Source organism: Xanthobacter aminoxidans (assembly GCF_023571765.1).
Classification (GTDB): domain Bacteria; phylum Pseudomonadota; class Alphaproteobacteria; order Rhizobiales; family Xanthobacteraceae; genus Xanthobacter; species Xanthobacter aminoxidans.
Genome location: NZ_JAMJXC010000019.1, coordinates 56181 through 102877, shown reverse-complemented (window position 1 = coordinate 102877; position 46697 = coordinate 56181). Strand labels below are relative to the sequence as shown.

Genomic DNA, 46697 nt, shown 5'->3' with positions numbered 1-46697 from the left:
TCGCGCCGCCAGACTCCGCAAGGATCTTCGTGATCGCTGCCGTCAGCGACGTCTTGCCGTGATCAACGTGACCGATCGTGCCGATGTTGCAGTGCGGCTTCGAGCGGTTGAACTTCTCTTTGGCCATGGGACTCTCCGTTGGGTCTCGCTGGCGGGATCCGAAAGGGTGAGGTGGGGTTCAGGCCTCTACGCTCAAGCGTATTTGGCCTGGACCTCCTGAGCGACGTTCGACGGCACCTGCTCGTAGTGGTCGAACTGCATGGTGAAGGTGGCACGGCCCTGGCTGAAGGAGCGCAGGGTGTTCACGTAACCGAACATGTTGGCCAGCGGCACCATCGCGTTGATGACGTTCGCATTGCCACGCATGTCCTGGCCCTGGATCTGGCCACGACGGGAGTTCAGGTCGCCGATGACCGAGCCGGTGTAGTCTTCCGGGGTCACCACCTCGACCTTCATGATCGGCTCCAGCAGCACCGAGGTGCCCTTCTGCAGGGCCTCACGGAACGCCGCGCGGGACGCGATCTCGAACGCCAGGGCCGACGAGTCCACTTCGTGGAACGCGCCGTCGGTGAGCGTCACCTTGACGTCCACCACCGGGAAGCCCGCCAGCACGCCGGCGCCAAGCACGCTCTCGAGGCCCTTCTGGACGCCCGGGATGTACTCCTTCGGCACCGCGCCACCGACGATGGCACTCTCGAAGGCGAAGCCCTTGCCGGCCTCGTTCGGCTCCACCGTGAACTTCACCCGCGCGAACTGGCCGGTACCACCGGTCTGCTTCTTGTGGGTGTAGTCCACCTCGGTCTTCTTCGTGAGGGTTTCACGATAGGCGACCTGCGGAGCGCCGATGTTGGCGTCCACCTTGTAGGTGCGCTTCAGGATGTCGACCTTGATGTCGAGGTGCAGTTCGCCCATCCCCTTGAGGATGGTCTGGCCGCTCTCGAAGTCGGTCGACACGCGGAAGGACGGATCCTCGGCAGCCAGCTTCGACAGGGCGATGCCCAGCTTCTCCTGGTCGGCCTTGGACTTCGGCTCGATCGCGATCTCGATGACCGGCTCGGGGAATTCCATCTTCTCCAGGATCACGGCCTTGGCCGGATCGCAGAGGGTATCACCCGTGCGCACATCCTTGAGGCCGGCGAGGGCGACGATGTCGCCCGCATAGGCTTCCTTGATGTCTTCCCGGTTGTTGGCGTGCATCAGCAGCATCCGGCCGACGCGCTCACGCTTGTCGCGGGTGGAGTTGAGCAGGCCCATGCCGGTTTCCATCTTGCCGGCGTAGACGCGGCAGAAGGTGATGGTGCCGACGAACGGGTCGTCCATGATCTTGAACGCGAGGACGGAGGTCGGCTCGTCGTCCGAGGGAAGACGCACGGTGTCTTCCTCGGTCTTGAAGTCGATGCCCTTGATCGCGCCGCGATCGATCGGCGACGGCAGATAGTCCACCACCGCGTCGAGCAGAGGCTGCACACCCTTGTTCTTGAAGGCCGAGCCGCAGAACACGGGATTGAACTTGCGGCCGATGACGGCGAGGCGGATCAGGCGCTTGAGGGTCGCCTCGTCCGGCTCGGTGCCGTCGAGATAGGCAGCCATGGCGTCGTCGTCGAGCTCGACGGCGGCTTCCACCAGCTTGTTGCGGTATTCGGCGGCCTTGTCGGCGAGATCCGCGGGGATCTCCTCGTCATGGTACTTCGCGCCGAGGGCTTCATCTTCCCACACGACCGCCTTCATGCGGACGAGGTCGATGATGCCCTTGAAGTTGCTCTCGGAACCGATCGGGAGCTGGCAGCACACCGGGTTGCCGGCGACTCGGTCCACGATCATCTCGACGCAGCGGTAGAAGTCGGCGCCGATCTTGTCCATCTTGTTGACGAACACGACGCGGGGCACGTTGTACTTGTCCGCCTGCCGCCACACGGTCTCGGTCTGCGGCTCGACGCCCTGGTTGCCGTCCAGCACGCACACGGCGCCGTCGAGCACGCGGAGCGAACGCTCCACCTCGATGGTGAAGTCCACGTGCCCGGGGGTGTCGATGATGTTCAGGCGCTTGCCCTGCCAGATAGCGGTCGTCGCGGCAGACGTGATGGTGATGCCGCGTTCCTGCTCCTGGGTCATCCAATCCATGGTGGCAGCGCCATCATGGACTTCACCGATCTTGTGGCTCTTGCCGGTGTAATAGAGGATCCGCTCGGTGGTCGTGGTCTTGCCGGCATCAATGTGGGCCATGATGCCGAAGTTGCGGTAGTCCTCGATCGCGTGAGTACGGGGCATCGCTCAGTCCTCTCCGATCACCAGCGGTAATGCGAGAACGCGCGGTTGGCTTCGGCCATCCGGTGCGTGTCTTCGCGCTTCTTCACGGCGGAGCCGCGATTGTTGGCAGCATCGAGCAGCTCGGCGGAGAGACGCTCCACCATGGTCTTCTCGTTGCGGGCACGGGCCGAGGCGATGAGCCAGCGGATCGCGAGAGTCTGGCGACGCTCGGTGCGCACCTCGACCGGAACCTGGTAGGTCGCGCCACCGACACGGCGGGAGCGAACTTCCACCGCGGGAGCAACGTTCTCGAGCGCCTGGATGAAGACCTCGACCGGATCGTGCTTCGCCTTGGCCTCAACCACATCGAGAGCGCCGTAGACGATGCCTTCGGCGACCGACTTCTTGCCGTCGCGCATGACGGAATTCATGAAGCGCGACAGGGTGGTGGAGCCATACTTGGCGTCCGGGATGACTTCGCGGCGCTCGGCCTTGTGACGACGGGACATCGTTCAGATCCTCACTATCACTTCGGCCGCTTCGCGCCGTACTTCGAACGGCGCTGCTTGCGGTTCTTCACGCCCTGGGTATCCAGCACGCCACGCAGGATGTGGTAGCGCACGCCGGGAAGATCCTTCACGCGGCCGCCACGGATCATCACCACGGAGTGCTCCTGAAGGTTGTGACCTTCACCGGGGATGTAGCCGATCACTTCGTAGCTGTTGGTGAGCCGCACCTTGGCGACCTTACGAAGAGCCGAGTTCGGCTTCTTCGGGGTCGTCGTGTAAACGCGCGTGCAAACACCGCGCTTCTGCGGGCTCGCCTGGAGCGCCGGCGCCTTGTCGCGCGCCTTCTGCGCTTCGCGCGGCTTACGGATCAGCTGGTTGATCGTCGGCATGTACGCCTTCGCCTCGTCCTGATCTGCGGCCTCGGCCGCATTCCTTCATTTCGACGACCCTTTTGAAGGATCGCCACGACTGGCCCCGAAAGGGCCTGAATTCCCTTCGCACCAACGAACACGAAAGGCGCCGTCCACCGCCCAAAAGGGGGCAGACACGCCTTTCTCGCGACAGAGGATCACAACGCGCTATACCGGGGCTTTTTTCCCGGCCGGCGCCGCGATCATGCACCTGAAGTTATCGCAGTGCTGTTCCTGGCAGCGTTTCGGCTTCAAGATTGGCCCTTCAAGCACTTGGAAGCGCTGATTTCGAAGGGAACAATCACTCAGACGCCGACCGCCTGCCGCGAAAGTGGGCTGCTTCTAACCGGAGAGTCGCCGAACGTCAATAAGGAACGCGCCGACTTTCCCGTAATTACGCGGCTTTGAGGCTTACGAAGCCGTGACCGCCGTCATAAATCGCCGCCACCCTGCCGGCAATTCATGTTTTTTTAACAAATGCCCCCGCCCGCGGTGCGGGAGGGGGCGATCTGAAAGGAATCAGGCCAGGAGGGCGGCGACGCCGTCGCGCTCTTCCAGCAGCTCCTTGAGGGTCTTATCGAACTGGGTCTTGGAGAAGTCGTCCATGGGCAGGCCCTGGACCACTTCATACTCGCCCGCGGTGCAGATGGCAGGCATGCCGAAAACGATGCCCTCGGGCACGCCGTAGGAGCCATCGGAGGCCACGCCCATGGACACCCACTTGCCGGCGGTGCCGTGGATCCAGTCGTGCATGTGGTCGATGGCGGCATTCGCCGCGGAGGCCGCGGACGACAGGCCACGGGCCTCGATGATGGCGGCGCCGCGCTTGCCGACGGTCGGCAGCAGGGTCTCGCGATACCAGGTCTCGTCGTTGATGAGCTCCGGCAGCGGCTTGCCCTTCACGGTGGCGAAGCGGTAGTCGGCATACATGGTCGGGGAGTGGTTGCCCCACACCGCCACCTTCTCGATGTCCTTGCTCTCGACACCGGCCTTGGCCGCGAACTGCGACAGCGCGCGGTTGTGGTCGAGGCGGAGCATGGCGGTGATGTTGCGGGCCGGCAGGTCCGGGGCGCTCTTGGCGGTGATGTAGGCGTTGGTGTTGGCCGGGTTGCCGACCACCAGCACCTTCACGTCGCGCTTGGCCACCTCGTTCAGCGCCTTGCCCTGGACCTTGAAGATCTCGGCGTTGGCGGAGAGGAGGTCGGCGCGCTCCATGCCCTTCGAGCGGGGACGGGCGCCCACGAGAATCGCGGCGTCGATGTCCTTGAAGGCGACCTTGGGATCATCGGTGATGACCACGCCCGCGAAATTCGGGAAGGCGCAATCCTCGATCTCCATCACCACGCCCTTCACGGCACCCTGCGCCTGCGGGAGGTCGAGAAGCTGGAGGATGACCGGCTGATCCTTGCCGAATAGGTCGCCGTTGGCGATGCGGAAAAGGAGAGAATAGCAAATCTGACCGGCGGCGCCCGTGACTGCGACGCGAACGGCGGGTTTGGTCATGAGAAGAAGCCCTTTGCCTTGGATGAGCCCCGAAGGCTCGGGCGCGCAATCTATGCTGCGGCGCGGCCGATGGAAAGGCGCTCGCGGGCCTCAGAATCAGCGATGCCGCACGACCTTCGGCTAGGGCGTGCCGCGCCGCGTCAGAGCACCACCACGTGATTGGGCATCTCGTTGCGGTCGTCGGGCTTGCGCGGGAGGGGCCCGGCGAGGAGGTCGCCGGCCTTCTCGACGCCGGCGACCAGCCCTTCGGCGAGGCTCCCCTGCCGGGCGCGGGCGGCCACCGCATCGCAGATGTCGCGCCACGCGGCGGCGCCCAGCGGGCCGTGGGCGGCATCGTCCGCCACCACCTCCACCAGGCGCTCGCGCGCGGCGGCGAAGATGAGGATGCCGGTGCGGCCCTTGGTCTGCGGGATGCCGTAGCTCAGGAAGGTCTCGATGGCCGCGTTGCGGGCCGCCGCCTTGAGCGCGAGGCGGGGCACAGCCTTCTCCGCCATTCCCGGCATGAGCAGTGCGGCGGCGAGAATGACGAACAGCATGGCTTGCAGCGCCAGCGCCGAGAGCGCCGGCATGGGATAGGCGAGAACGATGAGCCACGGCAGCACCAGCGCCGCCAGCGAGGCCCACAGGATGGAGAAGAAGGGATGCTGCACCAGCGGCGCCCGCGTCACCACCACGCGGATCTCGGCGGATGTCTTCCCCTCGGCCAGCGTCACCGCCTCGGCGATGCGCTGGAGCGCGTGCTGCGGCAGGCCGTAGCGGCCCGCATCCTGGGTGGTGGTCGTCGTGGCGGATTGCTGGTTCACGCGAGCCCCTCCCCTGCACTGGCGCGCCCGAAGTTTGCAGGTGCGCGGTAAAATCGCAAGGGCGGGCCTACCAATCCCCAGACGCGCCGCCGCCACCGGAGGAGCCGCCGCCGCCCGACCAGCCCCCGCCGGAGGAACCGCCGGACCAGCCGGAGCCGCTGCCGGTGCCCCATTCCCACGAGATCGGACCGCCGGCCACCGCGCCGCCGCGCCGCCTGCGGGCCGCAGGGCCGCCCGGCCCGCCGCCGCGCATGACGCGCCAGATGATAAATCCCATGAAGATGACCATCACCGCGAAGAAGATGAGGTTGTCCACCTCCTCCTCGGTCCAGTCGGAGGATTCCAGCTGTTTCGCCCGCGCCTTCGCCTCGTCCGGGTCGAGGTTCAGGATCTCGAGGATGGCGTCCGTGCCCTTCACGATGCCCGCCGCCATGTCGCCGGACTTGAAGGCGGGCACGATGGCGTTGCGGATGATGGTGGCCGACACCGCGTCCGTCAGGATGCCTTCGAGGCCGTAGCCCACCTCGATGCGCACCTTGCGCTCCGCGGGGGCGACGAGGAGGAGCACGCCATTGTTCTTCTTCGCCTGCCCGATCTGCCAGGTGCGGAACAGGCGGTTGGCGTAATCCTCGATGGAGGTGCCCTGTAGCGAAGGAACGGTGGCGACGACCAGCTGGTCGGTGGCCTTCGCCTCCTGCGCCGCCAGCTTGGCATCGAGCGCGGCAAGGGTGCCGGGATCGAGCACATGGGCGGCATCCACCACCCGCCCGGTGAGGGGCGGGAAGGTCAGTTCCGCCCATGCGGGGGCGACGCCTACGGGCGCGACGGCGAGGCACAGCGCCAGAAGGCCGGCCAGCGCGAGCGCGAAGCCCGCGGCCGGTCTATGGACCGCAAAGGCGCGCGGCCGGCCCATCTGGTGGCCCATCGCCGTCGCTCCCCGCTCAGTTGAACTTCACCTTCGGTACCTGCATCTGCTGCTCGGAGATGGTGAAGGTCTCCATGGGCTTGTAGGCGCGATAGAGTGTGGCGGCCCACAGGGCGCCCGGGAAGGTCTTCAGCTCGGTGTTATAGACCCGCACCGCCTCGATATAATCGCGCCGCGCCACGGCGATGCGGTTCTCCGTGCCCTCGATCTGCGATTGCAGGGCGAGGAAGTTGGCGTTGGACTTCAGGTCCGGATAGGCCTCCGACACCGCGATCAGCCGCCCCAGCGCGGAGGACAGGCCCGCCTGCGCATCCTGGAACTGCTTGAACTGGGCCGGGTCGGTGACGGTGGAGGCATCGACCTTGATGGAGGTGGCCTTGGCGCGCGCCTCGATCACCGAGGTCAGCACGTCCTTCTCCTGGGCGGCGTAGCCCTTCACGGTCTCGACGAGATTGGGAATGAGGTCGGAGCGGCGCTGGTACTGGTTCAGCACCTCGCTCCACGCCGCCTTGGCGCGCTCCTCCTCGGTGGGAATCACATTGATGCCGCAGCCCGCCAGCGTCAGCGTGGCCAGCATGGCGAAGAGCGGCGCCCGCAGGCGGGCAAATTCACGAAGAACGATGGACATGGTGGCCCCTCCCCTGTCGCCGCATCCCGGCAGCGGCGTGCTTATAACACGGCAAAGGTCGAGAAAGGTTCCGGGACAATCCGGATGCCCTGCTCACGCCTTGCCCAGATACCCCGGCAAATCCTGCGCCTCGTCCAGCAGCGACACCTTCACCGCCAGCTTCTCGGCCAGCGCGATGTCGGTCTCCAGCAGCCGCGTGGTCATGAAGGAGCGGTAGTAATTGCCCCACATGAATTCCTGGAACGGCGTGTCCTCGTTGGCATAGGCCTTCCCGCGCACGCCGCGGGCGAGCGTGCGCCAGGGGTTGTCGGTGAGCTCGCTCACATGGCTCGGGATCTTCAGGCAGGGGCGGCGGTTGCCGTCCACGTCGATGGGCCAGCACAGGCCCTCGGTCTCCATGCGATGCCAGAAGGCCTTGAGGTCGAGGCTGGACCAGTCGGCCCGCGCCTCGCCGAGCAGCACGGTCTCGTCGCCGACGGCGAGGAGCGCCCGGCACAGATGGTGATGATCGATGATGTAGAGCCGGCGCTTCGGCCCCACCACGTAGGGCACCGGCCGGCTCTCCTTCAGCGTCCTCAGCTCGCGACGGGAGAGCTTGCGCATCTGCGTGGCCCGCCGCTCCACCTCCTGCAAGCCCAGCGTCAGCTGGGTGGGGTTGAGCGCCGCGATGTCGATCTCGGTGAGGTCCGCCATTCGATTCCCTGCCCTGCCTGCGCGACGGCTGGAGCAGGCCCGAAAACGAAGGCGGCGGCAACCCGTGCCGGGTGCCGCCGCCAAGCTTCAACGACCGGGGAGCGATCAGCCGGGGGAGATCATCTTCTCCGGCCGCACCACCGCGTCGAATTCCTCATTGGTCACATAGCCGCCGCCCACGGCCTCCTCGCGCAGAGTCGTGCCCTTCTTGTGCGCGGTCTTGGCGATCTTGGCGGCGTTGTCGTAGCCGATCTTCGGGGCGAGCGCGGTGACGAGCATCAGCGAGCGCTCCAGCGCCGCCTTGATGTTGTCCTCGCGGGCCTCGATGCCGACCACGCAATTGTCAGTGAAGCTGATGGCCGCATCGGCCATCAGGCGCACCGACTGGAGGAAGTTGTAGGCCATCACCGGATTGTAGACGTTGAGCTCGAAATGGCCCTGGCTGCCGGCGAAGGTGAGCGCGGCGTTGTTGCCGAAGATCTGCACGCAGACCTGGGTCAGCGCCTCGCACTGGGTGGGATTCACCTTGCCCGGCATGATGGAGGAGCCGGGCTCGTTCTCCGGCAGCGACAGCTCGCCGAGGCCGGAGCGCGGGCCCGAGCCGAGCAGGCGAATGTCGTTGGCGATCTTGAACAGGGAGGCCGCCACCGTGTTGATGGCGCTGTGCGAGAACACCATGGCGTCGTGGGCGGCGAGCGCCTCGAACTTGTTGGGCGCCGAGGTGAAGGGCAGGCCGGTGATGCCGGCGATCTGCGCCGCCACCTTTTCGGCGAAGCCGACCGGGGCGTTGAGGCCGGTGCCCACCGCGGTGCCGCCCTGGGCCAGCTCCATGAGGGCCGGCAGGGTCATCTCGATGCGCTTGATGCCGTTCTCGACCTGCTGGGTGTAGCCGGAGAATTCCTGGCCCAGCGTCAGGGGCGTCGCATCCTGGGTGTGGGTGCGGCCGATCTTGATGATGTCCTTCCACTCGGCCGACTTGGCGGCGAGCGCGCCATGCAGGTGCTTCAGCGCCGGCAGCAGCCGGTGGACGATCTCCTCCGCGCAGGCGATGTGCATGGCGGTGGGGTAGGTGTCGTTGGACGACTGGCTCATATTGACGTGATCGTTGGGATGCACGGGCTTCTTGGAGCCCATCTCCCCGCCGAGCATCTCGATGGCCCGGTTCGAGATCACCTCGTTGGCATTCATGTTGGACTGGGTGCCGGAGCCGGTCTGCCAGACGGCCAGCGGGAAGTGGGCGTCGAGCTTGCCCTCGATCACTTCCTGGGCGGCGGCGACGATGGCGTCGGCGAGCTTGGGATCGAGGCGGCCGAGATCGCGGTTCACTTCCGCCGCGGCGCGCTTGACGATGCCGAGGGCGCGCACCACCGGCAGCGGCTGCTTCTCCCAGCCGATCTTGAAGTTGCCGAGCGAGCGCTGCGCCTGCGCGCCCCAGTAGCGGTCGGATTCAACCTCGATGGGACCGAATGTGTCGGTCTCTGTGCGGGTGGTCATGGCGGGCCTTTCCTTAAGACGCGGGCGCGCGGCTCTTAGCACAGCTCACGCCCGCTGGGGGAGGCGGACCTCCACCCTAAAATAGTTCCAGAGAGGTAGCGGAGGGATGTTACCTCCTTGGAATTTAGCCATATCTTGACCGTGCTCAATGAGGTAAAATTCCTCTGCGGGCTAAGTGGCCTGACGCGTGACGCCGGCCGTACAGAAGATCATCTGCCGTCGGCGCGGAGGAATCCGACGGCAAGGTGAGGCAAGCGTTGGGCGACGTGGTCAATCTTCACCGGGCGCGCAAGGCGCGGGCCCGTCAGGCGGCTGATGCGGCAGCCAGCCAGAATCGGATCCGATTCGGTCGGACCAAGGCTGAGCGTCAGCAACAAGCGGACGAGCACGCGCGGCAAGAGCGCCACCTTGAGGGCCACGCCCTGACCGAGAGGGATGAACATGAAAAGCCCCGTGGTTAAAAGATCCATCGTCATTGCCGGGCACAAGACCAGCGTCAGTCTCGAGGATGCCTTCTGGGAGGCTCTGAAGGAGATTGCGAGCGGCCGCCGGCTTACCCTGTCCGATCTCGTGGCGACCATCGATTCCGGCCGTTCGCAGGGGAATCTCTCCTCCGCCATCCGCCTGTTCGTGCTCGACCATTATCGCGGCGCCGCCACCCAGGCGCGCGCCCAGGCCGCAGGAGAACGTCTCCAGGTCTCCAGCCCTCCCGTTGCGTAAGCGCGAGGTCAACCTTATCTGCGGACTGAGCTGACCGCGCATCGCGTTGAAAGGCGGTGCGCGGTTTCCTATAACCACCTGGCCCGGCGGGGCAGGCCTGACGCGGCGTGCCACGTCCAGGTCCTTCCCGCCGAACGGGTTTGTCCGGCAGATGTGCTCCCCAGCGGAGTCGTTTGCCTCGGGCGACCCGCTGCGGGCGGCGTGCTAGCGTGCGGCCAGTCCGCATCCGCGCCGGTGGCAGGATCAGCGACGCGGGTGCCGGTGGCGGCACCGCCCACGGGAGACGACGGATGTCGTGGAAGAATCAGAGTGGCGGCCCATGGGGTAATGGGCCGCGGGGTCCCTGGGGTTCGGGACCCTCTTCATCGGGACCGACGCCGCCAGACCTTGAAGACCTGATCCGCCGCAGCCAGGACCGCCTGCGCTCCATCATGCCCGGATCCTTCGGGACCAACGGCATCATCCTCGTCATCGCGCTCGTGGTGGCCGGCTGGTTCCTCTCCGGCTTCTATCGCGTGCTCCCCGACGAGCAGGGCGTGGTGCTGCGCTTCGGCAAGTTCGTCGGCATCACCCAGCCGGGCCTCAACTATCACTGGCCCTATCCCGTCGAGACCGTGCTCACCCCCAAGGTGACGTTCGTCAACCGCATCGACATCGGCATGCGGGTGAGCGAAGACCCCCGCCGCAACGGCACCCGGACCACCGACGTGGCCGAGGAAAGCCTGATGCTCACCGGCGACGAGAACATCGTCGACGTGGACTTCTCGGTGTTCTGGGTCATCAACAACGCCGAGGAATACCTGTTCAACGTGCAGAACCCCGAGGGCACCATCAAGGCCGTGGCCGAGAGCGCCATGCGCGAGGTGATCGGCCGCACCAACATCCAGCCCATCCTCACCGGCGCCCGCCAGGGCATCGAGACCGGCGTGCAGGAGCTGATGCAGCAGGTGCTCAACGGCTACAAGGCCGGCGTGCAGGTCACCCAGGTGCAGATGCAGAAGGTCGATCCGCCGAGCCAGGTCATCGACGCCTTCCGCGACGTGCAGGCCGCCCGCGCCGACGCCGAGCGCGCCCAGAACGAAGCGCAGACCTACGCCAACCGCGTGCTGCCCGAGGCCCGCGGCGAGGCCTCCCGCATCGAGAATGCGGCCCAGGCCTATCGCGAGCGGACCGTGGTGGAGGCCCGCGGCCAGGCCGCCCGCTTCCTCAAGGTCTATGACGAGTACCAGAAGGCGAAGGAGGTCACGCGCCAGCGCATGTACCTCGAAACCATGGAGCGTGTGCTCGGCAGCGTGGACAAGGTGCTGGTCGATCCCTCCGCGGCCCGACAGGGCGGCAGCGGCGTCGTGCCCGTCCTGCCCCTGACCGACACGATCCGCCGCGCCCCGGCGCCGGCCACGCAGCCCCAGGGAGCCGCCCGATGAGAAATCCGGTCTTCGGCGGCGTCCTCGCCGTCCTCGGCGTCATCGCCCTCGTCCTCGTCTATTCGTCCGCCTTCATCGTCAGCCAGACCCAGCAGGCGCTGGTGCTGCGCCTCGGCGAGCCGCTGGCGCCCGTGACCTCGCCCGGACTGCACTGGAAGGTGCCGTTCATCGACAGCGTGGTCTATATCGACAACCGCATCCTCGACCTGGAAAACCCCCAGCAGGAAGTGATCGCGGCGGACCAGAAGCGCCTCGTGGTGGACGCCTTCGCGCGCTACCGCATTACCAACCCGCTGCGCTTCTACCAGTCGGTGGGCACGGTGCAGGGCGCCAATTCCCGCCTCTCCACGGTGCTCAACTCGGCGCTGCGCCGGGTGCTCGGCGAGAACACCTTCATCAGCGTGGTGCGCGACCAGCGCGAAGGGCTGATGCGGCAGATCAACGAGCAGGTGAACCGCGAGGCCGCCAACTTCGGCATCACCGTGGTGGATGTCCGCATCCGCCGCGCCGATCTGCCGGAAGCCAACAGCCAGGCGGTGTTCCAGCGCATGCAGACCGAGCGTCAGCGGGAAGCGGCGGAAATCCGCGCCCAGGGCAACGAGGCCGCCCAGCGCCTGCGTGCCCGCGCCGATCGCGAGGTCACCATCGTGGTGGCGGAGGCGACCTCCAAGGGCGAGCAGCTGCGCGGCGAAGGCGACGCGGAGCGCAACCGCATCTTCGCCGATGCCTACCAGCGCGACCCGGACTTCTTCGCCTTCTACCGCTCCATGCAGGCCTATGAGGCGAGCATGAAGTCGTCCGACACCCGCATGCTGCTGGCGCCGGATTCGAACTTCTTCCGCTTCTTCCAGAGCCCCACCGGAGTGTCCGCGGCAGGTGCGCCCGTCGCCCTGCCGGCGGCCGGCAACTGACCGGCCCGGCAGGCGGCATGAAGGACCTTCTGGCCGCCCTCGGCCTCATGCTGGCCATCGAGGGCCTGTGCCTCGCCGCCTTTCCGGGGGCGTGGCGCAAGGCCATGCGGGCGGTCCTCCACGCGCCGGAAACCCCCATGCGCCTCGCCGGCCTCGGCGTCGGCGCGCTGGGGGTACTGGTGGTGTTTCTGGTGCGCAGCTTCTGAAGGCGGGGCTTTCCGGCCCCGTTTTCCAATCCATCCATCCGCGTCATCGCCCGGCTCGTCCGGGCGATCCACTTTCGGGCCGCAGGTGTGCCCGCTTGCCGGGAGCACTCACGCGGCGCGGTGGATCCCCCGAACAAGCCGGGGGATGACGAACGGTGAGGTACGCGGACGCCCGGCAACTGAACGGGAAACGACCAGGGGCGGCATGGCGGCCCCTGTCGCAGGCTGCCGGCGGTGAGATTGCCGCAATCGTCCCTGACTGTGCGCCCTCCCCCGCCGGATCGTGAGCATCGCGGGGCTTGCGCCCGGAGCGCTGGCGTCGCAGCCTCTGGGGATGATCTCGAGGACAGCCATGCCTGCACCGTTCGTGCCTTCCCGTCTCCTCCCCGGCCGGTCCCGGCTGCCCGCGCTGCTGCTGGCGGCGGCGGTCGCCCTTACGGGCATCGGCAGCGCGCCGCTCCATGCAGCGCCCGGCAAGGGGCCGGATACGGTGGCGGACGTGGCCGAGAAGGTGATGGACGCGGTGGTGAACATCTCCACCTCGCAGAACGTCGCCCCCTCCCGCTCGGTGCCCGCCCCGCAACTGCCGCCGGGCTCGCCCTACGAGGATTTCTTCGACGAATTCTTCAAGCGCCGCCCGGAGGATGGCAGCGAGCAGCGCTCGCGCCGCGTCTCCTCGCTGGGCTCCGGCTTCGTCATCGATCCCTCGGGCTTCATCGTCACCAACAACCACGTCATCTCGGATGCCGACGAGATCTTCGCCAATTTCAACGACGGCTCGAAGCTGAAGGCCGAGGTTGTCGGGCGCGACACCAAGACCGACCTCGCCTTGCTCAAGGTGAACCCGCCCAAGCCCCTCGTGGCGGTGAAGTTCGGTGACAGCGAGAAGCTGCGCGTGGGCGACTGGGTGATGGCCATCGGCAACCCGTTCGGCCTTGGCGGCACGCTGACGGTGGGCGTCGTCTCCGCCCGCAACCGCGACATCAATTCCGGCCCCTACGACAATTTCATCCAGACGGATGCGGCCATCAACCGGGGCAATTCCGGCGGCCCGCTGTTCAACATGAATGGCGAGGTGATCGGCATCAACACCGCCATCATCTCCCCCTCGGGCGGCTCCATCGGCATCGGCTTCGCCGTGCCCTCGGCCACCGCCCAGCCGGTGATCGCCCAGATCGAGCAGTTCAAGGAAGTGCGGCGCGGCTGGATCGGCGTGCGCATCCAGCCCGTCACCGAGGACATCGCCGAGAGCCTCGGCCTCGGCAAGCCGCGCGGCGCGCTCATCGGCGTGGTGACGGAGAACAGCCCGGCCGCCCAGGGCGGCATCAAGGCCGGCGACGTGATCGTCAAGTTCAACGGCCGCGACGTCAAGGAAGTGCGCGACCTCACCCGCACGGTGGCCGACACCATGGCCGACAGCGAGGTGGAGGTGGTGGTGATCCGCAAGGGCAAGGAGGAGACCCTGCGCGTCAAGGTCGCCCGCATGCCCGAGGACGACAAGCCGGAGGCCTCGAAGCCCGCCCCCGAGGCGCAGAAGGTGCCGCCCAAGAAGGCGCTCGGCATCGAGCTCTCCGCCATGAGCGACGATCTGCGCAAGCGCTTCAAGATCAAGAGCGAGATTTCCGGCGTCGTCATCACCGACGTGGACCGCTCCTCCCCCGCCTCCGACAAGGGGCTGAAGGCGGGTCAGGTCATCGTGCAGGTGGGCCAGGAAGCGGTGGCGAGCCCCGCCGACGTGGAGAAGCAGATCGACGCCCTGCGCAAGGCCGGCAAGCGCTCCGCCCTGTTCCTCGTCTCCGATGGCGAGGGCAAGCAGGAGTTCGTGACGGTGCCGCTGAACTGAGGGCGGCGCGGTTATCGCGCCCCGGACGCACGCAGCGAAGCGGAATGCGAGCCGGGGCCCAGCGCAAGAGACCGCCGAAGGCGCTTCCTTGCCCCCAGCGATCTTTGGCATTGCCCGCTGCGCGGAAACTCTTGCGCTGGACCCCGGATCGGCGCTCCACCTGCGGTGTCACTGGTCCGGGGAGCGTCATGCCCGGCACAAGCCCGGCCATGACGGCGGTTCTTTAGTCTCGGCGCTCCCTCACGCCACTTCCCCCCGCAGCCGACCCTCCGCCCGCGCCCGGCCCATCAGCGGCAACAAGGCCGCAAGTTCCGGCCCGGTCTCGCGGCCGGTCAGCGCAAGGCGCAGCGGGTGGAAAAGGCCCCGGCCCGAGCGGCCAGTGGCCGCCTTCACCGCCCCGGTCCACGCCTTCCATGTGGTGCCGTCCCACGGCTCGGCCGGCAACAGGCCGGCAGCGGCGGTGAGAAAGGCGCGATCCGCCTCCGCGATGACGCCCGCCTGCGGTGTGGCGACGATCTCCCACCAGCCCCGCGCATCCTCAAACCGGGAGAGGTTCGCGCGCACCGCCAGCCAGAACGCCTCCCCGCCGCCGCCCCCCGCCGCCTGAAGCCGCGCGGCTGCGGCGGCGAAGGGCATGAGGTGCAGGGTGCGGGCGGTCAGCGCGTCGAGATCCGCCGGATCAAAGCGGGCGGGCGCGCGGGAGATGGCGGCAAGGTCCAACATCGCCGCCAGCGCATCGAGGCTGTCCACCGGCTCCACCGCATGAGAGGTGCCCACCAGCACCGAGAGCGCGGCCACCGCCAGCGCCTCCTGCCCCGCCTCGCGCAACGCCCCCAAGGAGAGGTGGCCGAGCCGCTTGGAGAGGCCTTCGCCGGACGGAAGGGTCAGCAGATTGTGGTGGGCGAAGCCGGGCACCGGGCCGCCCAGCGCCTCGAAGATCTCGATCTGCACCGCCGTGTTGGTCACGTGGTCCTCGCCCCGGATCACCTGCGTGACGCCCAGCGCCAGATCGTCCACCACCGAGGGGAGCGTGTAGAGGAAGCTGCCGTCGGCGCGCACCAGAACGGGGTCCGAGAGGGTGCTGGTGTCCACCTGCTGCGGGCCGCGCACGCCGTCGTCCCACGCCACCACGCGATGGTCGAGCCGGAACCGCCAGTGCGGGCGGCGGCCCTCGGCCTCGAGCCGCGCGCGGTCTTCGGGCGAGAGCGCGAGGGCGGCGCGGTCATAGACCGGCGGCAGGCCGCGGGCACGCTGGAGGCCGCGCTTGAGGTCCAGCTCCTCCTCGGTCTCGTAGGCGGGATAGAGCCGGCCCATGGCCTTCAGCCGCTCCGCCGCCGCCGCATAGTCCGCGAGCCGGTCCGACTGGCGCACGGTGACATCCGGCGCAATGCCGAGCCAGGCGAGGTCGGCGGCGATGGCGTCCGCATATTCGGCCCGGGAGCGGGCGGCGTCCGTGTCGTCGAAGCGCAGGATGAAGGTGCCGCCGGCGCGGCGGGCGATCAGCGCATTGAGGAGCGCGGTGCGGGCATTGCCCACATGGATCAGGCCGGTGGGCGACGGGGCGAAGCGCAGCACGGGCGCGGGATTTCGCAGGGGAGCGGACATGAGGAGCCCATAACCCGCCTTGCGGCGCGCGTCGATGGGCGGGGCCCCGAAAGCGAAGAGCCCGGCCTTGCGGCCGGGCTCTCCTGTTCGTTCAGCGCGGTTGCGGGCAGTCCGGGCCCTGGCACCGGTTGCCGCCGCCCCCGCCCTGCTGCGGCTGCGGCCGCTGCTGCGGGGGTTGCGCCTGCTGCTGCGGCGGGCGCTGCTGTTGCTGCTGCTGGATCAGCTGCTGGCGCTGCTGCTGGTACTGCTGACGCTGCTGCTGCATCTCCTGCTGACGCTGCTGATTCATCTGCTGAATCTGCTGCTGCTGTTGCTGACGCTGCTGCTGCATCTGCTGCTGGCGCTGCTGGATCTGCTCCTGCTGGCGCTGCTGCATCTGCTGTTGCTGCTGCTGGCGTTGCTGGATCTGTTCCTGCTGACGCTGTTGCTGCTGCTGGCGCTGCTGAATCTGTTCCTGCTGACGCTGCTGCATCTGCTGCTGACGCTGCTGGATCTGCTCCTGCTGTTGCTGCTTCAACTGCTGTTGCTGCTGCTGGCGCTGCTGGTTCAGTTCCTGCTGTTGCTGGCGCAGCTGCTGCTGGCGCTCGGCCGGCGACGGCTGCCCCGGACGCGCACCCGGCTGGCCGGGCTGGCCGGGCTGCCCCGGCTGCACCTGCCCCGGAGGCACACCGGGCTGGCCCGGACGACCGCCGGGCTGACCGGGCTGGCCGGGCTGCACCTGTCCCGGAGGCACACCGGGCTGACCCGGGCGACCGCCGGGCTGACCAGGCTGGCCGGGCTGGACCTGTCCCGGAGGCACACCGGGCTGCCCCGGAGGCACACCGGGCTGCCCCGGACGACCACCGGGCTGCCCCGGACGACCACCGGGCTGACCGGGCTGGCCGGGCTGCACCTGCCCCGGAGGCACACCGGGCTGACCCGGACGACCGCCGGGCTGGCCGGGCTGGACCTGTCCCGGAGGCACACCGGGCTGACCCGGGCGACCGCCGGGCTGGCCGGGCTGCACCTGTCCCGGACCGCCGGGCTGGCCGGGAGCTCCCGGATTGCCAGGACCGCCCGGACCTCCGGGCTGACCGGCGCCGCCGGGATAGCCGGGACCACCCGGACCACCGGGGCCACCGGGATGACCGGGACCGCCAGGACCGCCAGGCTGACCGGGGCCGCCGGGATAGCCGGGACCACCCGGACCACCGGGGCCACCGGGATGACCGGGACCGCCAGGACCGCCGGGCTGACCGGGGCCGCCGGGATAGCCGGGACCACCCGGACCACCGGGGCCACCGGGATGACCGGGACCGCCAGGACCGCCGGGCTGACCGGGGCCGCCGGGATAGCCGGGACCACCCGGACCACCCGGACCACCCGGATAGCCGGGACCGCCCGGTCCACCGGGATAGCCGGGACGTCCGGGGGGATAGCCGGGGCTGCCGGGGTAGCCGGGCTGGCCCCAATTGGGCGGCGGGCGCGGGGCATCCGGCGGCGGCCTCATGCCGGGAGGCGGCACGTAGCCGGTGCGCCACCAGCCGGGCGGACGCGGGCCGGGAGGCGGCGGGCCCCAGCCGGGACGCGGCCGCGGGTTATAGACCTCCCAGCGGTAGCGATCCGCATACCAGGGCTGGTTCACATAGATGGGCCGGTTGACGTAATAGGTGTTCCAGTACTGCGAGGCGGCGAAGGCCACCACCGGCACGCCGATGGCGGCGACGCCCCAGTCGGGCAGCACGGCGGTGCGGCCCTGCTGCTCGTAGCCGATGTACTCGCTGTACACCCAGCCACGGAAATCCTGCCAGATCACGTCGCACCAGGACTCGTCCTGGAGGCAGCCTTCCACCTCGATGGGCGAGCCATCGGGGATGACGCCGAGGCTGGGGAATTCGGTATCCGGCCCCGTCCGGATGTTGACGTTTGCCGTGGAGAAGGCCGGCGCGGCCTGCGCCGAAACGATCCCCGCCATGGCCAACCCGGCTACCCAGCCGGTCAGCTTCAGCACCCTCATGGACCACTCCCATGCGACTCGCATTGAGCCGATGAGGATACTTTAAACCCGCCCTCATGGCGTTTCGTGTGCGCAGGCAAGGCGTTTCGCAAGCGCAGGCGCGGCCGAATTGCGTCAGGAGATGGTGAACGGGACGATATCGCGCACGTTCTCGTCGATGCGGATGTCGCGGTCGAGGGGCGGAAAGGCCCGGAGATCGCAGTCGCGGCGCGGGCAGATGCGGCAGGAGACGCCGAGCTTCGCCACCGGCGCGGCCTTCAGGTCCAGCCCGTCGGCGTAGACGATATCGTGGGCGAAAGAGACCTCGCAGCCGAGGCCGAAGGCGTAGGCCCGCGCGGGCTGTCCGTGGCGCAGCGCCGGGCTCGACACCGCGCGGGCGAGGCAGATGTAGCGGGCGCCGTCCGGCATCTCGCCCACCTGCACCAAAGTGCGGCCCGCCACCTCGAACGCCTCGTGCACGTTCCACGCCGCGCAAGCCCCGCCATGGCGGGCGAACTGGAAGCGCGTCGCCGAATGCCGCTTGGTGATGTTGCCGGCCCGGTCGACCTTGGCGAAATAGAAGGGCACGCCCTTCGCCCCCGGCCGCTGGAGGGTGGAGAGGCGGTGACACACCTGCTCCAGGCTCGCCCCGGTCTCCAGCGCCATGCGATCGAGATCGTGCCGCAGGCGGCGGGCAAGCTCGAGGAAGCGGCGATAAGGAAGTATCAACGCACCTGCGAAATAGTTCTGCAGCGCCAGCCGGCAGATCTCCCCCGCCGTCTGGCTGCGGAAGGCGCCGGAGGACACCGTGTGCTCCACCAGCGCCCCATGCTCCAGCTGGGCCATGGTGACGGCCATGCGGAAAGCCCGCGTCGCCGCCGGCAGGATGCCGGAGAGCACCAGCCGCCGCGCCCGCGGATCGTAGCGGGAGAGGGGCGCGTCGGGGTCGGCCGGGCCGATCTCCACCTGCACCTGATGGCGGCGGGCGAGATGGGCGGCGATGGCCGCGGCAGGGTCGCCCCCTTCCATGATGCCGAGTGACGTTGCGGCATTTTCTGCCGCGCGATCAAGGCCATCCACGTAATTGTCAATGTAATGGAAGAAGTCGCGGACCTCCTCATAGGGGATCAGCTTGGACTCGTCCGCGCCCGGCGTGACGCCAGCCGTGATCATATCGTCGAGGGACGCCCGCCACTCCGCCGTGCGACGCAGCGCGACATGCATCCGCAGGAAGGCGTGGGCGAAGGCGGGCGAAAGGTTCGCCACCGCCTTCATGTCCTGAAGGCCGAGGTCGAGATCCTTGAACAGGGGGTCAGCCGCCGTCTCGCGCAGGTCGGCGACCAGCCGGTCGAGGTCTTCCGCGCCGAAGGAGGTGATGTCCACCGCGAAGGTGCGCGAGATGGCGATCAGCACCGAGGCGGTGAGCGGGCGCTGGTTGCTCTCGATCTGGTTGATGTAGGAGGGCGAGACGGCGAGGCGCTGGGCCAGCTCGCCCTGCTTCAGCCCCAGCTTCTCGCGCAGCCGGCGCACCGCGTGGCCGGCAAACACCTTCTGGCGCATGTCCCCTCCCGCACCTCTCAGCGGTAGTCGGCCGCGACTGACCTAACGTCCTGTACCGCCAGAGCTTCGAGTTCCGGAATGTGAATGATTTACAATTCGCAATGTCAATTTTTCACATATTCCAATGCATCGCAACTCCTGTTAGCCGAGTTGCGACGCACTTGCGGGAAACGCCTGCGGGCCTTGCGGGAAAGCCGGCGCGAAAGCTCTGGCGAGCGCGCGGGAACCCGCTAATCTCAAATTTACCTCTGGCCTCATTGAAAGGCGCTCGGCATGAAGGACATCCTTGAGGAGCTCGAGAGCCGGCGGGGTGTCGCCCGCCTCGGCGGTGGCATCAAGCGCATCGAGGCGCAGCATGCCCGCGGCAAGCTCACCGCCCGCGAGCGCATCAGCCTGCTGCTCGATCGCGGCACGTTCGAGGAATACGACACCTTCGTGCAGCACCGCTGCGTCGACTTCGGCATGGAGGACCAGAAGGTCCCCGGCGACGGCGTCGTCACCGGCTGGGGCACCGTCAACGGCCGCAAGGTCTTCATCTTCGCCAAGGACTTCACGGTGTTCGGCGGCTCCCTCTCCGAGGAGCATGCGCGCAAGATCACCAAGATCCAGGACATGGCGCTGAAGACCCGCGCCCCCATCATCGGCCTGTTCGATGCCGGCGGCGCCCGCATCCAGGAAGGCGTGGCGGCGCTCGGCGGCTACGGCGAGGTCTTCAAGCGCAATGTGATTTCCTCGGGCGTCATCCCGCAGATCTCGCTCATCATGGGCCCCTGCGCCGGCGGCGACGTCTACTCCCCCGCCATGACCGATTTCATCTTCATGGTGCGCGACACCTCCTACATGTTCGTCACGGGCCCCGACGTGGTGAAGACGGTGACCAACGAGACCGTCACCGCCGAGGAGCTGGGCGGCGCCAAGGTGCATACCTCCAAGTCTTCGGTGGCCGACGGCTCGTTCGAGAACGACGTGGAGATGCTGCTGGAGACCCGGCGCCTCATCGACTTCCTGCCCGCCAACAACATCGACGGCGTGCCCGAGTGGCCCTCCTTCGACGATCCGGGCCGCACCGACGCCAGCCTCGACACTCTGGTGCCGGACAATCCGAACAAGCCCTACGACATGAAGGAGCTGATCCTGAAGGTCGTGGACGAGGGCGACTTCTTCGAGATCCAGGCGGCCTACGCCAAGAACATCCTCACCGGCTTCGGCCGCATCGAAGGGCGCACGGTGGGCTTCGTCGCCAACCAGCCCATGGTGCTCGCCGGCGTGCTCGACTCGGACGCCTCCCGCAAGGCGGCCCGCTTCGTGCGCTTCTGCGACGCCTTCGAGATCCCCATCGTCACCTTCGTGGACGTGCCCGGCTTCCTGCCCGGCACCGCGCAGGAGTATGGCGGCCTCATCAAGCACGGCGCCAAGCTGCTGTTCGCCTATTCGCAGGCGACCGTGCCGCTCGTCACCGTCATCACCCGCAAGGCCTTCGGCGGCGCTTATGACGTGATGGCCTCCAAGCATGTGGGCGCCGACGTGAACTATGCCTGGCCCACCGCCCAGATCGCGGTGATGGGCGCCAAGGGCGCGGTGGAGATCATCTTCCGCCAGGACATGGGCGACCCGGAGAAGATCGCCGCGCAGACCAAGAATTACGAAGAGCGCTTCCTCTCGCCCTTCGTCGCCGCCGAGCGGGGCTTCATCGACGAGGTCATCACGCCCCGCTCCACCCGCCGCCGCCTCGCCCGCGCGCTCGCCATGCTCCGCACCAAGAAGCTGGAGCAGCCCCCGCGCAAGCACGACAACATGCCGGTGTGAGGCCGGGATTTCGGTGATCTCCCTCTCCCCTTGCGGGAGAGGGCCGGGGTGAGGGGTATCGCGCCGCTGCGCGAGGCGCCGGGCAGCCCCCTCACCCGCCTCCGCTGCGCTCCGGCACCCTCTCCCGCAAGGGGAGAGGGGAAACCCGGAGAGGACCGCAAAGAATTCAGCGCCGCTGGCGCAAAGGAACGAACGCCATGTTCTCGAAGATCCTGATCGCGAACCGGGGTGAGATCGCCTGCCGCGTCATCAAGACGGCGCGCAAGATGGGCATCAAGACCGTCGCCGTCTATTCCGACGCCGACAAGGACGCCCTCCATGTGGAGATGGCGGACGAGGCGGTGCATATCGGCCCGCCGCAGGCCGCCCAGTCCTATCTCATCGCCGAGAAGATCGTGGAGGCCTGCAAGAAGACCGGGGCCGAGGCGGTGCATCCCGGCTACGGCTTCCTCTCCGAGCGCGCCTCCTTCCCCAAGCTCCTCGCCGAGCACGGCATCGTCTTCATCGGCCCGAACCCCCATGCCATCGAGGCCATGGGCGACAAGATCGAGTCCAAGAAGGCGGCCGCCGCGGCCAGGGTCTCCACCGTGCCCGGCTATCTCGGCGAGATCGCGACTGGCGAGGAAGCGGCCAAGATCGCCGACGAGATCGGCTATCCCGTGATGATCAAGGCCTCCGCCGGCGGCGGCGGCAAGGGCATGCGCATCGCCTATTCCCGCGACGAGGTGCAGGACGGCTTCGACCGCGCCCGCTCGGAGGCGAAATCCTCCTTCGGCGACGACCGCGTGTTCGTGGAGAAGTTCATCGTCGATCCGCGCCACATCGAGATCCAGGTGCTGGGCGACAAGCACGGCAACGTCATCTATCTCGGCGAACGCGAGTGCTCCATCCAGCGCCGCAACCAGAAGGTGGTCGAGGAAGCCCCCTCCCCGCTGCTCGATGAAGCCACCCGCAAGAAGATGGGCGAGCAGGCCGTCGCCCTCGCCAAGGCGGTGGGCTACGACAGCGCCGGCACGGTGGAGTTCGTTGCCGGTCAGGACAAGAGCTTCTTCTTCCTGGAGATGAACACCCGCCTGCAGGTGGAGCACCCGGTCACGGAGCTGATCACCGGCATCGACCTGGTGGAGCAGATGATCCGCGTCGCCGCCGGCGAGCCGCTGACCATCACCCAGGACGACGTGAAGCTCACCGGCTGGGCGGTGGAAAGCCGCATCTATGCGGAAGACCCCTACCGCAACTTCCTGCCCTCCACCGGCCGCCTCGTGCGCTACCGGCCCCCGGCGGAAGGCAAGGATGGCCCCATCACCGTGCGCAACGACACGGGCGTCTATGAGGGCGGGGAAATCTCCATCTTCTACGATCCGATGATCGCGAAGCTCGTCACCCACGCCCCCACCCGCGCCATCGCCATCGAGGCGCAGGCGGACGCGCTGGATGCCTTCGCCATCGACGGCATCGGCCACAACATCCCGTTCCTCTCGGCGCTGATGTCCCATCCGCGCTGGCAGTCGGGCAACCTTTCCACCGGCTTCATCGCCGAGGAATATCCCGAGGGCTTCGTCGCCCGCGCCCCGGAAGGCGAGCTGACGCACACGCTTTCGGCCGTGGCGGCGGTGATCGACCACATCCAGAACACCCGCAAGCGCCAGATCTCCGGCCAGACCTCCGGCGTGACGTGGCGCTTCGCCAAGCGCCGCATCGTCAACCTCTCGGCCGGCGAGGCGACGATCTCCACCCCGTGCGAGGTCGAGGCGGTGGACGGCGGCTTCAAGGTGCAGATCTTCGAGGCGGACGGCACCCCCGGCCACATCCACCTGCTGCGCTCCACCTGGAAGCCCGGCGACGTGGTGTGGACCGGCACCATCGATGCCGATCAGGTGGCGGTGCAGGTGCGCCCCATCCCCAATGGCTACGTGCTCGCCCATCGCGGCATCTCCACCAAGGCGCAGGTCTACACCGAGCTGTCCGCCTCGCTGGCGGCGCTGATGCCGAAGAAGGAGAATGCGGGCGGCGGCAAGGAGCTGCTCTGCCCCATGCCCGGCCTCGTGGTCTCCGTCGCCGTGGTGCCCGGCCAGGAGGTGAAGAACGGCGAGATCCTCGCCATCGTCGAGGCCATGAAGATGGAGAACGTGCTGCGCGCCGAGCGCGACGGGATGATCAAGGCCGTCCACGCCAAGGCGGGCGACAGCCTCGCGGTGGATGCGGTGATCCTGGAATTCGCGTGATGCTTCCGGCAGACCTCTCCCTGCGGGCGTCCAACGGACGCCCGTTCCCCGGCCAAGCGACGGCACAGCCGGAGCGCGGAGCCGGGGTCCAGGAGAGGAGTCTGCGCAGCAGCCCGTTTCCCGCATCGGCGGGAGAAGAGCCGCCTCCGGCGTACCTTTGCGCTGGGCCCCGGCTCTCCTTCCGCTTGCGCTCCAGTCAGCCGGGGCACGAGGGTGGCCTCGCGCCCCGTCATGTGAAAATGTCCGGCACACCCGCCCCCTCCCCGTCCCTCCCGCTTGCGCGGGACCGGGCGCCTGCCGGAGCCTTTTGAATGCGCCTCCTCTCCCACCTCCTCAGCCGCTTCGTGGAAAAAGGCCAGCTCACGGTCATCACGGCCGATGGCAAGCGCCACGTGTTCGGCTCGGGCAAGGACGGCCCGTCCGTCACGGTGCGGATGCACGACAAGAAGCTGGAGCGCGACCTGTTCTTCAATCCGGAGCTGGTGGCGGCGGAGGCCTATATGGACGGCCGCCTCTCCTTCGAGGATGGGGCCGGCGCGTTCGAGCTGCTCAACCTGTTCTCGGTGAACCGCAAGGGCCTCGGCTCCCACCCCGTGCAGCAGGCGCTGCGCAAGGCGTGGCGCTCGGTGCGCCGGTTCCAGCAGGCGAACCCGGTCTCCAAGGCGAAGGAGAACGTCTCCTCCCATTACGACCACCCGGCCGATTTCTACCGGCTGTGGCTGGACGAGACGATGGCGTATTCCTGCGCCTACTTCACCCATCCCGACGAGCCGCTGGCCGATGCCCAGCGCAACAAGTTCCGCCATATCGCGGCCAAGCTGAACATCTCCCCCGGCATGCGGGTGGCGGAGATCGGCTCCGGCTGGGGCGGGCTCGCCATCTACATGGCGAAGGAATGCGGCGCGCAGGTCACCGCCATCAACGTCTCGCCCGAGCAGCTGGCCGAGAGCCGGCGCCTCGCGCAGGCGGCCGGCGTGATCGACCGCATCGACTTCCGCGAGGTGGATTACCGCAACCTCACCGGCAAGTATGACCGCGTGGTCTCCATCGGCATGATGGAGCATGTGGGCGTCGCCCATTTCGACGAATATTTCACCACCATCCGCAACCTGCTGGACGCCGGTGGCTTCGCGCTGATCCACGCCATCGGCCGCATGTCGCCCCCCGGCACGACCGCGCCCTTCATCCGCAAATACATCTTCCCCGGCGGCTATGTGCCGGCGCTGTCCGAGGTGTTCGCCTCCACCGAGCGCACGCATCTTTGGGTGGACGACTGCGAGGTGCTGCGGCTGCACTATTACTGGACCATCCGCGCCTGGCGGAGGAACTTCATGGCCCGCCGCGCGGAAGCCGACGCCATGATGGGCGAGCGCTTCGGCCGCATGTGGGAATTCTACCTCGCCGCCGTGGAGCTGGGCTTTCTGCACGGCTCCAACATGGTGTTCCAGCTCCTCCTCTCCGAGAAGCGCGACGACGTGCCGGTGATCCGCGACTACATCGTGGACGCCGAGCGCGCGCTCGCCGCGCGGGAGCGGCGGTGATGGGGGCGATTGCACTCTCGCGCCCCGGACAAGCGACACCGCAGGTGGAGCGCCGATCCGGGGCCCAGCGCAACAAGCCGCCGCAGGCGCGGCACACTCCAGCGGTGCCGGGCATTGTCCGCTGCGCGGAAGTCTCGCGCTGGATCCCGGCTCTCCTTCCGCTCCGCTTTGCTCCGCTCCAGTCGGCCGGGATGCGACCGACCCCTTCCCTTCCGAGGTCCTGACATGACCGACGCCACCGCCCTCCCCTTCGCAACCGACATCGCCCCCGTCACCCGCGCGGACTGGCTGAAGCTGGTGGAAGGCGTGCTGAAGGGCGCGCCCTACGACAAGCGCCTCGTGACGCGCACCTATGAGGGCCTCGCGCTGGACGCCCTGCCCGAGCGCAAGGCCGATGCGCCCATCGTCGCCGGGCGGCCGGCCGGCGCGCCGTGGGTCATCTCCATGCGGGTGGACCAGACCGACGCGGCCGAGGCCAATGCGCAGGCGCTGGAAGACCTCGATGGCGGCGCCTCGGGCCTGTCCCTCGTTTTCTCCGCGTCCCCCTCCGCCCACGGCTTCGGCCTGCCGGAGGGCACGGACCTCGCCGTCGTGCTGAAGGACGTGCTGCTCGACCTCATCGACGTGCGCATCGAGAGCGGCGCCTTCCAGGGCCGCGAGGATGCGCTCGCCTTCGCCGATCTCGTGGAGGCGCGCGGCTTCAAGCCGGAGGGCGTCTCCGTCTCCTTCGGCCTCGACCCCTTAAGCGATTTCGCCGCCCACGGCACCCTGCCCATGGCGTGGCCGCTGCTGGCCAAGCGCTTCGCTGAGACCTCGGCCATCCTCGGCGCGCGCGGCTTCGCCGGCCCCTTCGCCCGAGCGGACGGCGGCGTCTATCATGCGGCCGGCGCCTCGGATGCGCAGGAGCTGGCGGCGGTGCTGGCCACCATGGTCGCCTACCTCAAGGCCTACGCCGAAGCGGGCATCGCGCTGGAGGAGGCCGCCGGCCGCATCGAGGCCGCCCTCGTCGCGGACGTGAACCAGACGGCCACCATCGCCAAGTTCCGCGCGCTCCGCCTGCTCTGGGCCGCCGTGCTGCGCGAATGCGGCCTGCCGGAGAAGCCGCTGAAGCTGCACGGCACCACCGCATGGCGCTCCCTCACCCGCCGCGATCCTTACGTGAACCTGCTGCGCAACACGGTCGCCGCCTTCGCCGCCGGCGTCGGCGGGGCGGACAGCGTGACGGTGCTGCCCTTCACCCAGGCGCTGGGCCTTCCGGATGCCTTCGCCCGCCGCCTCGCCCGCAACACGCAGGTGATGCTGCTGGAGGAGAGCAACGTCCACCGCGTCGCCGATCCCGCCGCCGGCGCCGGCACCATGGAGGCGCACACGGACGGCCTCGCCGCCAAGGCGTGGGACCTGTTCCGCACCATCGAGAAGCGCGGCGGCATGGCCGACGTGCTGGAGGACCGCTGGTTCAAGGCCGAGATCGCCGAGGTGAAGGCCAAGCGCGACGCCGACGTCGCCACCCGCAAGGCCCCCATCACCGGCACCTCGGAATTCCCCATTCTGGTGCAGGAGGTGCCGGAGGTGCTGGCGCCGCTGCCGCCCGCCACCCCTGTGGCGGACGGCGCGCTTGCCCCCACCCGCATCGCCGAGGCCTTCGAGGCCCTGCGCGACACCGCCGAGGCCGCGCCCAAGGCCCCCGTGGTGTTCCTCGCCGCGCTCGGCCCGGTGGCCGCCTTCACCGCCCGCGCCACCTTCGCCAAGAACTTCTTCGAGGCCGGCGGCATTGCCGCCCCGGTGCCGGACGGCTTCGCCGACCGCGACGCGCTGGTCGCCGCCTTCAAGGCGTCGGGCACGCCCTTTGCCTGTCTCGTCTCCTCCGATGAGGTCTACGGCGCCGAGGGCGTGGCGGCGGCCGAGGCGCTGAAGGCGGCCGGCGCCACCGCCGTCTGGCTCGCCGGCAAGCCCGCAGCCGAGCTTCAGGCGACGCTTGCTCCCGCGGGCGTCACCGACTTCATCTTCGCCGGCTGCGACGCGCTGGAAACGCTGACTCGCGCACAGGTTGCGGCCGGCCTAGAATGACTCCACTGGCATTCATCCCCTCAGGGCAGGGACGCAATGACACTGGCCTTGAATCTCAGGTTCGATCTGGCCCGGCTCACCGATGCGGAGCTGGCGCAAAGGTGCGACGCCATCTGGGCCGATGTGGATCAGATGCAGGACGACCGCGGAACGATCCGCACCTCGCCGCGCTGGCGCGGGCCGGTGCGTCACCCGCGCGCCTATCTGTTCTGGGCCATGGTGCGCGGCAGCAGCGCGGAGGAGCTGGAGATCCTGCTCTCCGCCTTCGCCGCCAACACCTCGCTTGCAGATGTGGTGTCGCGCCTGCCGCGCATCCGGCTGCATCTGGCGCTGTGCGAGATGCAGGACATTCTGGACGAGATGAAATCCCGGACCCGGTCGCCGCTCAGGCCTGCGCCGTCGCGACCCGAGTCCATTTGAGCTAGGATGGATGCCATGAGCCGGATCCCCAATTTCGCCGAGATCGACTGGCGTGCCGCCGCCCCCGCCGTCCCGTCCGCCGCTGCCGAGGCGTGGACGACGCCCGAGGGTATTCCGGTGAAGCCGCTCTACGGCCCGGCGGACATCGAGGGGCTCGGCTACATCGACACCTACCCCGGCATCGCGCCCTTCCTGCGCGGGCCGTATGCGCCCATGTACGCCACCCAGCCCTGGACCATCCGCCAGTATGCGGGCTTCTCCACGGCGGAGGATTCCAACGCCTTCTACCGGCGCAACCTCGCCGCCGGCCAGAAGGGCCTGTCGGTGGCCTTCGACCTCGCCACCCATCGTGGCTATGACTCGGACCACCCCCGCGTCGCCGGCGACGTGGGCATGGCGGGCGTCGCCATCGACTCGATCTACGACATGCGCACCCTGTTCTCCGGCATCCCGCTGGACCAGATGAGCGTGTCCATGACCATGAACGGCGCGGTGCTGCCGATCCTCGCGCTCTATGTGGTGGCGGCGGAAGAACAGGGGGTGGCGGCCTCCAAGCTTTCGGGCACCATCCAGAACGACATTCTCAAAGAATTCATGGTGCGGAACACCTATATCTATCCGCCCGCACCCTCCATGCGCATCATCTCCGACATCTTCGCCTTCACCTCGAAGGAGATGCCGCGCTTCAACTCCATCTCCATTTCCGGCTACCACATGCAGGAAGCCGGCGCGACGCAGGATCTGGAGCTGGCCTACACGCTGGCGGACGGCGTGGAATACGGCCGCGCCGGTGCCGCCGCGGGCCTGCCCATCGACGTGTTCGCGCCGCGCCTCTCCTTCTTCTGGGCCATCGGCATGAACTTCTACATGGAGGTGGCCAAGCTGCGCGCCGCTCGCCTCCTGTGGACGCGGCTGATGACCGACCTCGGGGCCAACAACCCCAAGTCCCTGCCGCTCCGCACCCATTCCCAGACCTCCGGCTGGTCGCTCACCGCGCAGGACGTGTTCAACAATGTGATGCGTACGGCCATCGAGGCCATGGCGGCCACCCAGGGCCAGACCCAGTCGCTGCACACCAATGCGCTCGACGAGGCGCTGGCGCTGCCCACGGACTTCAGCGCCCGCATCGCCCGCAACACCCAGATCCTGCTCCAGCAGGAGAGCGGCACCACCCGGCAGATCGATCTGTGGGGCGGCTCCTATTTCGTGGAGAAGCTCACGGCGGACCTCGCCGCCAAGGCGTGGGCGCACATCCAGGAAGTGGAAGCGCTCGGCGGCATGGCCAAGGCCATCGAGGCCGGCATCCCGAAGCTGCGCATCGAGGAGGCCGCCGCCACCACCCAGGCCCGCATCGACGGCGGGGCGCAGACGGTGGTGGGCGTCAACAAGTTCAAGCCGCTCAAAGACCGCCTCATCGACGTGCTGAAGGTGGAGAACGCCACCGTGCGCGCCGCGCAGATCGACAAGCTCAACCGCCTCAAGGCCGAGCGGAACCCGGCTGAGGTGGCCTCCAAGCTCGAAGCCCTCACCAACGGCGCCGCCGGCAACGGCAATCTCCTCGCGCTGGCGATCGAGGCGGCGCGCGCCAAGGCCACCGTGGGCGAGATTTCCGACGCGTTGGAGAAAGTGTTCGGCCGCCACCGCGCCGAAATCCGCGCCATCTCCGGCGTCTACAAGCGCGAGGCTTCCGCCATGACGGACAAGGTGGGCAAGGTGCAGAAGCTGGTGGAAGCCTTCGAGACTGCCGAAGGCCGCCGCCCGCGCATCCTCGTCGCCAAGGTGGGCCAGGACGGCCACGACCGCGGCCAGAAGGTGATCGCCTCCGCCTTCGCCGACCTCGGCTTCGACGTGGACATCGGCCCCCTCTTCGCCACCCCCGAGGAAGCCGCCCGGCAGGCGGTGGAGAACGACGTGCACGTCGTCGGCATCTCCTCGCTGGCCGCCGGCCACCTCACCCTCGTGCCGGCGCTGAAGGCGGCGCTGGAGGCGGAAGGGCGCGGCGACATCATGGTGGTGGTGGGCGGCGTCGTGCCCCCGCAGGATTATGAGGCGCTGAAGGCCTTCGGCGCCGAAGCCATCTTCCCGCCCGGCACCGTCATCGCCGACGCGGCGAAGGAGCTGCTGCACACGCTCTCCCACCGGCTCGGGCACACTCTCGAAGCGGCGGAGTGAACGAGACTGACGCCATCGCGTCGGGCTCCACCCTCAGGGTGCTGGAGCCCGCGCCCGGCGTGCTCGCCTTCTATGACGGGCGCATCCCCGGCGTGCGGTTGCATGGGTCGCAGGAGAACTGGCTGGATGATGGAGCCTTCGCCCTCGGCATCGCCTCCTATGCGGTGCTCGATAGCGACGACGCCCTCGTCTACGACACCCACATCACCCTCGCCCACGCCCACCTCATCCGCGCGACGCTGGAGGAGCGGGGCGCGCGGCGCATCCGCGTGGTGCTGAGCCACTGGCACGACGACCATGTGGCCGGCAACGAAGTGTTCGCCGATTGCGAGATCATCGCCAATGGCGAGACCGACGCGCTGCTGCGCGCCAACCGCACCCGGCTGGAGGCGGCGGACCCGCCCATCAATCCGCTCATCCTGCCCAACCTTCTGTTCGAGGACCGGCTGTCGCTGATGGTCGGCAGCCTGCCCGTCGAGCTGGTCCATGTGGACATCCACAGCCGCGACGGCACCGTCGCGCTGCTGCCCGGCGGCATCCTCCTCGCCGGCGACACGCTGGAAGACCCCGTCACCTATGTGGACGAGCCCGACCGCCTCGCCGCGCACCTGATTGGCCTTGAGCGCCTCGCGGCGCTGGGCGCCACCCGCATCCTGCCCTGCCACGGCGACCCGGACGTGATCGCCGCCGGCGGCTACGGGCCTGCGCTCATCGACGCGACGCGGCTCTATGTGGAGAAGCTGCTGCGGGTGAAGGCCGAGCCGGCGCTGGCGGGGCTCGACCTGCGCACGTTCGCGGCGGAGGCCTTTGCCACGGGCGCGATCTCATACTTCGAGCCTTATGAGGCGGTGCACCGGCGAAATGTGGAGGCGGTGGCGGCGCTCGGCTAAGCGCCCCCGCTCAATCCACGCCCTTCCCGTTCCAGCGCTTCGTCGTCGGCAAATCGAGGCCGAACAGATCGAGGGCGCGGGCGATGGTCTGGTCCACGATGTCGAGGATGGAGGTCGGCCGGTGGTAGAAGGCCGGCACGGGGGGCATGAGGATGGCGCCGTTGCGGGTGGCCTGCGCCATCAGCTCCACATGGCCGGCGTGGAGCGGGGTTTCCCGCAGCAGCAGCACCACACGGCGCCGCTCCTTCAGGCACACGTCGGCGGCCCGCACCACCAGCTCGTCATTGTAGCAATGGGCGATGCCGCTCAGCGTCTTGATGGAGCAGGGCGCGACCAGCATCCCCTCCGTCACGAAAGAGCCGGAGGAGACAGAGGCCCCGATGTCCTTCGGATTGTGGACGTGGTGGGCGAGGGCCCGCACCGCATCCGGCGTGAAGTCGGTTTCGGCGATGATGGTGCGCGCCCCGGAGGCGGAGAGCACGAGATGGGTCTCGACCCCGCCCCGCTCCCGCAGCAGCTGGAGCGCGCGAATGCCGTAGATGGCGCCCGACGCGCCGGTGATGGCCACCACGAGACGTTTCATGTCATCAATCCGGCAGCGCCAGATCCGACCAGATCGCCTCGGTCAGTTCCGTGAAGGCCGGGTCGCTGCGCATGGCGCGCATGTGCCGGGGCCGGGGCAGGTGGACCTTGTATTCGGCAAGGATGCGGGCCGGGCGCGCGCTGAACACCACCACGCGATCGGCCAGCGCCACCGCCTCCTCGATGTCGTGGGTGACGAAGATGATGGAGCGGCGCTCCGCCTCCCACACCCTCAAGAGTTCGAGGCCCATGGCGATCTTGGTCTGGTAGTCGAGCGCGCCAAAGGGTTCGTCCATCAGCATGAGGGAGGGGCGATAGGCCAGGAGGCGCCCCAGCGACACGCGCTGGCGCATGCCGCCCGAAAGCTGCTTCGGCCACGCATTCTCGAAGCCGTCGAGGCGCAGCAGCTTGATGAGCCTCGCCACCTGCGCCGCCTGCTCGCCGGAGGGCGTGCCGCCCAGCTCGGCGCCGACGCGGATGTTCTCGGCCACCGTCCGCCACGGCAGCAGCGCGTCCTTCTGGAACATGAAGCCCACCTTGGGCGGCGGCGACGTGACCGCCACCCCATCCACCTCGACCCGCCCGCCGGAGGGCTTCAGCAGCCCGCTGATGGCGCGCAGGATGGTGGACTTGCCCGAGCCCGACGGCCCCACCACGGCGACGAATTCACCCTCCGCCACATCCAGCGAGATGCCCGAGACCACCTCCAGCGGCGGCAGGTCCGGCCGGGGGAAGGAGATGGAGAGGTCTTTCAGCGCGGCGCGGGGCCGGGGCGTTTCGGCGGTCAGCGCCATATCGGTCAGCGCCAAGTCATTCAGCGCCATGTGATCATCCTCCGCTCGACGAAGCCGACAAGCTGGTTGGCCAGCATGGCCAGCACCATCAGCACGATGAGGCCGGTGAACACGCCGGTTGTGTCGAGCTGGCCACCCCGGCTTTCCACGTACCAGCCGAGGCCGCGATTGGCGCCGATCAGCTCGCCCACCACCGCGCCGATGAGGGCGAGGCCGATGCCGATGCGGAACGAGGCGAGGATCCACGGCGTCACCGCCGGCAGCAGCACCCGGCGCACCAGATAGAAGCGCCCGGCGCGCATGGAGCGCATGAGGTCCAGATGGTCGGGATCGATGGTGCGGATGCCCTCCATGACGTTCATCAGGAAGATGAACACCACCATGGTGAAGGCCATCATGATCTTGGAAAACAGGCCGATGCCGAACCACAGGATGAAAAGGGGCGCCAGCGCCACGCGCGGCAGGCCGTAGAGCCCCATGATGACCGGATCGAGGGTGCGGGCGACTTCCGGCGCGCGGGCCAGCACGATGCCGAGCGGGATGCCGATCACCGCCGCGAGCACGAGCCCGGCGCCCGCCTCCTGCAGCGTGGTGCTGGTGTGCAGCCACAATTCGCCGTTAAGGGCGAGCTCCCACAGCCGCGCCGCGATCAGGCTCGGCCGGCTGCTCCAGAACGGGTTGAAGAGGGTGTGGGAGGCGAGCTCCCACAGGCCGAGCAGGACGGCGATGAGGCCGATCTGCCGCAGCCCCGTCGCGCCGATCCCGAAGGAGAAGCTCCGCCGTCCCGGCCGGGCGAAGGCCGGCCCGCGCGTGGTGATGCTGTCGCTCATGCGGCGCCTCATTTGGGCAGATAGGAGAGGGCCACGATGTCGGCGTAGGGCATCGGCTTCAGCTTCGGCTCGGCGATCGTCATCATGGCCATGAGAAAGTTGAAGCTCTCCGGCGACATGACGCCGTCCTTGGAGAGATAGCCGGCGGCCAGGTCATCGGCGAGCTGGGCGACCATGGCGTCGTCCTTCATCTCGGGGAACAGGGACTTGATGGCGGGATAGAGCACCGTCTTGTCCTGTTGGATGAGGCGCAGCGCCTTCACCACCGCCCGCGCCACCTTGCGCGCGTCTTCGGGGTGGGCCTTCAGCCAAGTATCGGTGGCGATGAGATCCTGCGCCGGATAGGGCAGCTTGCGGAAATCCTCGATGATCCGGTAGGCGCCCTTCTCGGCCATGACGATCTGGATGTCCGGCGTCGAGAACATGCCGCCGGCGATGGCGCCGGCCTGCAGCGCCGCCTTCTGCGCGCCCGCCCGGCCCACCGAGAGCAGCACGAAGTCCTTGTCCGGGTCGAGGCCCGCCTTGCGGATGGCATAGCGCACCGTGGTGTCGGTGAGGCTGCCGGCCGTGGTGATGCCGATCTTCTCGCCCTTGAGGTCGGCGATGCTCCTGGCGGTGGAATCCGCCTTGCCGATCAGCGCGTAGCTGTGCTGCTCGGCCAGCGCCACCAGCACCTTTCCGCCGAGCCCGCGATCCTGGAGATGGACCGCATGGTCGGCGGCGCAGATGCACAGATCGATGCTGCCGGAGGCGAGGGCCTGCGCCACCGGCCCGCCGCCCTTGAAGTCGAGGCGCTCATATTTGAGGCCCTCTTCGGCGAAGAAGCCCTTCTGGTCCGCCACGAGGACCGGCAGGCCGCCGGCCGAGAGCTGGGCGACGCCGATCTTGAGCAGCGTCTCGGCGGAGGCGGCCATGGACGACAGGCCGGCCAGCGGCAGAAGCGCCGCTGCGAAAAGAAGAGACTGGAACCTGCGACGCATGTGTTCACCCTCTGGAAGAGTGGAAGAATGCTTCACCAACCTCAAACGCTCTCCCCGCTTCTCTTTTCCGGGCGATGTTTTTTCTTCGGGCCGGACGTTCTTCGGACCGGACGTTCTTCGGGCCAGACTTGCCGGAAAGCTGGTCTTTTCCGATTTGAAAACGATGGGCGTGATGTCCCCGCAGCCACCACGCCCATCGTCTCGGCCGCCCGGCTCACGCGCCCGGCGGCTTGGCGGCAAAGCGCGAGCCGCGCAGGCACATGGCGCCCTTCGCGTCCTGCCACAGGCGTTCGGTGGCGTGCAGATGGCCGAGGGCGCGGGCGATGACGGCGAAGTTGTAGTCGCTGAACGCTTCCGCGATATCCGTGTAATAGCGCGGTGCCTCGCCGATCATCTGCGCGATCTTCTCGGCCAGATCGGCGACATCTTCCTCGCCCGCCACCGCACCGGGCTCATCCGCCTTGCCGGACACGTAATCGCCGATCTTGGCCGTATCGGCATAGGCATAGGCGATGCGCTCGTAGCGCTCCTTCGGGATGCCCTCGGAGATGGTGGCATCGATGCCGACCTTGGCGGTGGTGGGCACCACGCCGGGCGGCGTCGGCGGCAGGCTCGGGTCCAGCGGCTTTCCGCGCGCGCCGGTGACGATCATGATGTCCTTGTCACCCTGCACGCGGGTGGCGATGGCCCATTCCACGTCCATGGGATTGAAGACGTCGATGTCGTCGTCCACCACCACCACATGCTTCAGGTCCATCACCGAAAGGGCGGCGAGCAAGGCGTTCTTGCCCTCCCCCGGCTGCTTCTTGATGGAGATGACGGCGTGCCAGAAGGCGCAGCCGCCGAGGGTGACGTTGATGTCCTTCACCTGCACGCCGGCCGTCTTCAGCGCCTGCCGGATGAGGGCGTAGCGGGTGGGCGCGGCGAGCCAGGTGTTCTCCCACGGCATGTGGAGCGCGTAATAGACCGCATCCTTGCGCATGGAGACCGACTTGATGCGCACGATGGGGTTCCAGTGCAGCCCGCCCATGAGCCGGGTGAACTCGCCGAAGCGGCCTTCCGGATAGATCCAGCCATGGGGCAGGATCTCCGCCTCCAGCACGATCTCGGCGTCGGCGATGTAGGGCACGTCGATGGTGCGGCAGGGGGCAAGGTCCACCGGGCCGCCGCGCAGGCCACCGGAAATGGCCATCTCGTCCACGCCGAGGGGCGCGCGGAAGCCCGAGCCCATGATCTCGTAGGGGTGGGTGCCGATGGAGATGGAGATGGGGCACGGCCGGCCCGCCTCATACGCCCGCTGCGCGAACAGGCGCATGTTGTTGGGCGTGACGATGTCGATGCCGGTGAGGTTCTTTTCCTTGACGATGAAGCGATAGATGCCCGCGTTGAGCCCGAATTCCGGATCACGCGCAATCACCACGCCAGCGGTGATCATCGGGCCGCCGTCATAGATGGAGCTCATGGGGATGGGCAGCTTGTAGAGATCGACCGCATCGCCCTCCATCACCACTTCCTGCGTGGGCGAGGTGTTGACGATGTTGGGGTTCACCGGCCGGTCGATGGCCGCCCTCAGCTTCATCTCGATTTCGGGATAGGCGGTGCAGCCGAGCGACATGATCGCCCGCTTCTGCGAGCGGATGATGCCGGAGACGACGGGCACGTCGTAGCCGATGACGTTATGGAAGAACAACGCCTTGTCGGACTGGTCCACGAGCGTCGCGATGTGGCGGATGTCGATCGGCTGATGCAAGTCGATCAATTCGCCCTGATCGCGAAGCCGGCCCAGGAACTCGCGAAACGTCTCGGTATCGTGCCTCATCTGTCACGCTCCACGTGCGCCACGTGCCGTGGCCACGCCACTGAACAGGCACGGCATGACGCCGCGCCCCTCCCGATTTGATGGACTTTTTCACGCCGCCGTCGCAAACATCGGCCACACGCCCGCCGGACGCCGCGACAGAAATGCCAAGCTTATTTGCAGTTGTTCAGGGCACTCGCAGCCAATTCGAGCTGCTGAACTCTAACCATACGGCAGTTATCGCATCACTCATGATACGGAACCCCTCGGAAACGCCGCCCATGGCGAGCCGTTCACCTTCCGATGCCGAATGGGCTCGAGAGGTGCTGTGCTCTACACCATCAACACACTGTCACGTTGGGGCGGACACGCCGGAGCCCAGCGACCACGGAAGACATAATACATAGCTTGGTATGTAAGTCTACAGAATGGTCATGCGCCAATTTTAGGCAGAGCCCTAGTCGCGCTGCTGGATATCGGCCTCCAGCCGCTCCGTGAGATCGATCAGCATGTCCCGCAGAGCCTTCTGCGCCGCCGGATCGAGCCCTTCCAGCGCCACGCTGTTGACTTCGGCGGCGTTGCGGACGGCATCGCGGGCGAGCAGCACGCCCGCCTCGGTGAGATGGATGGTGGCGAGCCGGCCATCCTCGGCACTCTGGCGGCGGGTGATGAGGCCGTCGCGCTCCATGCGCTTCAGGGTGTTGGCCATGGTGGCCTGCTCGATGCGCACCACCTCGCACAAATCGCGCTGGCTCATGCCGTCCTGGGCGAGCAGTTCCACGGCGATGGGATACTGGCCGGGGAGGATTCCATCCGGCCCGTTGCGGACCTTCAGGGACTGGGCAAGCAGCCGCGCCAGCAGGCTGATGAGATAGCCGAGCGTCATCCGGTGCAGCGGGGCGACCTCGAAGCTCTCCGGCGCCGCCATCTCCTGCGCCTGATGCTTGCCCTTGGCCGCCATCACCACCCCTCCGCTCGCCTGCAGACCCGCCCGGGCGGGCGTCGAACGCCGCGCACCATCTTCCGCAACCCTCCGGGCCGCGAACCCCTTTCGGTTTTAGAGGGAGAGACGCCAAGTTTCCAAGGCCCCACGCTCACGCCCCCTCCGGAGCCAACCGCCGGGGCCGGGACTGGCCCTTTCTTGGGCAGCGCCCTGTGAGCCTCCCACCAAAACCGCCCGCTTTTGCGACAGATGCGCACTATTACATTGATTTACATCGATAAATTTTTTCATAGCGTGCTATCTATTTAGCCTTCTCCCCAGTCCGGTCGTTCTGTAGGCTTCTCACCAGTCAGCCGAGAGGTGATGAGCGTGACCGAGGAGCGCGACAGCGACCGGGGATCGGATGCGGGGCATGTCCTCGAAATTCCGAGCGCGACCCTGAAGGGCCGGCAGGCCTACGACCTGCTCCGGCGCGAGATCGTCTCCTGCCGCATCCTGCCGGGCACCCGCTTCACCGAGGCGGAGCTGATGGAGCGGCTGGAAATCGGCAAGGCCAGCTGCCGCATCGCCCTCCAGCGGCTCATCCAGGATGGCTTCGTCGCCTCCATGCCGCGCCACGGCTATCGCGTCACGCCCATCACCGTGAAGGATGTGGAAGAGGTCTTCGCGCTCCGGCTGGTGCTGGAACCGCTGGCCGCGCGCGGCGCCGCCGGGCGGGTCAACCGGGCCCATCTGGAGCGGCTCGAAGAGGCCTGCCGGGTAAAGCTGACGACCGATGTGGGCAACCAGATCGACTTCTTTCTCGAAGCCAACCGCAGCTTCCACATGGCCATCGCCGAGGCCGCCGGCAACCAGCGCCTGTGCCGCTCGCTCTCCGGCCTCCTCGACGAGATGACCCGCCTCGTGGCGCTCGGCTTCGGCGTGCAGGGCGTGCGCCCCAACATCGCCAACGATCACGTCCTGCTCATCGAATATCTCTCCGCTGGCGATGCGGCGGCCGCCGCCGAGGTGGCGCGGCGCCATGTGGAGACGTTCCGCGAGATGACCATGGAAAAGGTCATCGCCTCGCTCAGGGATTCCGCCGCGGTGGTGCCCGTCGCCCCGCTCTCCAGCCTGAGCGGGAGGGAGCGGTGAGCGTCGTCCAGCTGGAAAGCGTCGGCAAGAGCTTCATGCGCCGCGACGGCGAGCAGCTCGAAGTGCTGCGCAACATCGATCTCGACGTGCCGGAGCGCTCCATCGTCGCCCTCGTCGGCGCCTCGGGCTGCGGCAAGAGCACTCTGCTCAACATCGTCGCCGGCCTCATCCCGCCGGATCAGGGCACGGTGTTCCTGAACGGCCAGAAATCCAGCGCCTTCAAGGATTGGCGCACCATGACCTACATGTTCCAGGAGGACCGTCTGTTCCCCTGGCGCACCACGGCCCAGAACGTCGCCCTCGGCCTCGAGGCCGCCGGCATGCCGCGCAAGGAGCGGCGCGATCGGGTCATGCAGGTGCTGGAGCTGGTGGGGCTGGAGAAGTTCGCCGACTCCTTCCCCCACGAGCTGTCCGGCGGCATGCGCTCGCGCGCCGCGCTGGGCCGCAGCCTCGTCACCGAGCCGTCGATCCTGCTCATGGACGAGCCCTTCTCCAAGCTCGATCCCTCCATCCGCACGCAGATGCACGACGAGGTGCTGCGCATCGCCGGCCTGAGGCAGATGTCGGTGCTGTTCGTCACCCACGATGTGGAGGAGGCGGTGGTCCTCGCCAACAAGATCGTGGTGCTGATGCCGCGCCCCGGACGGGTGAAGGAAACCCGCGAGATCGCCCTGCCCTACCCCCGCAATCCGCTCTCGCCCGAGGTCGCCGAAGAGGTGCGCCTGCTGCGCCTCAGCCTGTGAATACGTTCCCTGCCGCGTTCCGCCGCGTCCGTCCTCCTTCGCAGAAGCCGAGCCAGATGAAGCGCTCCCCCCTCCAGATGACCCAGGACCGCCGGCTGCGCCTCATCGGCCTCAGGCTGCTGCTCATCATCATCGTGGTCGGCCTCTGGGGCATCGGCTCGCTGGGCGCGCCCGCCTTCATCCTGCCGAGCCCGCGCCGGGTGTTCGGGGTGTGGACGCAGCTCGTGGTCACGCCCGGCTTCTGGGCGGATTTCGGCATCACCTTCTACCGCATCGCCATGGGGTTCATCTTCGCCACCGTGGTGGGCGTGGTGCTGGGCCTGCTGCTCGGGGCGAGCCGCACGCTGGGCGACTTCTTCCAGCCTTTGCTGGTGGTCATCAACACGGTGTCCTCGTCCATCTGGGCGATTTTCGCGCTCATCTGGTTCGGCCTGTCCAACTGGTCGACCATCTTCGTGGTGTTCATGACCGCGATGCCGCTCATCCTCACCAATGTCTGGCAGGGCACGAGCACGGTGAACCGCGATTTCATCGAGCTGGCGCAGACCTTCCGCATGTCGCGGCTGCAGGTTCTTCTGAAGATCTACCTGCCCACCATCCTGCCCCAGTTCTTCGCCGGCGCGCGCCTCGCCTTCGGCTTCGGAGCCCGCGTCTCCATCGTGGCGGAAGCGCTCGGCGCGTCGAGCGGCATCGGCTACCGGCTGCGGCAGGCGGCAGACCTCGTGCAGACGGACCAGGTGTTCGCCTGGACCCTCACCCTCGTCATCCTGATGATCTTCATCGAGGCGGTCCTGCTGAAGCCCCTCGAAACGCATCTCTTCGCCTGGCGCAAGCCGCGCCCGGCCTGAAACCCATAAAGCCAAAAAACAATACAACCTTCCATTACGGGGATTTCGATATGAAGCGTCTTGCTTTACTGGCCGCCGCAGTCGCAATCGGCCTGTCATCTCTTCCCGCCGAGGCCGCGAAAGTGCGGATCGGATACTGGAGCTCGGGCGTCAGCCTCGGCTTCGGCTCCTTCCTGGAAGCCGGCAAGTTCATGGAAAAGCAGGGGCTCGAAGCCGAGTTCGTGAAGTTTCCGGATGTGAACGCCCCCACCAAGGCCATGGCCGCCGGCGCCATCGACTTCGCCATCGGCGCCAGCGCCGGCAGCGCCTTCTCGGTCGCCGCCGATGGCCTGCCCGTGACCATCGTGCTCGCAACGCAGGTGGCCGATCTCGACTTCGTGGTGATGGCGGATTCCCCCATCACCAAGATGGAGGAGCTGAAGGGCAAGAAGATCGGCATGTCGCCGTCCGGCAGCGCCACGGCGGCCATCAGCGCGGCCATCCTCATCAAGAATTACGGCATGACCGCCTCGGATTTCGAGGCCGTGCCGGGCGCTGATCCGCGCCTCGCCCAGTTCCTGGTGCAGAAGAACATCGACGCCGCGGCGCTGCGCACCGTCACCATCGCCCTCCTGCCCGACGTGAAGCTGCGCAAGCTCGCCTCCTTCCGTGGCGAGTGGGCGAAAGTCACCGGCAAGGAGGCCCCGCCCGTGCTCGGCGTCGGCCTCATGCGCAACGCGTGGATGAAGGAAAATCCCGAGGGCGCCGCCAAGGTCATCGCCGGCATGCGCGGCGCCTACGAGGCCGGCAAGGCCGACAAGGCCGCCGTCGCCAAGGCCCTCATGGCCGCCGGCAACATCCCCGAGGATGACGCCAAGGCCTACGCCGCCCTTTGGGACGGCATCTACACCGTCTCCATGGAACCCGCCGACATCGCGTCGATGAAGGCGGAGTTCGAAGTCTTCAAAAGCGTCGGCGCAGTAAAGGGCGACCTGCCCGACGCGGCTCTGGACCCCGCCCCCTACCAGGCTTCCAAGGCCATCAAGTAGTCGCCCTGGCGCTCAAGCCGCCGAAACGTTCCAAGCAGAGAGAAGTGAAATGACAAAAACCATGAAGGCCCTGCTGCTGAAGCAACATGGCGACGTGAGCGATCTCGTGGTCGTCAACGACTATCCCGTCCCCAGCGCGAAGCCGGGCGAGGTGGTGATCCGGGTCGGTGCGTCGTCCTTCAATTATCACGACGTGTTCACGGTGAAGGGCATGCCCGGCATCAAGGTGCCGCTGCCCGTCATCATCGGCCTCGACATGGCCGGCGAGATCGTGGAGCTGGGCGAGGGCGTCACCGGCTGGTCGGTGGGCGACCGGGTGCTGGTGAACCCGCTCAACCCCAAGGTGGGGCTGATGGGCGAGATGATGGACGGCGGCATGGCGGAATACTGCGCCGTCACCGCCGGCCAGCTCATCAAGATGCCCGACGGCGTGAGCTTCACCGACGCCGCCTCCCTGCCGGTGGCCTACGGCACGGCGCACCGCATGCTCGTCACCCACAACACGGTGAAGGCCGGCGACAAGGTGCTCATCCTCGGCGCCTCGGGCGGCGTGGGCACGGGCTGCGTGATGCTCGCCAAGCAGATGGGCTGCGAGGTGATCGCCTGCGCCGGCTCCGACGACAAGATGGCCCGCCTGAAGGAACTGGGCGCCGATCATGTCGTGAACTACCGCACCACCGACTTCTCCAAGTGGGCGGTCGAGAAGTACGGCAAGCCCCAGCGCCGCACCTATGAGGGCGGCGTGGACGTGGTGGTGAACTTCACCGGCGGCGACACCTGGGTGCCTTCGCTCCGCTGCGTGAAGCGCGGCGGCACCATCCTCGTGTGCGGCGCCACCGCTGGCCACGATCCCAAGGAAGATCTTCGCTACATCTGGAGCTTCGAGCTGAAGGTCATCGGCTCCAACAGCTTCTACCACGAGAACCTCTCCGCCCTCATGGACATGATCCAGAAGGGCGAGCTGAAGCCGGTGGTGGACAAGGTTCTCCCCCTCGAAGAGGCCGCCGAGGGCCTGCGCATGATCCGCGACCGCGAGGTCATGGGCAAGATCGTCGTCACCCCCTGAGAGGCCGCACCATGTCTGACGCTCCCCTGACCAAGGAACAGGTCCAGGCCCTTCTGCTGAAGGGCCCCTTCCACCAGTGGCTCGGCCTCGCCGTCGAGGACGTGGGCGAGGGCACCATCCGCCTGCGCGCCAAGTGGCGCCCGGAATGGGTGGTGAACGCCGACAAGGGCTATGCCCACGGCGGCATCCTCGCCACGCTGGTGGACCTCACCGCCGACTGGGCGCTGGTGTCCAAGACCGGCCGCGGCGTTCCCACCGTGGACCTGCGGGTGGACTACCACCGCGCCGCCATGCAGCACGACCTCATCTGCGTGGGCAAGGTCATCAAGTTCGGCGGCCAGCTCTGCGTCTCCGAGGCGCAGGTTCTGGACGAGGACGGCAAGCTGCTCGCCTCCGGGCGCGGGGTCTACATGATCCCGCCCAAGGCCTGAGGAGGAAACCCGTGGCCGCGCTCGACCATGTGGTGATCAACACCCTCAAGTCCATGGACGCGGCCGCGGACCTCTTTGCGGCGCTGGGCTTCACGCTCACGCCGCGGGGGTACCATTCGCTCGGGTCCATCAACCATCTGATGATGACGCCCGGCGCCTATCTGGAGCTGGTGGGGGTGCCGGACACCGGCCGCCAGCGCCAGGAGGTGCTGGACAGCCCGTTCGGCCTCAACGGCCTCGTGCTGCGCACCTTCGACGCCGACGCCACCCGCGACCGCCTCGCGGCCTCGGGCTTCACCCCGGCGGGGCCGGTGGCCTTCTCGCGGCCGGTGGACTTGGAGGGCGTCGAGCATGACGCCCGCTTCCGCACCGTGCGCCTGCCGCCGGAAACCTTCCCGGCCGGGCGCGTCTATTTCTGCGAGCACCTGACGCCGGAGCTGGTCTGGCGGCCGGAATGGATGACCCATCCCAACGGCTTCCTCGCCATCGACGCCTTCACCATCGCCTCGACCGACCCGGAAGCCGAGGCCCGCCGCCTCGCCACGGCTTTCGACAGCACCGCAACGCCCCACGCCGACGGCTGGCGCGTGCCGCTGGACGATGCCGACGTGCTGGTGGTGCCGGGCGAGACAGCCGCCTTCCGCACCGCGACGCTGCGTTTCGCCAGCCTCGACGACATCGCGGCCCGCGCCGCCGCGCGCGACGATGCCGGCTGGCAGCCCCTTTCCCCCGATGCGGGCCTTCTCAGCCTGCCCGCCTTTGACCTGAACCTGACCTGCAGGAGCAGCCGATGAGCTTGCCCGCGAACCTCGGGGATTTCGTCTGCCGCACCAACGCGCCGGACCATCCCCTGTTCATCGGCCTCGATTTCGACGGCGGCACCACCGTGCTCACCCGCGCCGCCTTCGACGCCCTCGCCGACGCCGTGGCCCGCGGCCTCCTCGCCCATGGCCTCGTGCGCGGCGACCGCATCGCCATCCTCGCCGCCAACCGGCCGGATTATGTGGCGGTGGTGATGGGCGCCATGCGCGCCGGCATCGTGCCCGTGCCGGTGAACTTCAAGTTCCCGGCCGCGACCATCGCCGACGTGATCGCCGATTGCGGCGCCCGCCTCGTGGTCCACGATAGAGAGCGCCGCGCCCTCCTGCCCTCAGAACCGCCCGAGGGCGTCGCCTTCGTGGATTTCGACGGCACCGGGCCGGGCACGCTCGCCGCTTTGCTCGATCCCGGCCCGTTCGAGCCGGTGGTGCCCGCGCCCGACGAGCCGGCGCTCAGCCTCTACACCTCCGGCTCCACCGGACGGCCCAAGGGCGTGCTGCTCTCCCACGCCGCGCACCGGTGGGTGGCGGACACCCGCCGCACCGAGACCGACCTCTCCCGCGAGCGGATGCTGATTGCCGCGCCGCTCTACCACATGAACGCGCTGGCGCTGGCGCTGCTCACCTGCGCCTCCGGCAGCACGGCGGTGCTGCTGCCCCAGTTCCGCGCGGTGCCCTATATCGAGGCCATCGCCAGCCACGGCTGCACCTTCCTCACCGCCGTGCCGCCCATGATCGCCATGATGCTGCGGGAGAAGGCGGCGCTGGCGAAGGCCGACCTCTCCGGCGTGCGCATGCTGCGCATGGGCTCGGCGCCGGTGACGGATTCGCTGGCCCAGCAGATCCGCCAGCTTTTGCCCAACGCCGCCATCATCAACGCCTATGGCACCACCGAGGGCGGCCCCATCGTGTTCTCCGGCCATCCGGACGGGCGGCCCGTGCCCATGGGCTCGGTGGGCTATCCCCATCCTCAGGTCGCCGTGCGCCTCGTGGGACCGGAGGCGCCGGAGAGCGGGGAGCTGGAGATGAAGAGCCCGGCGGTGATGCTCGGCTATCACAACCGCCCGGACGTGCGCTCGCCCCTCACCGCTGACGGCTTCTACCGCACCGGCGACGTGTTCCGGCGCGATGCGGACGGCTTCTATTATTTCCTCGGCCGCACCGACGACATGTTCGTCTGCGGCGGCGAGAACATCTTCCCCGGCGAGGTGGAGGCGGTGCTCGACAAGCACCCGCAGGTGCTTCAATCCTGCGTTGTGCCGGTGCCCGACGACATCAAGGGCGAGAAGCCCGTGGCCTTCGTGGTGCGCCGTGCGGGCGCCGACATCGGCGAGGAGGCCCTGAAGCAGTTCATGCTCGCCAATGCCCCCGCCTACCAGCATCCCCGCCGCATCTGGTTCCTCGACCAGATGCCGCTCGCCACCACCAACAAGATCGACCGCAGCGCGCTGAAGCGGCGCGCGATCGCCGATGTGAGCGCGGCCGAGATGAGCCCCGCAGGGAGCCCGGCATGAACGTCATCGCCCCGCCCCGCGCGGTGCCCGATCAAGCGTGGGTGGCCGAGGCCATCGCGCGCATCGAGGCGGACATCAACCGCTCGGCCGACACCCACCTCATCCGCATCCCGCTGCCGCGCGTGCCCGGCATCACGCTCTATCTCAAGGACGAATCGAGCCACCCCACCGGCAGCCTCAAGCACCGGCTGGCGCGCTCGCTGTTCCTCTATGCCCTGTGCAATGGCTGGATCGGGCCGGACACGACCATCATCGAATCCTCGTCCGGCTCCACCGCCATTTCGGAGGCCTATTTCGCCCGGCTGCTGGGCCTGCGCTTCATCGCGGTGATGCCCCGGCGGACCTCGGCGGAGAAGGTGGCGGCCATCGCCTTCGAGGGCGGCGAGCCCCACCTCATCGACGGCTGGAACACCTCGGAAGAGGCGCGCCGGCTCGCCGAGGAGCTGGACGGCCATTACATGGACCAGTTCACCTTCGCCGAGCGGGCCACCGACTGGCGCGGCAACAACAACATCGCCGAGAGCATCTTCTCGCAGATGGCGTGGGAGCCGTTTCCGATCCCCGACTGGGTGGTGTGCAGCGCCGGCACGGGCGGCACGGCGGCGACCATCGGGCGCTTCATCCGCTATCGCAAGTTCCCCACGCGGCTGTGCGTGGCGGACCCGGAGGCGTCCGTCTTCCACCGCCACTATGCCGACCGCTCGGTGATGCAGGTGGATGCCTGCAAAAGCGTCATCGAGGGCATCGGGCGCACGGTGGTGGAGCCCTCCTTCATCCCCTCGGTGGTGGACCGCATGGCGGTGATTTCCGACGCGGCGAGCATCGCCGCCGCCCGCAGGATCAGCGCCGTGATCGGCCGCGCCTGCGGCGGCTCCACCGGCACCAACATCTCCGCCTGCGTGGACCTCATCGAGGAGATGGCGGCGGAGGGGAAAGGCGGGTCCATCGTGACCCTTCTGTGCGATTCCGGGGCGCGCTACCGTTCCACCCTGTATGACGATGCCTGGCTCGCCGAGCACGGCATCGACCTTAAGCCCCATATCGCGCGGCTCGATGCCGTCTTCGGCCCTGAGCGCTGACGTTTCTCTCCTTGCGGGACTGCACCATGACTGCGTCGTTCGATTGGTCCGCCGGCTATCCCTCGCGGCGCCTGCCCGTGTTCGGCAACAATGTGGTCTCCACCTCCCATCCCCGGGCGGCGCAGGCGGGGCTCTCCATGATCGCGCGCGGCGGCAATGCGGTGGACGCCGCCATCGCCGCCGCCGCCGTCATGGCCATCGTGGAGCCGTGCAGCAATGGCCTCGGCTCGGATGCCTTCTGCATCCTGTGGGACGGCAAGGGCCTGCACGGCCTCAACGCCTCGGGCTTCTCGCCCGCCGCCTGGACGCCCGAATACTTCCGCGCCAAGTACGGCTCCGACGCCAAGACCCTGCCCCAGCGCGGCTGGGACGCGGTGACGGTGCCCGGCGCGGTGGCGAGCTGGGTCGCCCTCTCCGAACGCTTCGGCAAGCTGCCCTTCGCCGACCTGCTGGAGCCGGCCATCGCCATCGCAGAGCGCGGCTTCCTCGTCTCCACCAACGTGCAGCACAAATGGGCCGCCGCCGCGACGCTGCCGCAGCTCACCAGCCAGCCGGGCTTCAAGGAGGTATTCCTGCCCAAGGGGCGGGCGCCCTTCGTCGGCGAGCATGTGACCATGCCGGGCGCCGCCCGCGCGCTGCGGCTGATCGGCGAGACCAAGGGCGAGGCCTTCTATCGCGGCGAGATCGCCGACGCGCTGGAAGCGAACGCCAAGGCCAATGGCGGCGCCCTCACCGCCGCCGACATGGCCGCCTATGCCCCGGACTGGGTGACGCCCGTGGCGCAGGACTATCGCGGCTATACGGTCCACGAGATCCCGCCCAACGGCCAGGGCATCACCGCGCTGATGGCGCTGGGCATCCTCTCCCATTTCGATCTTTCGGGCCTGTCGGCGGACAGCGTGGAGGCCCAGCACCTCCAGATCGAGGCCATCAAGCTCGCCTTCGCCGACGTCTATCGCTACGTGGCCGATCCCCGGGCCATGGAGATCAGCCCGGCGGACATGCTGGACAAGGACTATATCGCCGGCCGCGCCCGCCTCATCGACCCGCGCCGCGCCCAGCGCTTCGCGCCGGGCAATCCGGTGCGCGGCGGCACCATCTACCTCACGGCGGCGGATGCCTCGGGGATGATGGTCAGCTTCATCCAGAGCAATTATCAGGGCTTCGGCTCCGGCGTGGTGCTGCCGGACTGGGGCGTGTCGCTGCAGAACCGTGGCTTCGGCTTCAGCCTCAACCCGGAGCGCGCCAACGTGGTGGCGCCGCGCAAGCGGCCGTTCCAGACCATCATTCCCGGCTTCCTCACCAGGGATGGTCAGCCGGTGATGAGCTTCGGCGTGATGGGCGGCAACATGCAGCCGCAGGGCCATGTGCAGACGCTGGTGCGGATGCTCGACTTCGCCCAGAACCCCCAGGCCGCCTGCGACGCCCCGCGCTGGCGCTTCGACGAGGGCCTGTCCATCAACCTCGAGCCCGGCAACACGCCGGAGCTGCTGGACGGCCTCGCGGCGCTCGGCCACGAGGTGGCCGTGCTC

The 46697-nt window shown here is 68.1% G+C and carries 42 protein-coding genes (1 of these 42 only partly in view); 23 read left to right on the top strand and 19 right to left on the bottom strand.

From position 1 onward, the window contains the following. From EJ105_RS22700 to fumC, 10 genes are all read right to left on the bottom strand, one after another. Positions 1 to 127, bottom strand: a 127-nt coding sequence (locus EJ105_RS22700; RefSeq protein WP_245420775.1) for a GTP-binding protein, incomplete at its 3' end; no start/stop codon positions are given. Between the two features lie 65 nt (positions 128 to 192). After that, the gene (gene fusA / locus EJ105_RS22695) at positions 193 to 2268 is read right to left on the bottom strand and encodes an elongation factor G (protein WP_024278438.1); all 2076 of its coding nucleotides are present in this window, start codon (positions 2266 to 2268) and stop codon (positions 193 to 195) included. A 17-nt stretch (positions 2269 to 2285) separates the two neighbouring features. Then, positions 2286 to 2756, bottom strand: coding sequence for a 30S ribosomal protein S7 (rpsG, locus tag EJ105_RS22690; RefSeq protein WP_024278437.1), 471 nt, complete (start codon positions 2754 to 2756; stop codon positions 2286 to 2288). A 17-nt stretch (positions 2757 to 2773) separates the two neighbouring features. After that, positions 2774 to 3145, bottom strand: coding sequence for a 30S ribosomal protein S12 (rpsL, locus tag EJ105_RS22685; RefSeq protein WP_012113697.1), 372 nt, complete (start codon positions 3143 to 3145; stop codon positions 2774 to 2776). Positions 3146 to 3685: 540 nt separating this feature from the next. After that, positions 3686 to 4669 (bottom strand): malate dehydrogenase, encoded by a 984-nt coding sequence (locus EJ105_RS22680; RefSeq protein WP_024278436.1) that lies wholly within the window; start codon positions 4667 to 4669, stop codon positions 3686 to 3688. 140 nt (positions 4670 to 4809) lie between these two features. Then, positions 4810 to 5472, bottom strand: a complete 663-nt coding sequence (locus EJ105_RS22675; RefSeq protein ID WP_250168117.1) for a TPM domain-containing protein — start codon at positions 5470 to 5472, stop codon at positions 4810 to 4812. Positions 5473 to 5539: 67 nt separating this feature from the next. Beyond that, complete coding sequence (locus EJ105_RS22670) at positions 5540 to 6385, bottom strand: TPM domain-containing protein (protein ID WP_250168122.1); 846 nt, start codon at positions 6383 to 6385, stop codon at positions 5540 to 5542. 28 nt (positions 6386 to 6413) lie between these two features. Further along, positions 6414 to 7025 carry a LemA family protein gene (locus tag EJ105_RS22665; RefSeq protein ID WP_394042686.1) on the bottom strand — a complete coding sequence of 204 codons (612 nt, stop codon included), beginning with the start codon at positions 7023 to 7025 and terminating at the stop codon, positions 6414 to 6416. Positions 7026 to 7118: 93 nt separating this feature from the next. After that, complete coding sequence (locus EJ105_RS22660) at positions 7119 to 7718, bottom strand: ParB-like protein (protein ID WP_250168116.1); 600 nt, start codon at positions 7716 to 7718, stop codon at positions 7119 to 7121. 105 nt (positions 7719 to 7823) lie between these two features. Further along, positions 7824 to 9212, bottom strand: coding sequence for a class II fumarate hydratase (gene fumC, locus EJ105_RS22655; RefSeq protein WP_029558964.1), 1389 nt, complete (start codon positions 9210 to 9212; stop codon positions 7824 to 7826). 245 nt (positions 9213 to 9457) lie between these two features. Here fumC and EJ105_RS22650 point away from each other — a divergent pair, with 245 nt between their 5' ends. The 6 genes from EJ105_RS22650 to EJ105_RS22625 all read left to right on the top strand — a co-directional run bounded on the left by EJ105_RS22650 (position 9458) and on the right by EJ105_RS22625 (position 14316). Further along, positions 9458 to 9673: a DUF4169 family protein gene (locus tag EJ105_RS22650; protein ID WP_309298293.1), complete on the top strand. Its 216-nt coding sequence runs from the start codon at positions 9458 to 9460 to the stop codon at positions 9671 to 9673. Further along, positions 9654 to 9932, top strand: coding sequence for a ribbon-helix-helix domain-containing protein (locus EJ105_RS22645; protein WP_024278429.1), 279 nt, complete (start codon positions 9654 to 9656; stop codon positions 9930 to 9932). Before EJ105_RS22650 ends, EJ105_RS22645 begins: the two co-directional genes overlap by 20 nt. A gap of 290 nt (positions 9933 to 10222) precedes the next feature. After that, positions 10223 to 11356 (top strand): FtsH protease activity modulator HflK, encoded by a 1134-nt coding sequence (gene hflK, locus EJ105_RS22640; RefSeq protein ID WP_029558965.1) that lies wholly within the window; start codon positions 10223 to 10225, stop codon positions 11354 to 11356. Further along, positions 11353 to 12267, top strand: coding sequence for a protease modulator HflC (gene hflC / locus EJ105_RS22635; protein ID WP_029558966.1), 915 nt, complete (start codon positions 11353 to 11355; stop codon positions 12265 to 12267). Before hflK ends, hflC begins: the two co-directional genes overlap by 4 nt. Positions 12268 to 12284: 17 nt before the next feature. After that, positions 12285 to 12473, top strand: coding sequence for a DUF2065 domain-containing protein (locus tag EJ105_RS22630; RefSeq protein ID WP_024278426.1), 189 nt, complete (start codon positions 12285 to 12287; stop codon positions 12471 to 12473). A 352-nt stretch (positions 12474 to 12825) separates the two neighbouring features. Further along, positions 12826 to 14316, top strand: a complete 1491-nt coding sequence (locus tag EJ105_RS22625) for a DegQ family serine endoprotease (RefSeq protein WP_250168115.1) — start codon at positions 12826 to 12828, stop codon at positions 14314 to 14316. A 240-nt stretch (positions 14317 to 14556) separates the two neighbouring features. Here the strand turns inward: EJ105_RS22625 and EJ105_RS22620 are convergent, their stop codons facing one another. The 3 genes from EJ105_RS22620 to EJ105_RS22605 all read right to left on the bottom strand — a co-directional run bounded on the left by EJ105_RS22620 (position 14557) and on the right by EJ105_RS22605 (position 19456). Further along, complete coding sequence (locus EJ105_RS22620; protein ID WP_250168114.1) at positions 14557 to 15921, bottom strand: glutamate--tRNA ligase; 1365 nt, start codon at positions 15919 to 15921, stop codon at positions 14557 to 14559. A gap of 91 nt (positions 15922 to 16012) precedes the next feature. Next, positions 16013 to 17917: an SH3 domain-containing protein gene (locus EJ105_RS27885; RefSeq protein WP_284145595.1), complete on the bottom strand. Its 1905-nt coding sequence runs from the start codon at positions 17915 to 17917 to the stop codon at positions 16013 to 16015. A 114-nt stretch (positions 17918 to 18031) separates the two neighbouring features. Further along, a complete protein-coding gene (locus EJ105_RS22605; protein WP_250168113.1) occupies positions 18032 to 19456 on the bottom strand; it encodes a helix-turn-helix domain-containing protein in 1425 nt (474 codons plus the stop codon). 273 nt (positions 19457 to 19729) lie between these two features. On the opposite strand from EJ105_RS22605, the gene EJ105_RS22600 reads away from it, so the two are divergent. From EJ105_RS22600 to EJ105_RS22570, 7 genes are all read left to right on the top strand, one after another. After that, the gene (locus tag EJ105_RS22600; RefSeq protein WP_250168112.1) at positions 19730 to 21262 is read left to right on the top strand and encodes an acyl-CoA carboxylase subunit beta; all 1533 of its coding nucleotides are present in this window, start codon (positions 19730 to 19732) and stop codon (positions 21260 to 21262) included. Between the two features lie 197 nt (positions 21263 to 21459). Then, positions 21460 to 23487: an acetyl-CoA carboxylase biotin carboxylase subunit gene (locus tag EJ105_RS22595; protein WP_250168111.1), complete on the top strand. Its 2028-nt coding sequence runs from the start codon at positions 21460 to 21462 to the stop codon at positions 23485 to 23487. Positions 23488 to 23798: 311 nt separating this feature from the next. Then, positions 23799 to 25028, top strand: a complete 1230-nt coding sequence (locus EJ105_RS22590) for an SAM-dependent methyltransferase (RefSeq protein ID WP_250168110.1) — start codon at positions 23799 to 23801, stop codon at positions 25026 to 25028. A 225-nt stretch (positions 25029 to 25253) separates the two neighbouring features. Next, the gene (locus EJ105_RS22585) at positions 25254 to 27095 is read left to right on the top strand and encodes a methylmalonyl-CoA mutase subunit beta (RefSeq protein WP_250168109.1); all 1842 of its coding nucleotides are present in this window, start codon (positions 25254 to 25256) and stop codon (positions 27093 to 27095) included. A gap of 36 nt (positions 27096 to 27131) precedes the next feature. Continuing rightward, positions 27132 to 27515: a hypothetical protein gene (locus tag EJ105_RS22580; protein ID WP_029558977.1), complete on the top strand. Its 384-nt coding sequence runs from the start codon at positions 27132 to 27134 to the stop codon at positions 27513 to 27515. A 15-nt stretch (positions 27516 to 27530) separates the two neighbouring features. Further along, a complete protein-coding gene (scpA, locus tag EJ105_RS22575) occupies positions 27531 to 29687 on the top strand; it encodes a methylmalonyl-CoA mutase (RefSeq protein WP_250168108.1) in 2157 nt (718 codons plus the stop codon). Beyond that, positions 29684 to 30577: an MBL fold metallo-hydrolase gene (locus EJ105_RS22570; protein WP_250168107.1), complete on the top strand. Its 894-nt coding sequence runs from the start codon at positions 29684 to 29686 to the stop codon at positions 30575 to 30577. The genes scpA and EJ105_RS22570 overlap by 4 nt, the downstream gene beginning before the upstream one ends. Before the next feature lie 10 nt (positions 30578 to 30587). On the opposite strand, the gene EJ105_RS22565 is transcribed toward EJ105_RS22570, so the two are convergent. The 6 genes from EJ105_RS22565 to EJ105_RS22540 form a co-directional block, all read right to left on the bottom strand. Then, positions 30588 to 31160: a UbiX family flavin prenyltransferase gene (locus EJ105_RS22565; RefSeq protein ID WP_250168106.1), complete on the bottom strand. Its 573-nt coding sequence runs from the start codon at positions 31158 to 31160 to the stop codon at positions 30588 to 30590. Positions 31161 to 31164: 4 nt separating this feature from the next. Further along, positions 31165 to 31983: an ABC transporter ATP-binding protein gene (locus EJ105_RS22560; protein WP_250168105.1), complete on the bottom strand. Its 819-nt coding sequence runs from the start codon at positions 31981 to 31983 to the stop codon at positions 31165 to 31167. Next, positions 31974 to 32783: an ABC transporter permease gene (locus tag EJ105_RS22555; protein WP_197023040.1), complete on the bottom strand. Its 810-nt coding sequence runs from the start codon at positions 32781 to 32783 to the stop codon at positions 31974 to 31976. Before EJ105_RS22555 ends, EJ105_RS22560 begins: the two co-directional genes overlap by 10 nt. An 8-nt stretch (positions 32784 to 32791) precedes the next feature. Then, positions 32792 to 33763: an ABC transporter substrate-binding protein gene (locus EJ105_RS22550; RefSeq protein WP_250168104.1), complete on the bottom strand. Its 972-nt coding sequence runs from the start codon at positions 33761 to 33763 to the stop codon at positions 32792 to 32794. Positions 33764 to 33977: 214 nt separating this feature from the next. Beyond that, the gene (locus EJ105_RS22545; protein WP_250168103.1) at positions 33978 to 35582 is read right to left on the bottom strand and encodes a UbiD family decarboxylase; all 1605 of its coding nucleotides are present in this window, start codon (positions 35580 to 35582) and stop codon (positions 33978 to 33980) included. Between the two features lie 436 nt (positions 35583 to 36018). Next, on the bottom strand, positions 36019 to 36522 hold the full coding sequence (locus EJ105_RS22540) for a MarR family winged helix-turn-helix transcriptional regulator (protein WP_250168102.1): 504 nt from the start codon (positions 36520 to 36522) through the stop codon (positions 36019 to 36021). 345 nt (positions 36523 to 36867) lie between these two features. Between EJ105_RS22540 and EJ105_RS22535 the strand changes: the two genes are divergently transcribed. The 10 genes from EJ105_RS22535 to EJ105_RS22490 form a co-directional block, all read left to right on the top strand. Beyond that, positions 36868 to 37638 carry a GntR family transcriptional regulator gene (locus EJ105_RS22535; RefSeq protein ID WP_250168101.1) on the top strand — a complete coding sequence of 257 codons (771 nt, stop codon included), beginning with the start codon at positions 36868 to 36870 and terminating at the stop codon, positions 37636 to 37638. After that, positions 37635 to 38381 (top strand): ABC transporter ATP-binding protein, encoded by a 747-nt coding sequence (locus EJ105_RS22530; RefSeq protein ID WP_029558987.1) that lies wholly within the window; start codon positions 37635 to 37637, stop codon positions 38379 to 38381. The genes EJ105_RS22535 and EJ105_RS22530 overlap by 4 nt, the downstream gene beginning before the upstream one ends. Before the next feature lie 56 nt (positions 38382 to 38437). Continuing rightward, positions 38438 to 39229, top strand: coding sequence for an ABC transporter permease (locus EJ105_RS22525; protein ID WP_197023041.1), 792 nt, complete (start codon positions 38438 to 38440; stop codon positions 39227 to 39229). A gap of 50 nt (positions 39230 to 39279) precedes the next feature. Further along, a complete protein-coding gene (locus EJ105_RS22520) occupies positions 39280 to 40257 on the top strand; it encodes an ABC transporter substrate-binding protein (protein ID WP_029558989.1) in 978 nt (325 codons plus the stop codon). 61 nt (positions 40258 to 40318) lie between these two features. Next, a complete protein-coding gene (locus EJ105_RS22515) occupies positions 40319 to 41323 on the top strand; it encodes a zinc-binding dehydrogenase (protein ID WP_197023080.1) in 1005 nt (334 codons plus the stop codon). 11 nt (positions 41324 to 41334) lie between these two features. After that, complete coding sequence (locus EJ105_RS22510) at positions 41335 to 41754, top strand: PaaI family thioesterase (protein ID WP_250168100.1); 420 nt, start codon at positions 41335 to 41337, stop codon at positions 41752 to 41754. Positions 41755 to 41765: 11 nt separating this feature from the next. Then, a complete protein-coding gene (locus EJ105_RS22505; RefSeq protein WP_250168099.1) occupies positions 41766 to 42548 on the top strand; it encodes a VOC family protein in 783 nt (260 codons plus the stop codon). Further along, positions 42545 to 44086: a class I adenylate-forming enzyme family protein gene (locus EJ105_RS22500; RefSeq protein WP_250168098.1), complete on the top strand. Its 1542-nt coding sequence runs from the start codon at positions 42545 to 42547 to the stop codon at positions 44084 to 44086. Before EJ105_RS22505 ends, EJ105_RS22500 begins: the two co-directional genes overlap by 4 nt. Beyond that, positions 44083 to 45165 (top strand): PLP-dependent cysteine synthase family protein, encoded by a 1083-nt coding sequence (locus EJ105_RS22495; protein WP_250168097.1) that lies wholly within the window; start codon positions 44083 to 44085, stop codon positions 45163 to 45165. The genes EJ105_RS22500 and EJ105_RS22495 overlap by 4 nt, the downstream gene beginning before the upstream one ends. Before the next feature lie 26 nt (positions 45166 to 45191). Further along, positions 45192 to 46697 carry the 5' portion of a gamma-glutamyltransferase family protein gene (locus EJ105_RS22490; protein ID WP_250168096.1) on the top strand. Its footprint extends 120 nt past the window's final position, so 1506 of the gene's 1626 nt are visible here — the first part of the coding sequence; it begins with the start codon at positions 45192 to 45194; the stop codon falls past the right edge of the window.

Bases quoted from the DNA above. Each gene is read 5' to 3' on its own strand.
- fusA (WP_024278438.1), bottom strand. From the start codon at position 2,268: ATGCCCCGTACTCACGCGATCGAGGACTACCGCAACTTCGGCATCATG.
- rpsG (WP_024278437.1), bottom strand. From the start codon at position 2,756: ATGTCCCGTCGTCACAAGGCCGAGCGCCGCGAAGTCATCCCGGACGCC.
- rpsL (WP_012113697.1), bottom strand. From the start codon at position 3,145: ATGCCGACGATCAACCAGCTGATCCGTAAGCCGCGCGAAGCGCAGAAG.
- EJ105_RS22680 (WP_024278436.1), bottom strand. From the start codon at position 4,669: ATGACCAAACCCGCCGTTCGCGTCGCAGTCACGGGCGCCGCCGGTCAG.
- EJ105_RS22670 (WP_250168122.1), bottom strand. From the start codon at position 6,385: ATGGGCCGGCCGCGCGCCTTTGCGGTCCATAGACCGGCCGCGGGCTTC.
- EJ105_RS22665 (WP_394042686.1), bottom strand. From the start codon at position 7,025: ATGTCCATCGTTCTTCGTGAATTTGCCCGCCTGCGGGCGCCGCTCTTC.
- EJ105_RS22660 (WP_250168116.1), bottom strand. From the start codon at position 7,718: ATGGCGGACCTCACCGAGATCGACATCGCGGCGCTCAACCCCACCCAG.
- fumC (WP_029558964.1), bottom strand. From the start codon at position 9,212: ATGACCACCCGCACAGAGACCGACACATTCGGTCCCATCGAGGTTGAA.
- EJ105_RS22645 (WP_024278429.1), top strand. From the start codon at position 9,654: ATGAAAAGCCCCGTGGTTAAAAGATCCATCGTCATTGCCGGGCACAAG.
- hflK (WP_029558965.1), top strand. From the start codon at position 10,223: ATGTCGTGGAAGAATCAGAGTGGCGGCCCATGGGGTAATGGGCCGCGG.
- hflC (WP_029558966.1), top strand. From the start codon at position 11,353: ATGAGAAATCCGGTCTTCGGCGGCGTCCTCGCCGTCCTCGGCGTCATC.
- EJ105_RS22630 (WP_024278426.1), top strand. From the start codon at position 12,285: ATGAAGGACCTTCTGGCCGCCCTCGGCCTCATGCTGGCCATCGAGGGC.
- EJ105_RS22625 (WP_250168115.1), top strand. From the start codon at position 12,826: ATGCCTGCACCGTTCGTGCCTTCCCGTCTCCTCCCCGGCCGGTCCCGG.
- EJ105_RS22620 (WP_250168114.1), bottom strand. From the start codon at position 15,921: ATGTCCGCTCCCCTGCGAAATCCCGCGCCCGTGCTGCGCTTCGCCCCG.
- EJ105_RS27885 (WP_284145595.1), bottom strand. From the start codon at position 17,917: ATGAGGGTGCTGAAGCTGACCGGCTGGGTAGCCGGGTTGGCCATGGCG.
- EJ105_RS22605 (WP_250168113.1), bottom strand. From the start codon at position 19,456: ATGCGCCAGAAGGTGTTTGCCGGCCACGCGGTGCGCCGGCTGCGCGAG.
- EJ105_RS22600 (WP_250168112.1), top strand. From the start codon at position 19,730: ATGAAGGACATCCTTGAGGAGCTCGAGAGCCGGCGGGGTGTCGCCCGC.
- EJ105_RS22595 (WP_250168111.1), top strand. From the start codon at position 21,460: ATGTTCTCGAAGATCCTGATCGCGAACCGGGGTGAGATCGCCTGCCGC.
- EJ105_RS22590 (WP_250168110.1), top strand. From the start codon at position 23,799: ATGCGCCTCCTCTCCCACCTCCTCAGCCGCTTCGTGGAAAAAGGCCAG.
- EJ105_RS22585 (WP_250168109.1), top strand. From the start codon at position 25,254: ATGACCGACGCCACCGCCCTCCCCTTCGCAACCGACATCGCCCCCGTC.
- EJ105_RS22580 (WP_029558977.1), top strand. From the start codon at position 27,132: ATGACACTGGCCTTGAATCTCAGGTTCGATCTGGCCCGGCTCACCGAT.
- scpA (WP_250168108.1), top strand. From the start codon at position 27,531: ATGAGCCGGATCCCCAATTTCGCCGAGATCGACTGGCGTGCCGCCGCC.
- EJ105_RS22565 (WP_250168106.1), bottom strand. From the start codon at position 31,160: ATGAAACGTCTCGTGGTGGCCATCACCGGCGCGTCGGGCGCCATCTAC.
- EJ105_RS22560 (WP_250168105.1), bottom strand. From the start codon at position 31,983: ATGGCGCTGAATGACTTGGCGCTGACCGATATGGCGCTGACCGCCGAA.
- EJ105_RS22555 (WP_197023040.1), bottom strand. From the start codon at position 32,783: ATGAGCGACAGCATCACCACGCGCGGGCCGGCCTTCGCCCGGCCGGGA.
- EJ105_RS22550 (WP_250168104.1), bottom strand. From the start codon at position 33,763: ATGCGTCGCAGGTTCCAGTCTCTTCTTTTCGCAGCGGCGCTTCTGCCG.
- EJ105_RS22545 (WP_250168103.1), bottom strand. From the start codon at position 35,582: ATGAGGCACGATACCGAGACGTTTCGCGAGTTCCTGGGCCGGCTTCGC.
- EJ105_RS22540 (WP_250168102.1), bottom strand. From the start codon at position 36,522: ATGGCGGCCAAGGGCAAGCATCAGGCGCAGGAGATGGCGGCGCCGGAG.
- EJ105_RS22535 (WP_250168101.1), top strand. From the start codon at position 36,868: ATGAGCGTGACCGAGGAGCGCGACAGCGACCGGGGATCGGATGCGGGG.
- EJ105_RS22525 (WP_197023041.1), top strand. From the start codon at position 38,438: ATGAAGCGCTCCCCCCTCCAGATGACCCAGGACCGCCGGCTGCGCCTC.
- EJ105_RS22520 (WP_029558989.1), top strand. From the start codon at position 39,280: ATGAAGCGTCTTGCTTTACTGGCCGCCGCAGTCGCAATCGGCCTGTCA.
- EJ105_RS22515 (WP_197023080.1), top strand. From the start codon at position 40,319: ATGAAGGCCCTGCTGCTGAAGCAACATGGCGACGTGAGCGATCTCGTG.
- EJ105_RS22510 (WP_250168100.1), top strand. From the start codon at position 41,335: ATGTCTGACGCTCCCCTGACCAAGGAACAGGTCCAGGCCCTTCTGCTG.
- EJ105_RS22500 (WP_250168098.1), top strand. From the start codon at position 42,545: ATGAGCTTGCCCGCGAACCTCGGGGATTTCGTCTGCCGCACCAACGCG.
- EJ105_RS22495 (WP_250168097.1), top strand. From the start codon at position 44,083: ATGAACGTCATCGCCCCGCCCCGCGCGGTGCCCGATCAAGCGTGGGTG.